Annotated in this window: 48 protein-coding genes and 1 pseudogene; 32 read left to right on the top strand and 17 right to left on the bottom strand. The window is 44.3% G+C overall.

The window, feature by feature from the left end; translation table 11 throughout:
• The first annotated feature begins 279 nt into the window (after window positions 1–279).
• Together AC5590_RS19245 and AC5590_RS19240 are read left to right on the top strand one after the other, a co-directional pair.
• On the top strand, window positions 280–882 hold the full coding sequence (locus AC5590_RS19245) for a cytochrome c oxidase subunit 3 (protein WP_169265092.1): 603 nt from the start codon (window positions 280–282) through the stop codon (window positions 880–882).
• 111 nt (window positions 883–993) lie between these two features.
• Entirely contained in the window at window positions 994–2,568 is a 1,575-nt protein-coding gene (locus tag AC5590_RS19240) for a GMC oxidoreductase (protein ID WP_169265091.1), read from the top strand.
• Between the two features lie 195 nt (window positions 2,569–2,763).
• Here the strand turns inward: AC5590_RS19240 and AC5590_RS19235 are convergent, their stop codons facing one another.
• From AC5590_RS19235 to AC5590_RS19215, 5 genes and pseudogenes are all read right to left on the bottom strand, one after another.
• Window positions 2,764–2,958 (bottom strand): hypothetical protein, encoded by a 195-nt coding sequence (locus AC5590_RS19235; RefSeq protein ID WP_169265090.1) that lies wholly within the window; start codon window positions 2,956–2,958, stop codon window positions 2,764–2,766.
• A gap of 221 nt (window positions 2,959–3,179) precedes the next feature.
• Window positions 3,180–5,657 (bottom strand): AAA family ATPase, encoded by a 2,478-nt coding sequence (locus AC5590_RS19230; RefSeq protein WP_169265089.1) that lies wholly within the window; start codon window positions 5,655–5,657, stop codon window positions 3,180–3,182.
• A gap of 202 nt (window positions 5,658–5,859) precedes the next feature.
• On the bottom strand, window positions 5,860–7,188 hold the full coding sequence (locus tag AC5590_RS19225) for an nSTAND1 domain-containing NTPase (RefSeq protein ID WP_169265088.1): 1,329 nt from the start codon (window positions 7,186–7,188) through the stop codon (window positions 5,860–5,862).
• Between the two features lie 390 nt (window positions 7,189–7,578).
• A complete protein-coding gene (locus AC5590_RS19220; RefSeq protein WP_169265087.1) occupies window positions 7,579–8,604 on the bottom strand; it encodes an ABC transporter permease in 1,026 nt (341 codons plus the stop codon).
• 139 nt (window positions 8,605–8,743) lie between these two features.
• Window positions 8,744–10,393 (bottom strand): annotated as a pseudogene (locus AC5590_RS19215) (ABC transporter substrate-binding protein).
• A 449-nt stretch (window positions 10,394–10,842) separates the two neighbouring features.
• On the opposite strand from AC5590_RS19215, the gene AC5590_RS19210 reads away from it, so the two are divergent.
• The 4 genes from AC5590_RS19210 to AC5590_RS19195 all read left to right on the top strand — a co-directional run bounded on the left by AC5590_RS19210 (window position 10,843) and on the right by AC5590_RS19195 (window position 14,731).
• Window positions 10,843–11,175, top strand: coding sequence for a hypothetical protein (locus tag AC5590_RS19210; protein ID WP_169265086.1), 333 nt, complete (start codon window positions 10,843–10,845; stop codon window positions 11,173–11,175).
• Between the two features lie 372 nt (window positions 11,176–11,547).
• Entirely contained in the window at window positions 11,548–13,077 is a 1,530-nt protein-coding gene (gene psbB / locus AC5590_RS19205; RefSeq protein ID WP_169265085.1) for a photosystem II chlorophyll-binding protein CP47, read from the top strand.
• 171 nt (window positions 13,078–13,248) lie between these two features.
• On the top strand, window positions 13,249–13,356 hold the full coding sequence (locus tag AC5590_RS19200; protein WP_169265084.1) for a photosystem II reaction center protein T: 108 nt from the start codon (window positions 13,249–13,251) through the stop codon (window positions 13,354–13,356).
• Between the two features lie 301 nt (window positions 13,357–13,657).
• Window positions 13,658–14,731, top strand: a complete 1,074-nt coding sequence (locus tag AC5590_RS19195) for a 30S ribosomal protein S1 (protein WP_169265095.1) — start codon at window positions 13,658–13,660, stop codon at window positions 14,729–14,731.
• Window positions 14,732–14,835: 104 nt separating this feature from the next.
• Here the strand turns inward: AC5590_RS19195 and AC5590_RS19190 are convergent, their stop codons facing one another.
• Window positions 14,836–15,042 carry a nitroreductase family protein gene (locus AC5590_RS19190; protein WP_246162614.1) on the bottom strand — a complete coding sequence of 69 codons (207 nt, stop codon included), beginning with the start codon at window positions 15,040–15,042 and terminating at the stop codon, window positions 14,836–14,838.
• Between the two features lie 54 nt (window positions 15,043–15,096).
• Entirely contained in the window at window positions 15,097–15,495 is a 399-nt protein-coding gene (locus tag AC5590_RS19185) for an RNA-guided endonuclease InsQ/TnpB family protein (RefSeq protein WP_211178432.1), read from the bottom strand.
• 437 nt (window positions 15,496–15,932) lie between these two features.
• On the opposite strand from AC5590_RS19185, the gene AC5590_RS19180 reads away from it, so the two are divergent.
• The 4 genes from AC5590_RS19180 (at window position 15,933) to AC5590_RS19165 (ending at window position 20,245) form a co-directional block, all read left to right on the top strand.
• Window positions 15,933–17,150, top strand: coding sequence for a hypothetical protein (locus tag AC5590_RS19180; RefSeq protein WP_169265083.1), 1,218 nt, complete (start codon window positions 15,933–15,935; stop codon window positions 17,148–17,150).
• 245 nt (window positions 17,151–17,395) lie between these two features.
• Complete coding sequence (locus tag AC5590_RS19175) at window positions 17,396–18,520, top strand: site-2 protease family protein (protein WP_169265082.1); 1,125 nt, start codon at window positions 17,396–17,398, stop codon at window positions 18,518–18,520.
• Window positions 18,521–18,675: 155 nt separating this feature from the next.
• Complete coding sequence (locus tag AC5590_RS19170; RefSeq protein WP_169265081.1) at window positions 18,676–19,611, top strand: M23 family metallopeptidase; 936 nt, start codon at window positions 18,676–18,678, stop codon at window positions 19,609–19,611.
• A gap of 100 nt (window positions 19,612–19,711) precedes the next feature.
• Window positions 19,712–20,245 (top strand): late competence development ComFB family protein, encoded by a 534-nt coding sequence (locus tag AC5590_RS19165; protein ID WP_169265080.1) that lies wholly within the window; start codon window positions 19,712–19,714, stop codon window positions 20,243–20,245.
• 349 nt (window positions 20,246–20,594) lie between these two features.
• Here the strand turns inward: AC5590_RS19165 and AC5590_RS19160 are convergent, their stop codons facing one another.
• Entirely contained in the window at window positions 20,595–21,266 is a 672-nt protein-coding gene (locus AC5590_RS19160; RefSeq protein WP_169265079.1) for a L,D-transpeptidase, read from the bottom strand.
• 373 nt (window positions 21,267–21,639) lie between these two features.
• Here AC5590_RS19160 and AC5590_RS19155 point away from each other — a divergent pair, with 373 nt between their 5' ends.
• The 3 genes from AC5590_RS19155 to AC5590_RS19145 all read left to right on the top strand — a co-directional run bounded on the left by AC5590_RS19155 (window position 21,640) and on the right by AC5590_RS19145 (window position 23,632).
• Window positions 21,640–21,819: a QAALIT motif small membrane protein gene (locus tag AC5590_RS19155; RefSeq protein ID WP_169265078.1), complete on the top strand. Its 180-nt coding sequence runs from the start codon at window positions 21,640–21,642 to the stop codon at window positions 21,817–21,819.
• A gap of 364 nt (window positions 21,820–22,183) precedes the next feature.
• Window positions 22,184–22,840 carry a sigma-70 family RNA polymerase sigma factor gene (locus AC5590_RS19150; protein WP_169265077.1) on the top strand — a complete coding sequence of 219 codons (657 nt, stop codon included), beginning with the start codon at window positions 22,184–22,186 and terminating at the stop codon, window positions 22,838–22,840.
• Between the two features lie 156 nt (window positions 22,841–22,996).
• Window positions 22,997–23,632, top strand: coding sequence for an anti-sigma factor family protein (locus tag AC5590_RS19145; RefSeq protein WP_169265076.1), 636 nt, complete (start codon window positions 22,997–22,999; stop codon window positions 23,630–23,632).
• Between the two features lie 57 nt (window positions 23,633–23,689).
• Here the strand turns inward: AC5590_RS19145 and AC5590_RS19140 are convergent, their stop codons facing one another.
• Window positions 23,690–24,094, bottom strand: coding sequence for a gamma-glutamylcyclotransferase (locus AC5590_RS19140; RefSeq protein WP_169265094.1), 405 nt, complete (start codon window positions 24,092–24,094; stop codon window positions 23,690–23,692).
• Window positions 24,095–24,421: 327 nt separating this feature from the next.
• Between AC5590_RS19140 and AC5590_RS19135 the strand changes: the two genes are divergently transcribed.
• On the top strand, window positions 24,422–25,078 hold the full coding sequence (locus tag AC5590_RS19135) for a nuclease-related domain-containing protein (RefSeq protein WP_169265075.1): 657 nt from the start codon (window positions 24,422–24,424) through the stop codon (window positions 25,076–25,078).
• A gap of 1 nt (window position 25,079) precedes the next feature.
• Here the strand turns inward: AC5590_RS19135 and AC5590_RS19130 are convergent, their stop codons facing one another.
• Window positions 25,080–25,667, bottom strand: a complete 588-nt coding sequence (locus AC5590_RS19130) for a shikimate kinase (RefSeq protein WP_169265074.1) — start codon at window positions 25,665–25,667, stop codon at window positions 25,080–25,082.
• Window positions 25,668–25,808: 141 nt separating this feature from the next.
• Between AC5590_RS19130 and leuS the strand changes: the two genes are divergently transcribed.
• Window positions 25,809–28,382 (top strand): leucine--tRNA ligase, encoded by a 2,574-nt coding sequence (leuS, locus tag AC5590_RS19125; protein WP_169265073.1) that lies wholly within the window; start codon window positions 25,809–25,811, stop codon window positions 28,380–28,382.
• Between the two features lie 152 nt (window positions 28,383–28,534).
• Here leuS and AC5590_RS19120 read toward each other — a convergent pair whose 3' ends face one another.
• Entirely contained in the window at window positions 28,535–28,999 is a 465-nt protein-coding gene (locus AC5590_RS19120; RefSeq protein ID WP_169265072.1) for a hypothetical protein, read from the bottom strand.
• 82 nt (window positions 29,000–29,081) lie between these two features.
• Window positions 29,082–30,476 (bottom strand): AAA-like domain-containing protein, encoded by a 1,395-nt coding sequence (locus AC5590_RS19115; RefSeq protein WP_169265071.1) that lies wholly within the window; start codon window positions 30,474–30,476, stop codon window positions 29,082–29,084.
• Window positions 30,477–30,636: 160 nt separating this feature from the next.
• Between AC5590_RS19115 and AC5590_RS19110 the strand changes: the two genes are divergently transcribed.
• From AC5590_RS19110 to AC5590_RS19095, 4 genes are all read left to right on the top strand, one after another.
• A complete protein-coding gene (locus tag AC5590_RS19110) occupies window positions 30,637–33,270 on the top strand; it encodes an AAA-like domain-containing protein (RefSeq protein WP_169265070.1) in 2,634 nt (877 codons plus the stop codon).
• Between the two features lie 453 nt (window positions 33,271–33,723).
• Complete coding sequence (locus AC5590_RS19105) at window positions 33,724–34,416, top strand: MIP family channel protein (RefSeq protein WP_169265069.1); 693 nt, start codon at window positions 33,724–33,726, stop codon at window positions 34,414–34,416.
• Between the two features lie 117 nt (window positions 34,417–34,533).
• Window positions 34,534–35,268, top strand: a complete 735-nt coding sequence (locus AC5590_RS19100; RefSeq protein ID WP_169265068.1) for a glutathione peroxidase — start codon at window positions 34,534–34,536, stop codon at window positions 35,266–35,268.
• Between the two features lie 235 nt (window positions 35,269–35,503).
• On the top strand, window positions 35,504–37,264 hold the full coding sequence (locus AC5590_RS19095) for a Rieske (2Fe-2S) protein (protein ID WP_169265067.1): 1,761 nt from the start codon (window positions 35,504–35,506) through the stop codon (window positions 37,262–37,264).
• Window positions 37,265–37,523: 259 nt separating this feature from the next.
• On the opposite strand, the gene AC5590_RS19090 is transcribed toward AC5590_RS19095, so the two are convergent.
• Window positions 37,524–37,955, bottom strand: coding sequence for a PIN domain-containing protein (locus AC5590_RS19090; protein WP_169265066.1), 432 nt, complete (start codon window positions 37,953–37,955; stop codon window positions 37,524–37,526).
• Between the two features lie 2 nt (window positions 37,956–37,957).
• Complete coding sequence (locus AC5590_RS19085; protein ID WP_169265065.1) at window positions 37,958–38,173, bottom strand: hypothetical protein; 216 nt, start codon at window positions 38,171–38,173, stop codon at window positions 37,958–37,960.
• Window positions 38,174–38,568: 395 nt separating this feature from the next.
• On the opposite strand from AC5590_RS19085, the gene AC5590_RS19080 reads away from it, so the two are divergent.
• The 11 genes from AC5590_RS19080 to AC5590_RS19030 all read left to right on the top strand — a co-directional run bounded on the left by AC5590_RS19080 (window position 38,569) and on the right by AC5590_RS19030 (window position 46,669).
• Window positions 38,569–38,706 (top strand): hypothetical protein, encoded by a 138-nt coding sequence (locus AC5590_RS19080; RefSeq protein ID WP_169265064.1) that lies wholly within the window; start codon window positions 38,569–38,571, stop codon window positions 38,704–38,706.
• A 39-nt stretch (window positions 38,707–38,745) separates the two neighbouring features.
• Entirely contained in the window at window positions 38,746–39,225 is a 480-nt protein-coding gene (locus AC5590_RS19075) for a MarR family winged helix-turn-helix transcriptional regulator (protein ID WP_169265063.1), read from the top strand.
• 171 nt (window positions 39,226–39,396) lie between these two features.
• Entirely contained in the window at window positions 39,397–40,539 is a 1,143-nt protein-coding gene (locus AC5590_RS19070; protein WP_169265062.1) for an FAD-dependent oxidoreductase, read from the top strand.
• 49 nt (window positions 40,540–40,588) lie between these two features.
• Window positions 40,589–41,059, top strand: coding sequence for a nuclear transport factor 2 family protein (locus tag AC5590_RS19065; RefSeq protein WP_169265061.1), 471 nt, complete (start codon window positions 40,589–40,591; stop codon window positions 41,057–41,059).
• Between the two features lie 16 nt (window positions 41,060–41,075).
• On the top strand, window positions 41,076–41,639 hold the full coding sequence (locus AC5590_RS19060) for a DUF3237 domain-containing protein (RefSeq protein WP_169265060.1): 564 nt from the start codon (window positions 41,076–41,078) through the stop codon (window positions 41,637–41,639).
• Window positions 41,640–42,026: 387 nt separating this feature from the next.
• Window positions 42,027–42,452, top strand: coding sequence for a VOC family protein (locus AC5590_RS19055; protein ID WP_169265059.1), 426 nt, complete (start codon window positions 42,027–42,029; stop codon window positions 42,450–42,452).
• A 134-nt stretch (window positions 42,453–42,586) separates the two neighbouring features.
• A complete protein-coding gene (locus AC5590_RS19050; protein ID WP_169265058.1) occupies window positions 42,587–43,447 on the top strand; it encodes an SDR family oxidoreductase in 861 nt (286 codons plus the stop codon).
• A 252-nt stretch (window positions 43,448–43,699) separates the two neighbouring features.
• Window positions 43,700–44,632, top strand: coding sequence for an NADP-dependent oxidoreductase (locus AC5590_RS19045; protein WP_169265057.1), 933 nt, complete (start codon window positions 43,700–43,702; stop codon window positions 44,630–44,632).
• A gap of 26 nt (window positions 44,633–44,658) precedes the next feature.
• The gene (locus tag AC5590_RS19040) at window positions 44,659–44,814 is read left to right on the top strand and encodes an FAD-dependent monooxygenase (RefSeq protein WP_169265056.1); all 156 of its coding nucleotides are present in this window, start codon (window positions 44,659–44,661) and stop codon (window positions 44,812–44,814) included.
• Between the two features lie 107 nt (window positions 44,815–44,921).
• Window positions 44,922–45,833: a helix-turn-helix domain-containing protein gene (locus AC5590_RS19035; RefSeq protein ID WP_169265055.1), complete on the top strand. Its 912-nt coding sequence runs from the start codon at window positions 44,922–44,924 to the stop codon at window positions 45,831–45,833.
• A 98-nt stretch (window positions 45,834–45,931) separates the two neighbouring features.
• On the top strand, window positions 45,932–46,669 hold the full coding sequence (locus AC5590_RS19030; RefSeq protein WP_169265054.1) for an SDR family oxidoreductase: 738 nt from the start codon (window positions 45,932–45,934) through the stop codon (window positions 46,667–46,669).
• 533 nt (window positions 46,670–47,202) lie between these two features.
• Here the strand turns inward: AC5590_RS19030 and AC5590_RS19025 are convergent.
• Window positions 47,203–47,529 carry an antibiotic biosynthesis monooxygenase family protein gene (locus tag AC5590_RS19025; protein ID WP_169265053.1) on the bottom strand — a complete coding sequence of 109 codons (327 nt, stop codon included), beginning with the start codon at window positions 47,527–47,529 and terminating at the stop codon, window positions 47,203–47,205.
• A gap of 417 nt (window positions 47,530–47,946) precedes the next feature.
• On the opposite strand from AC5590_RS19025, the gene AC5590_RS19020 reads away from it, so the two are divergent.
• On the top strand, window positions 47,947–48,342 hold the full coding sequence (locus AC5590_RS19020) for an alpha-ketoglutarate-dependent dioxygenase AlkB family protein (protein ID WP_169265093.1): 396 nt from the start codon (window positions 47,947–47,949) through the stop codon (window positions 48,340–48,342).
• Between the two features lie 97 nt (window positions 48,343–48,439).
• Entirely contained in the window at window positions 48,440–49,318 is an 879-nt protein-coding gene (locus AC5590_RS19015; protein WP_169265052.1) for an NmrA family NAD(P)-binding protein, read from the top strand.
• Window positions 49,319–49,412: 94 nt separating this feature from the next.
• Here the strand turns inward: AC5590_RS19015 and AC5590_RS19010 are convergent, their stop codons facing one another.
• Together AC5590_RS19010 and AC5590_RS19005 are read right to left on the bottom strand one after the other, a co-directional pair.
• Complete coding sequence (locus tag AC5590_RS19010; RefSeq protein WP_169265051.1) at window positions 49,413–49,988, bottom strand: Uma2 family endonuclease; 576 nt, start codon at window positions 49,986–49,988, stop codon at window positions 49,413–49,415.
• A gap of 100 nt (window positions 49,989–50,088) precedes the next feature.
• Complete coding sequence (locus AC5590_RS19005; protein ID WP_169265050.1) at window positions 50,089–54,078, bottom strand: magnesium chelatase subunit H; 3,990 nt, start codon at window positions 54,076–54,078, stop codon at window positions 50,089–50,091.
• Window positions 54,079–54,587 lie beyond the last annotated feature (509 nt).

The raw sequence follows: 54,587 nt of genomic DNA, 5'->3' as shown, positions 1-54,587 counted from the left end.
CACGCCAGATTCCTACGGAGGGAAACCCTCCTGCAGAACTGGCTCCCCAAGACCGCGCTGGCTCACCATTCTCAATAATTGCAAGGTGGGCACTGCCCACAATGTAAAAATAGGAGTCGAGCGCAAACAGTAAACAGTGCCCACCCTACAAAATTTCCTAAATCATAAGCCCTACTACCGCTACGCAAACGTGAATAACAAGATTCCCGAATTCTTTAAGAAGTCGGGAATCTGAACCTATCGATTTTCACAAGTTAAACGTAAAGGAGATTTTAATCAATGGATAGTTCCATCATTTCAGAACAGATACAGGAACCTTTGCATGAGCATACCCACGACGAAGAAGGCAATAAAATGTTCGGTTTTATTGTGTTCTTACTTTCAGAGAGTGTCATTTTCTTAAGTTTTTTTGCAGGCTATATTGTTTATAAAACAACCACTCCTGATTGGTTACCGTCTGGTGTTTCTGGATTAGAAATTAAAGACCCTGCTATTAATACGGTGATTCTTGTTTCTAGTAGCTTTGTGATTTATTTCGCAGAACGCGCCTTAATACGTCACAATTTGAATCAATTTCGCCTGTTTCTTTTAGCAACAATAGCAATGGGAACTTACTTCCTAGTTGGACAGGCGATTGAGTGGAGTCACCTTGCTTTTGGCTTTACTAGTGGTGTTTTTGGTGGAACATTTTACTTATTGACTGGTTTTCACGGTTTTCACGTTCTGACTGGGATTATATTGCAAATTATTATTTTTGCTCGTTCGTTTCTTCCGGGCAATTATGAGTCTGGTCACTATGGTGTGAATGCAACATCTTTATTTTGGCACTTTGTTGATGTGATTTGGATTATTTTGTTTGTCCTCATTTATATCTGGCAGTGAAGATAAGTTGACAAATTGAAGCAAAATGCTGTTCACACGTTTTGGGGCGAGCGCTTTTATTTTGAGTTTTCAATTTTTGTTTTTCTACAACCTTAAAAGAGGAGAAATCTTATGATTGTTGATGATCAACACTATGACTTAATTATCATCGGTACAGGTGCAGGTGGGGGTACATTATTACACAAACTTGCACCGACAGGTAAGAAAATTCTTGTTCTGGAAAGAGGCGATTTCTTACCAAAAGAAAAAGAAAATTGGAGTGCCGTTGAGGTTTTTGGAAAAGCACGCTATAACGCTCGTGAACAGTGGTACGATATCTCAGGAGATCCTTTTCGTCCCCAAACCAATTATTGGGTAGGAGGTAACACCAAGGTTTATGGTGCGGCTTTGCTACGGATGCGAGAAAAGGATTTTGAGAAGGTTCAACATCAAGATGGTATTTCTCCAGAATGGTCTGTCAAATACCAGGACTTTGAACCTTACTACACTGAAGCAGAAAAGCTTTACTCTGTCCACGGTAAACAGGGAGACGATCCAACAGAACCTCCTCACAGCGAAGATTACCCTTCTGCTCCGGTAAGCCACGAACCCCGAATGCAGCAACTTTGCGATGCTATCCTTAAGCAGGGGCTGCATCCATCACATCTGCCTTTGGGCTTAAGGCTAAATGAAACCGATGCCGATGACAGTGATTGTATCCGTTGTAAAACTTGTGATGGGTTTCCTTGTAAGGTTGATGGCAAAGGTGATGCTGAGGTGATAGGAATTGTTCCAGCCCTGGAATTGCCCAATGTCACACTAAAGACAGAAGCTAAAGTTGTCTGTTTACACACTAGTCCGTCTGGTCGAGAAATTAAAGCTGTTGAAGCGGAAATTGGTGGGCGATCGCATCTGTTTTTCAGTGATATTGTGGTGCTGGCGTGTGGAGCGGTGAACTCAGCGGCGTTGTTGTTGCGATCGGCAAATGAACAGCACCCCACCGGACTTGCCAATAGTTCTGATCAGGTGGGACGCAACTTCATGAAACACCTGATGACAGCACTGGTGCAACTCAGTCCTAAACCTAACCATACCGTGTTCCAAAAGACGATTTGCGTCAACGATTTTTACTGGGGATACTTGGATTATGAATATCCAATGGGTCATATCCAGAATACGGGTAGTCTTCTTCAGGAGATGATTCTTACTGAAGCACCACCTTTGTTGGCTCTTTTGTCAAAATTAATGCCAGGACTTGGGCTGCGGCAGTTGGCATCGCGTACAATTGGTTGGTGGCTGCAAACGGAAGATTTACCCGACTCCAACAATAGAGTGCGCGTGGAGGGTTCTAAACTATATTTGGATTACACGACCAATAATTTTGAGGCTCATGACCGCCTGATTTATCATTGGACAGAAATACTCAAATCAGTAGAAAGAACTGAAAACAAATCAGGGTTACCGCTGGACATTTATCCTTATAGCAATACCACGATTCGAGTCGTGGGGCATCAGTGTGGTACTCTCCGTTTTGGAGAAGACCCGACAACATCTGTTCTTGACCTCAATTGTCGCACCCATGATGTAGATAATCTTTATGTTGTAGATGGCAGTTTCTTCCCATCTAGTGCTGCTGTGAGTCCTACATTAACGATTATCGCCAATGCCCTGCGAGTTGGCGAACACTTGATTTCACGGTTGAGTTAAGTAGAACAGGACTTACGCAACGAGATCTAGCAGTTATGGGAGGGTGTAAGGGGGTGAGGGTGTCACGGGTTTTAACACCTACACCCTTACACACGCCAGATACCTGCGGAGGGAAACCCTCCTATGGCACAAAGTGCCACGCTACGCTATCAGTACTGGCTCCCCTATACCCCTATACCCCTTGCCCATTGAAACTTAACGCTTTTCGGTTCCTTGATTAGCGCCGCCCTCTACAACAGACTCGCTGCTACCAGATTCTGGTGCTGCAGACTCTTTACCACCACTTTTAGTAGCAGCCCCTGTCTTGCGGCTTTCTTCGTCAACAGTGGTTTGATAACCACCAGAAGCCGCAGTATTTTGTTCTTCTTTTTCGTTTTCTGGATAAGACATGATCAAACTCCGTATTTAACACTCCTAACATCTTAGGAAGTATAGGAATGCCATTTCTTCTGTCCAAGATGTAGTTCTGCTTAATTATTCCATATGTCTTCTGGATGAATTATCATTCATATCGTGTCGGAGAATAGGGAACAGGGAACAGGGAACAGGGAACAGGGAAGAAGAAATAAAAAGTACCTAGCTGAGCAAAAATCAAATACAAGTCCTATATTTTACAATTGGAAAACCCAGCGACGAAAGAGTTCTACGATAATGCGCCAGCGTCCCTCAATTTCTTCAACGACATCATGACGCTTTAATGTATTGAGCGCTTCTTGCAAAGCGGCAATTTCTATATTTGTACAATCATATAAGGCTGTAATACTTAATCCTTGTGGTGGTGACGCTAACGCCCGAAGTATCTCCCGCTGACCAGCAGCACCCCGCGCCGCTTGACCCCAAACGCCATCAAAGTAGTAGCGTCCCCGCTGGAAAAACTCAAAGTCGTTGACAACTGCCTCCACATCCCCTATTGTGAGATTATTATCTCGGGCGCGTCCTGTGTTAAAAACTTCGTCATTGTAACGGCGGACGAGTTGGAAAGCGACAAGTTGTACTAAATAAGGTTGTCCGTGGGTGAGTGAGTAGATTTTATCAAGGGCTTCCGGCGTGTAGTCGAGGGGAAAGTCTTCAATAGATGGATTTGCAAGAATTTGGTGAGTCGCCCCGGCTTCCATGAAGCCAACTTTGATTGTCATCACACTGGCGTAGAAAGGTTGAAAGTAATCGGCTGTCATCTCCTCCAAGGTGTGCAAACCTGCCAAGACAAAGGCAATTTTAGAGCTTTTCTGCGTCAACCCCCGGAGATACCCCATAAAATCTAGAGGAATTTTTCCTGCCGACATCAGTTCCTCGATTTTCTCGAACTCGTCTAAGGCAATAATTAAACCCTGAGTTCCTAGTTCTGCTTCCACCTGTGTCAAGTATCTTCTAAATGTCGGTTGCGGAAGACTCAGCAAATCCTCATTGCTTGGAGGTGGAATTTGCATCACTTCAGAAATGGCATCAGAAATCGCCATCAACACTTCTACGACTCCTTGGGGAGCATCTGCAACTTCTAAAAGATTGACATACGCTACTTGTACACCTGCTTTTACAAAACTGGCGACATTCCGCAGAATGGAAGTTTTGCCCATCCGCCTGTGTCCGTAGATAACAACAGATTGGAGTTGAGAACTTCTCATCCACAACTCCTGCAACTGTCTGATCACATCTTCCCGTCCAACGAAGCGATCGCCTACAACTGGATCGCCAATGATGTAAGGATTACTCACAGGCTTGGTGATGGAAATTTCCCCAACTTCCTTGGCTATCCCCTCCAAGGCATATCTCCAAGTCTGGGCAATGTCTATAATTAACCAGCGTTCTGCTTGCGGCAGAGTATCGGCATTATTTAGAATTTCTGTGAGTTCCCCTAAAGCGCGGTTGAGAGCTAAAGAGCGTTGATAAGCAGACTGACTGCGCTGTATAATCTTGGCATTCTCAACGACAGAACGTAGAGATGTGAGAGTTTGCCAGGTGATTGGGCGCAGCAGAGGTTCTTGTGGAAAGGGAGGAATTTTTACTGTTGCGATCGTGTTTGGTTTGTTTGCTTTGTTAAAAGCTGCTAGAGTTTGGGCGAGGGTGAACATTTCTTCACCATAGGGAAGAGAACGCACTTGTGCAAAAGCCGCCACGGCTTTCACTGGTTCTTTTTCGTGCAGATACCAGAAACCAGCTGCTGTAGCACGGGCGGGAGTGTCTAAGCGAGTATCTGTGAAAAAAAGAGCTTGGAGTTGTTCTTGCCAACGACGAGGCAAGAAAAAGAACAACGGGAAAGAAAAGAAATCTTTGACAAATGTTGACTTGAGCGTTTCATTAAGAGAAGCTGAGGTAAAACGTACGAGTTGCCAATCAAAAGGATCTTCAGCTAGCTGAACGACACGAAAGACAACTTGCTCTGGAGGGGTTTCCGCCAGTACCAGATTAACAGCTTGAATCACGGGGATGAATTGAAGAGTGTAAGCCAGCAATTGGTTGGCGTTATGCAAACCAGTCTCCCAGTCTTGACACAGCCAATTTTTCAACCGAGAAGACAGGGAGTAAAGCGGAAGTGGAGTAACATGGGGAATTTGCCATTGTCTGTGGGGCGATCGCAGAACAAGAGGTAACCCAAAAAGCCAATTTTCTGGACGGAGTATCGCCACGCCAAACGCCACGCCAAACGCCACGCCTAACGCCACGCCAAACGCCACGCCTAACGCCACGCCGCCCGCCACGCCTAACGCCACGCTATACGCCACGCCTAACGCCACGCTATACGCCACGCCTAACGCCACGCCTAACGCCACGTCATACCAATTAATATCAACGCCTATTTGCTGAAGAAGCCAAGCCAACGTCAGCGGTGTAACAACTGTCAACACCAACCCTTGGATAAGCAAATTTCGCTGAATGGGATTTTGTCGCAGCAACTCCCATTTCTCTTGCCAACTCATTTCCTTTTCAGGAATATACCCACCCCCGAAAGTGTCCATATACCACCGCAAAGCTTGGGGGAAAAAAAACACCCAATACAACAGGCGCAGGTAATCCAACGGGTTCCACAGGGAGAGGGGGCGCTTGAGTTTCGGGGCTAAGTCTAGGCGGGGTACGGGTGGGTGTTGGTTCATTGCAGGTTCTCCGCCATTTTCAGTAAGCTACGAACACTACCCGCCCGGAAATAAATTTCCTGGCTCACAGTCAAAGTCCTCTGAAGAGGACTGCAAAGCATAACGATTGTGAGAGTCCACTTGAGTGGACTTTCTCTATCAGCCTGGGATTTTAATCCTAGGCGGTCGTGGACGATATACGATAATAGTGCAAGAACTGAATTCATTCCCCACCTCCGGTATACCGCGCATAAATTCTATAGCACCGCTGCATGAGTTTCCGAGAATGTCCGCTACTTTCTTTTAGCAATTGCACAATCTCCTCCTCAGTAAACCTTACAGAACTCCCCGCCAGACGACTATCTATAAAAGCACGCATGGTAGTTTCATCCCAAGGCTGAATATGTTCCTCCTGACAAATACCCGCCAGCGGTGATGTCTTACCTTCATCATGACTATCATTAAACAAATCGTTGAGTGGTTCAGTCGCAGCTAAAATCAACTTCAGCGGCGCATTGCTTCCCTCAGCTAAACCCCGCAACTTATCCCTGACTCCACGAGTAAACCCCTGCCAAGTCATCTTTCCTACATTATCTAAAGCCAGTAGCACTTTATTTTTATGTGCTTTCAAATTTCGGGTTAACAGATACCCTGTACATTCCGCGATACCCACCTCGTGACACAACGCGCTGTAAAAGTCATCTTCATTATCTATATAATTCAAATCTAGAAAAACTGACTGACGCGACGGTTGCAGGCGATTTTTCGCTTCTTGGCAAATCGCCCATAGTAAAGATGACTTGCCAATTCCTTCTTCTCCTATCAAAGCAACACTACTTCCGCTGTTAAGCACCTCAAACACCCGCTGCATTTCCCTTTCTCGTCCAAAGAACCGTTGTGTATCTTCTACTCTGCCATTCTGGGGAATGAAGGGATTGGGAATTGCCCTTTCTGTTCTCGATTTTAAGTCAGAAATTAGGTCTTTTTTTACATAAATCACTGGTTTGAGATGCTCTGGAATACCTTGTAGTTGAATTTGTACACAGCCAAACTTATGAGCATCTTTAATGGAACGATTTGCTGCTAATGCTGTGTAGAAACCAACAGCAAAAGAAATCGCCGCTTGATCACCAATTGCGTCATTCATCCCAATCACAAACGGGATATGTTGGGCGATCGCCTTTGCCTGAATTTCAGAGTAGCAAGCATTTAGCACCACACAATTTACGTGCTGTGCAAACAACTCAAACATTGCTGCCAAAGCATCAGCCTTCACAGACTGAACTTTGCCTACTTCATTCTCAAAGCAAAGCTCTCCTTGACTTGTACCATGTCCAGAAAAATGTATTATGTTTGGCTCAATATCAAAAAATGCTTGAGTAATATCCCCTACACGAACTGACTCTCGCTGTTCTAGCTGATATTTTTCTGGCGCTTTGGCTATTCGCAATCTTTCTTTAATATCTCGTAACTCTTGCCCTAAACGTAACCGAGAAGCATCACTCGGATCGGCTGCTAAAAACAGGATTTTTACAGAAATAGCACCGCTCATTTAGGCAATTATGAGAGTTCAGTTACTGAAGAATATAACACTATTCTCAACAAGCATTCTCGCCCGCCCAGAACTGAAGTTCCGGGCTTATAGCACCAAGTCCATTTTAATGGACTAAAAACCTTTTATCAATTTGCGTTATGAGTCGTTCAGGATTGATGAGATTGCTTCCTTCCACTACCCTTCGGGAAGCCGCCTTCGGCGTCTACGTTCCAGTCGCAATGACGGAATATCGTGTTTGACTGCGAGTAAAAACAAATCCTCTTCTTCTTCTTCTCTCTGCGTCCTCTGCGTCTTGGCGGTTCGTTAAAAAATATATTGAAACAAAAAAGTTTCCGGAATCAATCCGAAAACTCATACATCAAACTTCAATCGAAAAATAACCCATACCTAATACTTAATCCTTGGATCTATATAAGCATTGATAATATCAATCACAATACTAGCAACAACCACAATTGCCGCAAAAAACACCAACACTCCTTGTATCAAAGGATAATCCCGCGCATTAATCGCATCATATAACTTATTCGCCAATCCAGGCCAAGAGAAGGTAACCTCAGTTAAAATAGCCCCACCTAAAAGTGAAGCAAACGTCAAACCCATAACAGTAATCACAGGAATCAGCGCATTTTTTAAAGCGTGAGAAAACAAAATCTTTCTTTCAGGAATACCCCTTGCTCTTGCTGCTTCTACGTAATCTGCTTTCATAGTTTGCTTTAAGTTCACTCGCACAATTCGCTCAAAAATTCCACTCAGCAAAAGACCTAAAGTGATACTATGAAGCGCAAGATAATATAAAGCAGTAAAAAACTGATTCAAGTTTCCAGTCAATAAACTATCAACCGTATATAAACCAGTGATACCATGAGGGGCTGGCGTAGTTGTCGGAAAGCGCGTTCCTAAAGGAAACCAACCCAATTGGACTGCAAAAATCAATTGCAGAATCATCCCAGCCCAAAACATGGGTAAAGAATATGTGATAATCCCAAATAATCGCCCTCCAATATCTAGATAACTTCCAGGACGAGAGGCAGAAATAACACCAATTCCAATTCCAACTATGAGTGCGATCGCCATACTACAAACCGCCAATTCCACAGTTGCAGGAAAATATTGCCCAATTATTTCCCAAACAGATTGTCCACGACTCCCTATAGAAGTTCCTAAGTCTAGCTGCAGCAATTTTCCCATGTAATTCAAATACTGTAACCATATTGGAAGGTTCAAACCCAGTTTCGCTCGCAATTCTTCCTTCGCACTTTCTGGCGCACGTCCACCAATAATCGCATCAACTGGATCTCCTGGTGTTGCGCGTAGTAAAAGAAATACGACTGTTGTTACAGTCAATAGCATCAATGGAGCTAAAAGTACACGGACGATTATGTAATATTGTAAAGCTTTGGATCTAGACATAATTATATGTTGCACCTAATCGATGACTTAAGCGCGAATAAATTTCCGGGCTTGAAGAGGACAGGAAAATAATTTAGTCCATTTCAATGGACTTGGTATTATCAGCAAGGAAATTTATTTCCTTGCGGGTGACTCATGACTATTTTTTGATTCTTTTATAAATCAGATTTTGAGTTGGATCAATTTGCACATCACTGACTCCCTTGCGAGCAAATACATAATCTTTGCTTTGCCATAAGGGAACATATGGAACATCAGTTGCTATTTGTGCTTGAATCGTTGCAAAAATTTTCTTACGTATTTCAGGATTTTGTTCCTGACGTTGGTCTGCAATCAATTTATTCATAGTCTCACTATAGTAAAATGAACCCTGAGTTTGGCTTCCCCCCTTTTCGCATCCCTTCGCGTCTGATCCTTTATCGCAACCCAAAAACGGTTGAATATAATTATCTGCATCTATAAAGTCTGGATACCAATCTAGCAAAGCAGTGGGATAAAAACTCCTAGGTATAGCTTTAAAGAAGGTAGCACCGTCTACAACGTTGAGTTCAAATTGCAACATTCCATCCATATATTTATCGGCATAAGCTTTGAGTAGCTGTGCTGCTAAACTGCGAGGAGCAGAACTGGAAGGATACCAAACTGGTAGCTTGACTGGATTTTATTTGGAGAAACCAGCAGAAGTTAACAATTGTTTAGCTTTGTCTACATTGCCATCACCGTATTTATCTTTAAATAATGGTTGGGAAACGTCAAGCGTTGTCGGTATCATGCTGTACAAGGGACTGCCTTGACCTAATAGAACACGCTCAGTCATCAGTGAACGATCAACCATTGAAGCTATGGCTTGTCGAACTTCTGGCTTATCCAACGGTTTTTGATTCCGATTTAAAACCAAGTAACTGACTACACTACCTTGAACTGCAATCGGTTGCCAATCTTCTTTTTTAGCACTTTGTTGTAAGCTGCGAATTTGATCTGGTTCTAAAGCGAGGTAAGCAACATCAACTGCACCTGTGCTAAAGGAATTATATAAATTTGCTGGACTACTTAAAATTTGCAAATTAATGCCTTTGTTGGCTGGTTTTTCTCCCCAATATTTATCAAACACATCAAATTGTAAGGAATCTGTGCCATACCGTGCTAATTTATATGGACCAGTACCAATAAAGATATTTGGCTTAAATTTATCTGTACCAATTTCATAAGCTTTGGGGGAAACTGGACAAAAAGCCGAAAACGCTAACAGTGATGGAAACGCTGCAAAGGGTTTTTTCAGTTGTATGGTTAACTCATACTCACTCGTTGCTTTTACTGAAGCGACTACATCTGATAATAAAAAAGAAGGTTTCCCACCATTTTTGATAAAGCGTTCCAGACTAAACGCCATTGCTTTGGCGTCAAAAGGAGTTCCGTCATGAAATATAACTCCTTGGCGTAGAGGGATTGTGTAAGTCAAACTATCTTGACTGACTTTGGGTAAAGCTGTGGCTAACTGAGGTTTAATTTCTGTGCTTCCTGGTTCATAGGCGTAAAGGCGATCGCTCATGTTGTACACTAACCCAAGCGATCGCAATTCATAAGCATCAGCCGGATCAAGAGTACGAGGATTAAGCGTCGTACCTATAGTAATGCGACCATCGCCTGTTGAGGCATTAACCGTACCAGATGTTGTCGTAGCCTGTTGGCTCCTGGAACAACTAGCCACCAAAACTAAACACAAACAAAGTAAACAAAAGAATTTAGTAATTCGACTCCACTGTCTTGCGGACAAGGAAAACCTGGTCATAACTTGAATATTTTTAAGCTTAGTGGTCAAGCATTATACTATTTTTTTGGCAATCTGCCGATAAAAAATTCAAATTTTAGGAGAAAACCTGCTCATCTTGTGAGTTTTGAGTTCTTGCGAGTCTTGCGAGTCAACTTTTATAAGTTTATTTAAGTCCTACCATGAGAATAAAAAAATTAGACCAATATATAGAATTTCATGTTCCTGAATAACAGAAAAAAAATTATTTGATTAAACATATAAACAGTGCCCAAATTTGTTTTAAATTTAAACTATACCAGGGCAAACATTTGTTAAGCTTTTCTCGTATCTTAAAAGCTTTACATTAGGGTTTGTCTACGTGCATCCCAATGCAGGAAAAAAATTCTTAGCTTCAGGGAAACCGACTGGCACCCTAAATGCCAATCGAGAATAAGTAGATTTTAAGTCTAATAGCGAGACTAAAGAGTGTGAAATACTTCTTCCTATCCGACGGTTGGACAGTTGGCAGAGTGTGGGCATCTGATGGACTTTGGCAGATGGCTGCATGGCGACGCCAACCAGACATTCAGCGCATGAATATCTGTCTAGTAGAACAAGACGAAGTGTTATGGCTTTATCAGGTTGAAGATGTCGTTTTAACTGTGGAAGTGAAGCCGACAACACAACTAGAAGTCAGTAAATCTGGTCAAGCCATAGGTCAAGTTGTCCTCAAACGGTTGATGAGTGCTGAACAGGTTATTGAACGCTTGGGAACAGCCTCGGCTAGATGTCATCTGCAAGATATTAAATCTATGGTTTAGTTTCAGCGATCACGAAGGTTACACCGGATCAAGGGGATAAAAATGAGCGAATGCGTGAATTTTCTTATCCCCTGCTCTTTTTATCCTCAAAACGTACGTAGTTTGAGACACCCTTAAGCTACGTATATGCTGATGTTGACACGCTTGCAAACAGCTCCATCAAACGTTACACTTTTTTAAACATTCTCATTTTTCACTTGGCCATGGCGACTCTTTGGGATGAAAACTCCCCAAATGTGTAAAAATTGCCAAATCAACCACACTGTCTCATTTATAAGACAAAGCTGTGGGATAATTTCGGCTGTGGCAATAACAAAAACTGAAAAATTGCATTGCTTTGTAAACATAAATCATCGAGGAGGAGCGTAGTCGATGGGACTACCCTGGTACCGAGTACATACAGTTGTTCTGAATGATCCAGGGCGACTGATTTCTGTACATTTGATGCATACAGCCTTGGTGGCAGGCTGGGCTGGTTCAATGGCTTTGTACGAACTAGCCATTTATGACCCTAGCGACGCAGTACTCAACCCGATGTGGCGTCAAGGTATGTTCGTGCTGCCCTTTCTGGCACGCTTAGGCGTAACGCAATCTTGGGGCGGTTGGAACGTTACCGGCGATCCATCAACCGATCCTGGTTTTTGGTCATTTGAAGGCGTAGCTGCTGCCCACATCGTTCTTTCCGGTTTGCTGTTCTTAGCTGCCGTTTGGCACTGGGTTTTCTGGGATTTGGAGTTGTTCCAAGACGGACGCACTGGTGAACCCGCTCTTGACCTGCCAAAGATGTTTGGCATTCACCTGTTCTTATCTGGTCTACTGTGCTTTGGTTTTGGTGCTTTCCACGTCACAGGATTATTTGGACCTGGAATATGGGTCTCTGATGCCTACGGCTTAACAGGGCATGTCCAAGGAGTCGCACCAGAGTGGGGACCAGACGGTTTTAACCCGTTTAACCCTGGTGGTATCGCGGCTCACCACATTGCAGCAGGTATTGTAGGTATTATTGCAGGTTTATTCCACCTATCAGTAAGACCCCCCGAAAGGCTCTATAAAGCTCTGCGGATGGGTAATATCGAAACTGTGCTGTCCAGCAGTATCGCTGCTGTCTTCTTTGCAGCGTTCGTTGTTGCTGGCACCATGTGGTACGGAAACGCCGCCACACCAATCGAACTGTTTGGACCTACCCGCTATCAGTGGGATCAATATTACTTCCAGCACGAGATTGATCGCCGCGTGCAAGGTAGTCTTGCTGAAGGTGCAAGCCTTTCTGATGCTTGGGCACAAATACCGGAAAAACTCGCGTTCTACGATTACGTCGGCAATAGCCCTGCAAAAGGCGGTCTATTCCGTACAGGTCCAATGAATAGGGGTGATGGTATTGCCCAATCTTGGCAAGGTCACGCCGTATTCAAAGATTCTGAAGGTCGTGAGTTGACCGTGCGTCGCCTACCCAACTTCTTTGAAACCTTCCCAGTGATTTTGACCGACAGTGATGGTATTATCCGTGCTGATATTCCTTTCCGTCGAGCAGAATCCAAATATAGCTTTGAACAAACAGGTGTTACCGCGAGCTTTTACGGTGGTGACTTAGACGGTCAAACCTTCACAGAACCAGCTGATGTGAAGAAATATGCTCGTAAGGCTCAAGGCGGCGAAATCTTTGAATTTGACAAAGAAACCCTAAACTCTGATGGTGTGTTCCGCACCAGTCCTAGAGGTTGGTTTACATTTGGACACGCTGTCTTTGCACTGTTGTTCTTCTTTGGTCATATCTGGCATGGCTCTCGAACTATCTACCGAGATGTCTTTGCTGGTGTTGAGGCGGATCTCGAAGAACAAGTTGAATGGGGTCTGTTCCAGAAAGTGGGTGACAAAACAACCCGCCGTGCGGAACCTCTCTAAACTTTGTAATGAAAAGTTAAGAATGGTCTAATCAGAGGAACTATGGACTGGCGACTGGGAACGGGAAAAATTCTTCCTCATCCCCAATTTCTAAGTTTCAATTCCCTAGACCATTCTTTCTTGTAACTTGGTACACTAATAATAGTGGGAAAATAGGCAGGAACTATAGCTATGGAAAGCGTTGCGTACATCCTAGTTTTAACCTTGGCGATCGGAACTCTCTTCTTTGCGATCGCCTTCCGCGAACCTCCTCGCATTCAAAAGAAAGAAGAAAAATAAATCACCATTATCTATCCACCGATAAGGTGTAAAGTGCTATAAATGTGAGGGCGCATCTAGAATTGCGCCCTTTCTGCACAAAAAAGAGTGTATGGAAGTATTATTGATAAGTAATTATTAACGAAAACAAAAGAGTAGAGTATTTATGGTATGATGTACGATCTGGAAGGTAATGTATTCAGATCCACTTTTCTGCGCTAGGATGAAAAATGATGTAGGTGTGGAATGCCTATTCGGCTCTTGCATTACATCGCTAGGAGGCAAAACCTTTACGGAGAAAAATAACCGGGAAACAATCAGCATGGTCAATCAGAAATTAATGGCTCCTGAAATTGGATTTACTCACGATGATTTCGCTGCTCTGTTGGACAAGTACGATTATCATTTTAGCCCAGGTGATATAGTACCAGGAACAGTATTCAGCATAGAGCCGCGCGGCGCTCTGATTGACATAGGTGCAAAAACAGCTGCATATATACCTATACAAGAATTGTCTATCAACCGGGTGGATAGCCCGGAAGAAGTATTACAATCCAACGAAACAAGAGAATTTTTCATCCTGACCGATGAAAACGAAGATGGTCAACTGACGCTATCCATTCGCCGTATTGAATACATGCGGGCTTGGGAACGGGTACGACAGTTGCAAGCAGAAGATGCGACTGTTCGTTCTGGTGTTTTTGCCACTAATCGTGGTGGAGCTTTGGTGCGGATAGAAGGCTTACGTGGATTTATTCCCGGATCTCATATTAGCACACGCAAACCAAAAGAAGAATTGGTTGGCGAAGAACTACCATTGAAGTTCTTAGAGGTAGACGAAGAGCGTAACCGCCTTGTATTATCTCACCGTCGTGCGCTGGTTGAGCGCAAGATGAACCGCCTAGAAGTTGGTGAGGTCGTGATTGGTACTGTACGCGGTATCAAGCCTTACGGTGCCTTTATTGATATTGGCGGTGTGAGCGGTCTACTCCACATTAGCGAAATTTCCCACGAGCATATAGATACGCCTCATAGTGTCTTTAATGTCAATGATGAAGTCAAAGTCATGATCATTGACTTGGATGCAGAACGTGGTCGTATCTCCTTGTCTACCAAACAACTGGAACCTGAACCAGGTGACATGATTAAAAATCGCGATTTGGTTTATGACAAGGCAGAAGAAATGGCTGTTAGGTATCGCGAACAGTTGCTAGCTAAACAGCAAGGTGCTACTACTGTGAGTGCTCCATCAGATGAAGCCGCTGAAACTAGCGCTGAAGAAATACCACCAGCAGTTGAACCAGTTGAACCAGTTGAAGTTGAAGCACCTCAAGCAGTTGAACCAGTTGAAGTTGAAGCAGTTGAAGAGGAAATACCAGCAGCTATTGAAGAGTAATGCATTTGCCGTTGTGGTTGGATACAGCGGCTATTTAGTAAAGCTTATAAATAAAGCTTAAAAAAAATACTGGATGAAGAGGGAAAATCACTCTTTTTTAATAACTAATATTTGACCACAGGGGAAGTTTGTCCCCAGCTTCCAGTGAAGACAAACGTCTCAATGGACTTGCGCTGGCGTGGAGATAACTCGCGCTGTTGGTATTGTTCTGGTAGTGATTTGGATTCGCCGGGGTATCCAATAGCGATTGCCGCTACTGGCTCATACCCTTTAGGAATATTGTACAACTCCGTTCCACAACTTATGGACAAATATCTCGTCCACTTGTTGCTTCCTGTTTCAGCGACTCATAACTAATAGTGGCATCAACCACTATCCCTTTTTGTACCATCAGAACATACCGCAAATGACGTTATTCCAACATCAATTCCCACATAGCCACCTTGTACTGGAGATGGTTCTGGTCTTTGAGCTTCTACGGTCAGACTGACAAACCAACGGTCAGCTTCACGGTTGACCGTTGCAGATAAAATTCGACCATAAAATTTACCTGTATATTCTTTGGTTCGTATCTTTCCTAGTCGTGGCAATTGTACAGATTTTGTGTTGACCCGGATAGAACCAGTAAGACGAAAACCATCTGTTTGTCCCTTCTTTTTAAATTTTGGGAAGCCAACATTTCTACCAGCTTTTCTGCCAAAAGCAAAGTTCTTGAATGCTCTGTCTAAGTCGCGCAACGCTTCTTGAGGAGAGCATTTACTCACCTCATACATCCACGGGAACTCAGTTAATTTAAGCCTGTTGAGAATTTTGTGCGGAAAATTGATAAAAAATTTTTCTCTTTATAGAGATTGAGCTATTCAAATATTTTCATATATTTCTGACCCTTTTTTTCTTTTTTAAAAAAGCTCAGTATGCCCTCAACAGCATTTTTTCTATTCCCTATTCCGTATTAAGGGTTTCCTCCCCGACGAGTTAGTTCATAAATCAAATCGGATTCCTATTGTTAACAAGTTTGCGTTAATCACATGACTTGAATAAAAGTTTGAGCACATCTCATTTGCGTCAACTTGGCTTCACTCAAGGTGTGAAATCTCTGCCTACAAAACTTCAACAAGTTTTCAGGGTTTTTCCTCTATTAGTCTAGAGGAGAAAAAATGACCATATATGAGATTCAACCAATATTTAACAAAATAGGCAAATGATTATTTTCGATCCTATAACCCTGAGTGCTATTAACCATATTCTTAATACCACTTCTGTGATCAGTGTTAGCAATCAAAATCAATTAAGCTTGAGTCTCACTCAAAAGACCAAGTTGGAGTTAGCAAATAGCTCAAAAAAGTTTTCACATCTGACAAAAACGATTACCCCTATTCTCACAGCCCAAACCACCACCTCAGATAGGAGCAAATGTGGTCGTGCTCAACTACGCGATAAGTACACACAGCCGTTTGCCTGCGACAGTATTTGGAATATGCCAATTGGAGCAAACGCGCAATATGTTGATGCTCAGATCAGCTCAACGCGCGTTGGAGTTGATACAGATTGGTTCATCATCACCCAACAAAGTGATCCAGCTGTGCCAACTTATATGCCTGACTCATGGGGTCCGGGTCGCTGCACTGGCTTTGGGCCGCAGCAGCAAGCGCAGTGGCATCCCGAAGCGGGTGAGCCGTTGAAGGTTCCTTACAATCTGATCATTGAGGATGCAAAGGAATACTTTACGCCAAATAACTCCTCAGCGTTCCTAAAGCCTGATGGCAGAACATTGGTGTCTTTTAACGTGACTACCCGTTGTTACCAGGGTGCTCCACTTTACGGCGTTTGGTTTGGAGAGCAAGACATTTACGGCGATGGCATTTACGGTGGACATGGTGGCTCAGGGATGTCGAGCATTGGTGGTAGCATTCGCAAAGGTGAGTTGTTGAACAACAAGCCTATCCGTCACGCACTCAAGATCGATATCTGGGGTAAGTGGCTGCATTATAATCCTTCATCGTCAACTCCTGGTTACCGCTGGCCAGCTCGTCTGGCTGATAGTAATGCAGCAAACCAATATCAGGGGTCTAATCCCGCGCTGGTTTTAGGTTCGTTGCTAGCAATTCCACCTGATATCACAGCCAAGAGTTTGGGACTGACCTCTAAAGCAGGTAAAAAAATCTTCCAAGCCATGCAAGACTACGGCGCTTACGTTGTTGATGATGCGGGTTGGGACTACAATTACCTTTGCGTTGAGCGAAGTGCTGAGCAAGAGTACGAAGCAGTGACCGGATATCACATGGATGGAGATACAGCGTTCCAAGCGGACTTCGCCAAAATTATTGCTGCGGTGAAGGTAGTGGACAATAACGAACCGAACAGCATTGGTGGAGGTGGTACACCACGCCAACCTTTGGCACCACCAATTAAAAATTAGAAGCGAGCAGTCCTAGAGCAACCGAGGAGGGCTAACACATACCCTCTTCGCAGTTATCAGTTACCAGTTACCAGTTATCAGTGTTCACTGTTTTAACAACTATTAAGTAGGATTACCGCATCTTAACAGACGGAGATCACGACAGTTATAAAGATTAAAAATGCTTAACATTTCGTTACGATTGAAACATCACATCAACAGAGGTCAAACAAAACCTCTGTAAGTTGAAATCAAAGGTGAAAGGTATGAATGGGACTATTCGCGTTGGCAATCTCTTCGGGATTCCCTTCTATATCCATCCGTCTTGGTTTTTAATCCTGTTCCTAGTGACTTTAAGCTACAGCGGTGGACTAGCAGCACAATTTCCTCAATTAAGTGGTGGATTAGCTTTGCCACTGGGATTGCTGACAGCAGTATTGTTATTTTCTTCGGTTGTCGCCCATGAATTAGGACATAGCTTTGTCGCTATTCGTCAAGGAATAGATGTAAAATCAATTACACTATTCATATTTGGTGGGTTGGCAAGCTTAGAAAGAGAATCGAAAACTCCAGCGGAAGCTTTTTGGGTTGCAGTTGCAGGTCCTTTAGTTAGCCTAGTGCTATTCGGGATACTGACAGCTATCGGTTTTGTAGCTACTCCAACAGGGCCATTGGCAGCAATCATTGGACTACTGGCTTCTATTAACTTGGCATTAGCTCTATTTAACCTTATTCCGGGCTTGCCTCTAGATGGTGGAAATATACTGAAAGCTCTTGTTTGGAAAGTAACAGGTAATCCATATAAAGGCGTCGTTTTTGCCAGTCGAGTTGGGCAAATCTTTGGTTGGATAGCTGTAGCCTCTGGTTTACTTCCAGTACTATTGTTTGGTAGCTTTGCTAACATCTGGAATTTGTTAATTGGTTTCTTCTTAGTGCGAAATGCTGGGAATGCAGCTCAGTTTGCTAAAGTACAAGAACAATTGACTGGTTTAACAGCAGCCGATGCAGTCACACTGGATAGTCCAACTGTGTCTGCGAGCCTAACCCTGAGAGAGTTTGCTGACGAGCGTATTTTGAATGGTCAAAACTGGCATCGCTTCTTGGTGACTGATGAAAGTGGACAATTGGTAGGAGCAATATCTGTTCAAGATTTGCGAACTGTCTCCACAGCACTTTGGTCAGAAACTCAAGTACGAGAAGTTATGCGACCAGTCCAACACGTCGTCACTGTCCAATCTGACAAACCCTTGTTGGAAGTGATGCAGCTTTTAGAACAACAGAAGTTATCTGCACTTGCCGTAATTTGTGACAATGGCGTACTGGTCGGACTTCTAGAAAAAGCTTCAATTATCAGCCTCCTTCAAAGGAGAGTGCAAGCGAATCCTGCATAATCATGAGTTGTTTAAACAACATCGCCTTTCCTCTCCACTTTTAAAAGAAGTGGGGAGGAAAGTGTATTTACGTTTTGGTCAAGATTGGGAAACACCTGAAACAATACGGTAGTCTGTTGTTCAACAGAAGGATTGAAAATTTTTGTACCATCTTTATGACTGTCGAATATCACACCAGTAAGCTTAATAAGAAAGTCCTAAGTTTAGGCGTTCCAGCAAGAATTGCTAAGTTCAGTGCAATCAGTGTTGTCCTAGGAATATTCGCGGCTTTGCCCATTGCTTTAGCGGGGGAAGCTAAAGCGTTACAAGTACAAGTCAGTCCAGAAACTCCTAGACTTGGCGATACTATATCAGTTGTCGTGAATTTAGATAATCCAGCTAATGGTAGCAATGTCACAGTCACTAATGGTGATCAGACTTATCCAGCATATGAAATAGCACCACAACAGTATCGGGCTTTTATCCCCACCACGCCTTTGGAAAAAGCTGGAACCAGAAATGTTCAGGTTTCTTTTGAAGGTCAAGTGCAGAATTTATCCATACAAGTACGCGATCGCAAATTCCCCATACAGCGCATTAACCTACCCCCAGGAAAAGCTGGTGTGGAAGCCACAGAGTATGAACTCAAGCGTGCAGCAGAGTTTAAGGCAATACGAACACCAGAAAAGTTTTGGGATGCGGCTTTTTTGGCACCGAATAAAGGCCCGATCACAACAATTTATGGTGTTCGTCGCTATTATAATGGTAAATTCGCAAATGATTATTACCATCGCGGCGTTGATTATGCTGGGGCAGCTGGTTCGCCTGTTGTCACCCCAGCAGGAGGACGCGTTGCCTTAGTAGGTAAGGTATCTCAAGGGTTCCGAGTTCATGGTAATGTTGTTGGGATTGACCACGGGCAAGGAGTGGCAAGTATTTTTATGCATCTGAGTCGTATTAATGTTAAAGAAGGTGATATTGTCAAACCTGGTCAACTCATTGGCGCTGTGGGTGCAACTGGCGCTTCTACAGGTCCACATTTACATTGGGGACTTTATGTGAATGGAAAATCTATTGACCCTGTACCTTGGAGAGATCAAGCAGTAAAATAGTAACTATTTGCGTATTCTTTGCTCATATGTGGGCAAAATAAATAGGATTGATTGGTACCGTGCCCCCCCTTGCTTGGATGGCTAAAAAATGATGAGCGTTATGAGTATTGAAAAAATTGTGGAACAAGCTCTCCGGGATGGTTATCTAACACCAGCAATGGAAGCAGATGTTGGGCGAATCTGTGATAGCGCGAATGAACTCTCAAAACAAGAGTACATGGCGTTGGATCAGTTGATGGGCGCGCTATTGACTGGGGAAGTGGTGGCGGTACCACGCAAACAATTTATCAACGTTATGGAAGAGTTGGTACTCACAGAAGCAATATCCCGTGTAGCAGAAATTGAGGCAACTAGCGAAAGTTCTCTCGATGTTGGGGATATTGCCGCTTACGCCCTGAACCGCCTACCACCTTTGTATGCCACCACAGAAGAAGGTGCCAACTACCAGCGCCAACGTGCCAAAAAAGAACTCCAGAAATTGATTGCCCAGCGAGTCGCCGAGGCGATCGTTAGAAACTTAGACCGACCGAATGATGACAGGACGCCAGTTGGAACAAAAAATACTGGCAACGAAGTTCTGCGCCAAGTTAGTACCTTACTCCAAGCATACGCACCTCATTTTGAGCAAAAATGAGAGTAGTCACGCCCTAAGTCCTTACGGACACGCTGCGCGAACGGGCAGGGAAAAGGTTAAAGGTTAAAGGGGAAAGGGAACCACCAAACTAAAGCTCTTGGCTTGAAGTAAGGACACCGAAATTCTCACACTTTGCGTCGCACTGCGTTAGCTACGCTAACGAATTGAATCTTTTCCCCCTCCATGAAGAAAGTCGCGCAGCGCCGCGAGCGAAGCGTGGCGGTCTGGGGCTTGTACCCTTGGATCCTTCCCCTTTCCCAATCCCCACTTTCCCCCTCTTCGGTCATTCGTTATTTGTCATTCATCAAAAAGAAATGACAAATAACTCATAACTCATAACTCATCATTATTATTGACGGACTTCCACTGGTGTACCTAAACTCACCTGGTGGTAAAGTAAGCGCACATCAGGATTACGCATCCGCAAGCACCCATGGGATATTGCACTGCCCACAACCTCCTCATCTGGTGTGCCGTGAAAGCCAATTTGATTGCGTCCATCTGACCAAAAACCAATCCACCTGTCTCCTAAAGGACTATCTTCACCTGACGGAAAGACTTTGCCAGTAATTGGGTGACGCCACATAGGATTGAGTTGCTTGTGTATAATCTCGAAGGTACCAGTGGGGGTTTCCCAGCCTTTTTTCCCCACACCTATTGGGTAGCTTGCAACAACAACATCCCCATGATAAACGTAAACGCGGCGATCGCTCAAAGCAACTACCAATAAAGTCTTTCCAGATACCAACCCAAGAGATGATTTTTCTTGAGCCGAACTTTTAGCCGATAGCAAATTTGAGATATTGGACGCAATTGCATTCTGTCTTCCCTGTATCAGTTGCCACGGTTTTTCTGCTGCAAAGGCTTTCTCAGATAAAATAACGTTTCCACCTGTTTTTAACTTTGTATCAGCAGTCGTAGAACTCGTCATGTGCCAGCGGACAGCCAGAGATAGCAGTGCTGTACCAAAACAGAGCAACATCACTACACGTGTTAATAAGTCGTTTCTTACTCTCGCCATCGTCTATTCTCTTTAAGAGACCCAGCTCTTCCATTTAGCTATCAGCTTACCCTACCTTACTCTAACCTTTGATCTACTCTACCCACCATAGCCCTACCCTGTACCAACTCTTCAAAACTGGCATTCATTAAAAATCAAGAGCGAACAATAGTTATACTTATATTTTTTTTATCTTCTCATGATTTGGTTACCAAAAATTCATCAAGATTTATCAGTTTCCTCATGAATTCGTCAATACTCCCAGGCAAACTAGGTCTTAAGGACATTCCGTTACTGCTTTGACATGAACCAAATTCAGATCAGAAACTTTCCTTGGAGTGGAACTCTTCACTAAATGTAGCAATCATTAATTGGCGTGGGTGAGAGAAAAATTATGTTGGAAAAACTATTGTTAGCAGTTACGATTACTTTTTCTTTAAATCTGTTTTCGCAAGTTCACATACCCAAGCAAGCGAATGCAAATCTCAAGAATTACCAACAAGAAGCTGAAAGAGCAGCAAATATCGTGGTAACATTGCCACGGCAAGAAATTTTTTTGAAACAAAGCAAATGACCAACAAAGAATTCAAAACTCACAGAACACAAAATGCATTATTAGTCTCGTGGATTGTTGAATCTTACTGAGTTGATTTTGTTTTAACTTGTTTTTTGTTCAAACTTTGTCAAGCGTAAGTGGTCAGTTCTCAAGATCGCACAAACATAAGTAAGATTGCCCTATAGTTGTACCTCATAACAAAGAGGTGCACAAAGGTGGGTGTATTTGTAATAGACGTATGAAGTCTTTTTTTGTTCCATTATCTTTGTGTCTAGTTTAGTATACCAAGAGTGTTCCAGTCAAAAATCCGTCACTCTATCAAGTAACTTCCAACTGATTAACAGGTCTAATAGATAGGGATGATTTAAAGCCAGTGCGATCTATGAGTCAATCGATTACTGTATCCTGGTCAACAGTTGATACAAGGCTTCCAGAAACCTCAGTACAAGTTGAGAAACTCTCAAATCATGACCTAATTTTGCGTTGTCAAGCAGGATTACGCCCTGAGCGTGCTGGGTTTGCTGAGTTGTTACGTAGATATCAATCCCAGGTAGATAGAGTCTTATACCATCTAGCTCCTGATTGGCCTGACAGAGCTGATTTGGCTCAAGAGGTTTGGATTCGTGTATATCGGAATATTAACCGATTACAAGAACCATCCAAATTCCGAGGCTGGTTAAGCCGTATTGCCACCAACTTGTTTTACGATGAGTTGCGTAAGCGCAAGCGGGTTGTCAGTCCTTTGTCACTGGATGCTCCCCGTTCGGTAGACGATGGCGAGATGGATTGGGAAATTGCAGGAGATACTCCTGGACCCGAGGAAGAACTGACGACTAGAGAGTTTTATGAGCAACTACGTGAGGCGATCGCTGATTTGCCAGAAGTATTCCGTACAACAATAGTTCTGCGAGAAATCGAAGGATTGGCATATGAAGAAATTGCCGAAATTACTGGTGTTTCTCTAGGAACAGTTAAGTCGAGAATAGCTAGAGCAAGAGCGAGATTGCAATCTCAGTTGCAAAATTATTTAGATTCGTAATAACAGTTTCCATCCTTTGGTTAATGGCAGATTATGATAATTCGTTAGTATTATGAAAGAGATAGCAGAGTGCTTCTGCCAACAGGAAAAGAATTGATTAATTTCTCATCTTAGTCCGCTGTGTTTACCCGTGTAGGAATTGGTAATAATGTTAAAATGACTACTGATTCTCAGTTTGATGACCGTTCTGCCTTGCAACATCACAAAGATTTGCGAGGTGGGAATACTGAGCATACCAATGAATTAACGGGTGCTATGGATATGGTGAAGCGCGATCGCTTCGAGTTATTGAGTGCTTACCTCGATGGTGAGGTGACGGCTGCTGAACGCAAGCAAGTCGAGCGATGGCTTGCAGAAGATGCGACAGTTAAGCGTTTGCATGCGCGACTATTAAAGTTGCGACAAGGTGTACGGGCTATTCCAGTACCTGAACCACAACAGTCAGTAGAAGAAACAGTCGAGCAAGTGATGGCACGTTTGCGCCGTCGCCCTAGGCTAGTATTGATGGCTGGAGGGGCTGCTATTGCAGCTTGCATGATTAGTGCCTTTTCTGGTCTACTGACAGGTGGTGAGTCTAGGCTACTTCAATTGGCTCAAAACCAACCAACGCAGACACAATCAGTAATGTCTACTCCTGTTGTCGCCTCACCGCTTAGGGTTGCTATAAATAATCCAGTGATCCCAATTCCAAAAACAGCAGAAGCCTCTGTTGAAAATTTAGATGATAAAAAAGTAGAGCCTCAATCGCAAGATATTGAGCATGAGTTCAATATTAAAGACTATGTAAATTAAAAAGTTATGAATGATGAATTTTAAGTAAAAAATTAAGTTAAAAAAATTTAGAATTCATCATTTGTGTTTATGAGAACTACTCCACCAACCATTGGGTTGGTGGATACCTTGTAATTGAATGGCTAGCTTTTCTGTCATTATGTAAACCCAGGCATAACCAAGCAAGTGTCCTTGTAGATCCTGGGTTTCTATTTGCTTTCTGTTGTAAAGGTTTTCTGATGCGTCTCGATCAGGATGGTAACCTTCCAACTCGTCCAAAGCCGTTAACACATCTGAGTTAGTGAATGAGAGTAAATATCCGTATACGGCGTCATCTCCTGGTATCATTGCTGGATAACCCATTGGTAAGGCAAACAATTTTCCCTGTGCAACGGCTCTAGTAGTATTGACTACCTTACCAGCACAGTATCTTTGATAATTTTCTTCACCTGGTTTAAGAGTCCCGTAGACAAAAACTTTTATCACCAAGAATCTTTAATAACTCCTGAAGTTGCTAGTTACGAAAATGCGTGTTTCAAGGGTATTGGCAAAGACCGAGATTAAAACCTTGAGCAGAAATTTCTTCTTCGTCGCCACATGAATCGATTTGGGAAACTTCCCTGGTAATCAGGCCCAAAACCGTTTCAATGTAAGTCTTTTACTCATATTCTGCTTGCAATACAATACTACATTCTATTTACACTGTCAAAGATGTAGTCTATTCTGCACAAGCTGTAAAATTTTGCCAATTCTCCCAATATTATAAATGTAACGATTTAAATTGGGGGAGTGGATGTGCCAAAAGCTGGCATGAGAATCAGACAACTAGCCCACGAACGTAGAAGTAAAGCTTTAGCATGCTTTGGAGGGGCATTTAGTTTAGTTGTCTCTCCCTTTTTGATTTTGTTACTGATATCAATCCCGTCGCGATTGGGAATATTGGTTGTGCTTGGCTGCTGGGTTGGTGCAGCTTTGCTTTACCAACAGGGGCAAAAGTTGTGGATCAAAGCCAATCAAGCAGACCAAGGTGCCCACGGAGAAGAAGAGGTAGCGCGACTGTTAAAACCTCTGGAACGCCAAGGCTGGATAATTGAATACAATGTTCCGCTGAAGCGCTGGGGTGATGCGGATGTATTTTTGTGTTCCCCTAAAAGCAATTATTTTGTAATAGATGTCAAAAGTAACAAAGGCAGAATATTTTTTGATGGTGCTATGCTGAAGCGAGGCTACGGCAAGCAGGTTCATGATTTTTACGGGAAAAACTTGTTACAAGCAGTTAAAGGTCAAGCAAGTGCTTTAAAAGATATGAAGCGCGTGAGTTTTGTGCAACCAATCATTTGTTTTACACAGGCAAATCTAGAGAAAATCAAGCAGAACAAGCAAATTAATGGTGTATATGTAGTTAATGCAGTAAATTTATTAAGTTTATTGACGTCAGCACCAAAGAAATTGACAAAATATAGCTAGTTTAACAACTGGTTGAATGGTTCCAACCATACAAGGACTTACCCTTTATCAAGTTGAGAATCTCGCTGCAAGTTTCTTCTGGTGTCTTGCCTTTGGTGTATAGCGTGAACTTCGCAAGCTCATAGTTTGAGGCGTGTCTGATGAAGTGTTCGTTGATGTTTGGTTTATCATCTGGCACATACTTATTGCGCTCATTAAGGATCTGCACCGACTCATATTCGTTGGGTGATCGAAGTAAAAGAACAACATTAGGATACGGTGCTAGAGCTTGCTGAACTCGTTGGAATAAAACAGCGTCCTCATACACGGAATGACCAGCCCCAAAATCAATGATGCATTGGTTATGTTCGGATAGCAGCCTTTCAACAGCATAGGCTTCAAATGGCTTCCAATACTGGTAGACTCCCCAGAACCCCTCAGTTTCTCGTTTATGCTTTGCTAGTTCCTCGTCATAGCCGATCGCTTTGTAGTAGTCCCACCGTCGCTCATCCATCGAGTATTGTGGAAGACTGAGCCTGTGAGCTAGAAGCGCCCCAATCGTAGTTTTGCCAGTACCAATCGGACCAATGAGAATGATGTCTGATTTCATGTTCTTCTATTGTCAGCCACAGAACCGCTGCCAACACCATCGCTTTAATATGCGCGGATCGCAGTGCCGTCACGGTAACTCTAGAGTATGCCACAATAGCGAAACAGAAGCGACTATTAAATTCAGTTAGGAGTTCTCGTTGTGGAGTCCCGATATAACCCAGCAGCAATTGAGGAAAAATGGCAAAAAACATGGACTGAACAAGGCTTAGATAAAACTATTACAGATAGCAATAAGCCAAAATACTACGCGTTGTCCATGTTCCCTTATCCTTCGGGCAGCCTGCACATGGGTCACGTCCGTAATTATACGATTACTGATGTAATTGCTCGCATCAAACGGATGCAAGGTTATCGGGTACTACATCCTATGGGTTGGGATGCTTTTGGCTTACCAGCAGAAAACGCCGCGATTGATAGAGGAATACCGCCGGCGAAGTGGACGTATGAAAATATGGCTCAGATGCAGCAACAATTAAAGCGTCTTGGCTTGTCCATTGATTGGGATTGCGAACTTGCCACGTGTTCGCCTGATTATTATAAGTGGACGCAATGGATTTTCTTGCAATTTTTAAAAGCGGGGTTGGCTTACCAAGAAGAAGCTGCTGTAAACTGGGACCCAATTGACCAAACTGTCGTGGCAAATGAGCAAGTTGACGGCGAAGGACGTTCCTGGCGTAGTGGTGCCAAAGTTGAACGCAAACTCTTGCGGCAGTGGTTTTTAAAAATTACTGATTACGCTGAAGAATTGTTGAATGACCTCAACAAATTACCAGGTTGGCCAGAACGCGTCAAGTTGATGCAGGCAAACTGGATTGGTAAATCCACAGGGGCTTACTTGGAATTTCCCATTGTTGGGATGGAAGAAAAAATCGGCGTGTATACCACACGTCCAGATACAGTTTTTGGCGTTAGCTACGTTGTGTTAGCGCCAGAACATCCTTTGACAAAGCGCGTCGCGACACAAGAACGAGAAGCAGAAGTAGAAGCTTTTATTCAAGAGGTTTCCAATCAAAGCGAGTTGGAACGCACCGCTGAAGATAAACCCAAGCGCGGAATTCCCACTGGGGGTAAAGCAATAAACCCGTTTACTGGAGAAGAAATTCCTATCTGGATTGCTGATTACGTGTTGTACGAGTACGGTACGGGCGCAGTGATGGGCGTTCCCGCACACGACGCACGAGATTTTAAGTTTGCCAAGGAACAGAATCTGCCTATTAAAGTGGTGATTGTACCACAGGCAGAAGCAGATAAGGATTCTACTCCACAAGCGGCATATACAGAACCAGGAATTGTGGTTAATTCCGGTCAATTTGATGGCATAACTTCCACAGATGCTAAGAGTGCGATCGTGGAATACGCTGAAAAACAAAGTTTTGGCAAAGCACGCGTACAGTATCGCTTGCGGGATTGGTTGATTTCACGGCAAAGATACTGGGGCGCACCCATTCCAGTGATTCACTGTCCGAACTGTGGCACAGTACCAGTTCCTGAAGAAGATTTGCCAGTGCAGTTGCCAGAAAATGTTGAATTTTCTGGACGCGGACCTTCACCCTTGGCTAAATTGGAAAATTGGGTGAATGTGCCTTGCCCAACTTGTGGTACTCCGGCAAAGCGGGAAACTGACACGATGGATACCTTTATTGATTCCTCGTGGTACTTCTTGCGCTTTACCGATGCTAAAAATGAGCAACAGGTTTTTGATTCCGCGAAGACAAATGACTGGATGCCAGTGGATCAATATGTAGGTGGTATTGAACACGCGATTTTGCACTTGTTGTATTCGCGGTTCTTTACAAAAGTATTGCGAGACAGAGGTTTGTTGAATTTTGATGAACCTTTCCAACGCCTGTTGACTCAAGGCATGGTGCAGGGTTTAACTTATTTAAATCCTAACAAGTCTGGAAAAGATAAATGGATTCCTTCCTATCTTGTTAGTAATCCAAATGACCCTCGCGATCCGCAAACAGGTGAATTATTGCAACGCCTTTACGCCACCATGTCTAAGTCTAAGGGCAACGGTGTCGCACCAGAAGAAGTTATCAGCAAATATGGTGTGGACACTGCCCGGATGTTCATCTTGTTCAAAGCGCCCCCAGAAAAAGACTTGGAATGGGATGAAGCTGATGTGGAAGGACAATTCCGCTTCTTGAACAGGGTTTGGCGATTGGTTACTGATTTTACCCCCCAGCCTAGAAAAGTTAGCAATCGGCAAACTCAATTGAGTAAAGCAGAAAAAGACTTGCGGCGGGCAATTCACATTGCTATCAAAGAAGCTACGGAAGATATGGAAGGTGAATATCAATTCAATACGGCGGTATCAGAATTGATGAAGTTGAGTAACGCTTTGGCTGACGCTAGCTGCAAAGAGTCACCGATTTATGCAGAAGGTATTGAGACTTTGGTGGTGTTGCTGGCACCTTTTGCACCTCACATTTCTGAAGAATTGTGGCAGCAATTGGGTCATAACGAATCAGTCCACAAACAAGCTTGGATCAAGTATGATGAATCTGCCTTAGTTGCTGATGAAATCACTTTGGTGATTCAAGTCAACGGCAAAAAGCGTGCAGATCTTCAAGTTCCGGCACAAGCAGATAAAGCAGAGTTGGAAAAGTATGCTCGTGAGTCAGAAATTGTTCAGCGTTTTATTGAGGGTAAGGAAATTAAAAAGGTGATTGTGGTGCCAGGAAAGTTAGTAAATTTTGTCCTTGGTTAAAGGGTTTTTCTCATTGACGAAATGAAGAAAAGGAAGAAGGTAATATCTTTGTTGCCTTCTTTTTTATTTGTGCTTTTTTAGGCGATCGCATAGTTCATATCGTGATTCAGCAACGTCTGAAATCTGATAAAGTTGATGTCAATAATTTGGTTCTATCGACCAAATGCACCAACACCGTAGTAACAAGGATTATCACTGCAACTAGCCATATTAACCCGAATTCGATAGGCTCCACTATAGTTCGGATTTATACCAATGGCAGGAGTATCATCATTGTCCGAATCAGAAGCAATTAGATTTCCAGCACTATCATAAAGTCCAATATCTAAATCTCGACAATCTCTGTCGCACACTCCAATTATGGCGTATGGTGTACCTGCACGCAGATTAATTGTAATATTATGAGAACGACCGTGGGCGAGTGAATCGACAACAGGTTCATGAGTTAAAGTCAAATTGTGGAAACCAGCAGATCTTGCTGCTCGTATTAGTTGGCTACGAATATCATTAACATATTGGCTATTATCAGCACGGACTGCGGTAGGTGCAAGGAAACAGGTAGCCGAAATAGCAGCGAGTGTTGCAAGTGCTTTGGTTTTGAGTGTTTTATTTAACATTGGTGTTTGTTGAATTCGATATTCTCATCAAACACTGTGGCGACTTGAGTTAAGACTGGAGATGTTATTGAGTTAATTTGAGTTATATTGTTTTCTGATTGTCTTTTATTAAAGTACAGAAATATTGACGGTATAGCTCACATCTTGGTATAACTTGATCATTTTGTAATGTAACCAATCCTAGACTATATAATTTAAACCTGATTTCTGTTGTTAAAATTACAGGATGGTCGTTTGCAACAATGTCTTGCATTGCTTTCCCTAATTCTGGCTGTTGCTGCAAAATATATTCTTGCCGTTGCAGATGCTGACGATAAATACCTGCTGCTGTTGGCGCTGTTTGCAAGAAGTTAGCTAAATTTATCTCTCCGTTAGCTATTTTAAATAGAGCTAAACGTACCAAAAAAGGGTGTCCTCCCACTAATTGTGTCAAGTTATTTATTTCTGTATCGTGCCAATTTAGTTGATGACGTTGGGCTAAATCTTTTACTTGCTCGTGGGTAAATTCTGGTAACTCCAACGCTAAACCAACGTTAAATGGTGATTGGTTAATATCAACTGGTACATAAGCATCGGTAGAATATGCGATCGCTAATCTTAATTGCTTCCAAATATCTCGACGTTTAGCTTCTTCATGGACAGCACGCAACAATCCAAAAAAATCTTTGTAGATTTTGGGATATTCAAATAATCTATCAACTTTTTCTAACCCTAAAACCAGCGGTTGGTTGATTTCTGGGAATAAATAGCGCTCAAAGTAATTTTTACAAGACTTCATGTAACCAAAGCGCTGTCCAGATTTCCAATGCTCATCAAGTTGTTGCAGCAATTTTTCTAGCAATTCTCGGTCATTTCCTGCTAATGCTTCGGTGACAGTATCGCAAAACCACCGCAGAAATTTATTTAAGTCTGAGAAAAACTCCTCGTCCGCTATCTGAAAATCGATGCTTACTACTTTATTACCTTGGTTTTCTGCTTGTTGGAGAATCCGCGCGAGAAGTGAAGATTTACCCATGTGCTGCGGTGCTTTGATGCGAATTAGAGAACCAGGTTTTTTGATTTCCGCATAACAACGTTGCTCAATGGGCAGACGTTCTATATAAAAGGGAGAATCTAATGGCACTTCTCCTTCTGGATATTCTAGGTCGAGAGTTAAAGATGGGGAGTTGGGAGTCGCAACGGGGGAAGGTAAAAAAGAAGAGTCAGAAGAGGAACTATTTATTTTTTGTGTTTTTGGTGTATTTACACTTGCCAGTGCTTCAAAATCGGCAATTTCGTTAACTTCAAAACCTAATACCTCGCAAAGTTCGTAGAAGTTGAGGTATTCAACTGTCCTACCGTTGAGGAAAAAGTTAATTACTGATTGACTACGACCTACTCTCTCAGCTAAATCGATTTGACGGACAAAACCTTTTTGTAACTTTCTTTGCTTGACTAGGGGAATACACTCTGTCTTTACTCGGATTCCACGCGGCATAGCTGAGTAACAAATAAACTACCAAGTTTAGCTTACAGGATAAGTATTTGTTTGGTAAAGTAAAGAACAACTCAATAGCAACACAATAAGAACTAAATATTCCGGAAGTTAAACTCAAGATAGGTATCGATGTAATTTTTATCCCTATAGAAACAAAGTTATGACGGGAGACTACGAGTATAAAGTTGGTGGTAGTTTAGAGTCAGATGCTCCCAGCTATGTAACAAGGCAAGCAGATTATGACCTTTATCATGCACTAAAGGCAGGGGAGCTATGTTATGTTTTTAACTCCCGGCAGATGGGTAAAACGAGTTTGTTGGTGCGGACGATGAAACAGCTACAAGCTGATGGTTTTGCTTGTGCTGTGATTGATATTTCTGGATTGGGTAGTCAAGATATTACCATTGAGCAGTGGTATGGGAGTATTGTTGATAGTTTATTAACTGAACTGAATTTTGTTGAACCAGAAGATTTGGCTGTATGGTGGGACAAATCTATCGAAATTACTCCGCTGCGACGTTTGGAAAAGCTTTTTGATGAGTTGGTGCTGCCAAATATTCATCAAAATATTGTCATTTTTCTGGATGAAATTGATAGTATCCTTCGTTTAGACTTTCCTGCTGATGATTTTTTTGCTTCAATTAGAAGCTGTTATCAAAGACGCTCTTTTAAAGATGAGTATAAGCGGTTGAATTTTGCGTTGTTCGGAGTAGCTACACCTTCAGATTTAATTAAGGATGAGGAAAGAACACCGTTTAATATTGGGAGAGCGATTCAACTTTATGGGTTTAAATTGGATGAAGTGGCACCTTTGACAAAAGGGTTTGAGGGGAAGGTAGAGAATCCGCAAGCTTTGATGCAAGAGGTTTTGGCTTGGACAGGGGGACAACCTTTATTGACGCAGAAGGTTTGTAATTTGTTAAAGGTGACTTTGAAAAAACCTCTCTCCAAACCTCTCTCCTACGAGGAGAGAGGCTTTGAATTTATGGTTTCTCATTCTCTACAACAAAGAAACGAAAAAATTGACAATTCCCCTCTCCGAAGCGGAGAGGGGTTAGGGGAGAGGTTCCTAATTACACAGTTAGTAGAAGGGGTAGTGAGAAGTGGAATTATTGAAAATTGGGAAGCTCAGGATAAAGAAGAACATTTAAAAACAATTCGGGATAGGATATTAGTTAACGAGCAAATTACTGTGGCATTGTTGGGTTTATATCAGCAAATTTTGCAGCAGAGTGAGATTGCTATTAATGGTAGCCCTGAACAAATGAGGTTACGGTTAACAGGGGTAGTAGTTGAACAGCAGACAAAATTAAGGGTTTATAACAAGATTTATGGGAATGTCTTTGATATTAATTGGGTTGAGAATGAACTAGGTAAATTACGTCCCTATACTAATAATTTAAAGGCTTGGCAAGAGAGTGGATACCAGGATGAGTCCTGTTTGTTGCGGAGAGAAGATTTAGAAATTGCTCGTGTGTGGGCTGGTGGAAAAAGTTTGAGTGATGTTGATTATAGATTTTTATCTACGAGTGTAGAAGCAGAGTTAAATCAAAAGGTTGCGGAGGCAGAAGTCAGACAAAATAAAGCTTTGGAGAAAGAGAAAAAAGCTAATCAGCGTTTGACGGAAGCAGAAGGCAAGACAAAGAGACAGGTTCGTATTAGCATTGTTGCTTCGGTTTTTTTGGCGCTGTCTATAATTGGTGCGTTAGCTGCATTGATAACGGCAGGTGAAGCTATTAAAAAACAAGATTTAGCTACTTCAAAACTAAATAATGCAAATAAAGAACTGCAATCTGTTACTGACCAAAAACAACAAGCTGAGACTGCATTCACAAAAGCACAAGCCAACCAAAAAAGTGCAAATGCTAATTTAAAAAAAGCGACTGAGGATGTAAAGAAGAAAGAGCAAGATTTGCTGCAAAAAGACCAACAATTAAATATAGCCAAAGAAAAAGAGAAATCTGCAAACGAAGCAGTTGGTAAAGCTCAGGGAGACAGACAACAAGCACAGCAGCAAGCATTATTAGCTCAAAAACAGCGTCAACAAGCAGAACAAGCACGTCAAACTGCTGTAGATGGACTAACTTTAGCAAAGCAACAACAAGACTCAGCGCGCAAACAGACGGGACAAGCCAAGAAAGACCGAGAAATCGCTTTAAAACAAAAAGAAGATGCACAACAGCAGCGACGAAAAGCACAACAACTGGCACAAACCGCCGAAAATCAGCGAAAAAGCGCAGAAGCACAACGCAAAAATGCCCTGACGGCTACGCGATTAGAACAAGTAGGAGTTAGAACATTGCGTCAGTTCTATGTAGGAAGGCAAATTGAGAATTTAGTTGAAATAATGCGGGCTGGAAAGGAGTTGAAAAGTTTAGTTAAAGGTAAACCATCTTTGGCTGATTACCCAGCTTATAGCCCATTGTTTAGTTTACAGGAAATCTTGTTAAATATCCGCGAACGCAATCAGTTAGAGGGGCATCAAAGTGAAGTCAACAGCGTTGCGTATAGTCCCGATGGCAAAACCTTAGCTTCTGCTAGTTGGGACAAGACCATAAAATTGTGGGATGTGGGGACCAGAAAAGAAGTTGCCTCCCTCACTGGACATCAAGGTTGGGTCAGCAGCGTTGTGTTTAGTCCTAACGGCAAAACCTTAGCTTCTGGAAGTTTAGACAAGACCATTAAATTATGGAGTATAGATTTAGATGATTTACTGGCGCAGGGCTGTAACTATTTAAATGATTATCTCGCTACCCGTGATAAGTTGCGCCAGGAGATTTGTCCAAATAAATGAGGGGACTATCGAGAAACAAATTACACAATATATATACAAAGAGTTACAAAAAATGTGTTTTTCATATTTAACGGAAGCAGTTACGACACCTGCTGATACCCGACATTCTTCATAACTCTCGGTTTATCCCTCTTTTGTCACTCCAGGAAGAGGAAAAATGAATGCCGAATTCTTTCGTACTGTAGCAACTAGAAAATAGACATTTCACGAACGCAATTTAGGCATTACAGATTTCATTCAGCGAAAGTGACAAAAGAGGGTTATTCTTCATGCCAACTTACTTAAAGCTTATGAGTATTTTTATTTACCATCTTCAATAAAAGTAGTATTTTTTGTTACATTTTGAAGTGCGGAATGTGGGATACAACTAACTCATAGCCTGCTTAACTTTTTGCGATCGCTGTTTAGTTTAAAGTCTAGTTGATTTGGAAATTGTGGAGATCACCAAGGGCTATGAATCCAAAGGCTTTAATTGCAGAATTTATAGGGACTTTCGCCTTAATTTTCATTGGCATTAGTTCTATCGCTACAAATCACATTACAAAAATTGGAACTCTCTCACCTGTCGATTTAGTAGCAATTGCCCTTGCCCACGGTTTTACAATTGCTGTTATGGTCAGTGCGACAGCTGCTATCAGTGGTGGTCACCTTAACCCCGCCGTGACTTTTGGAGTTTTATTAACTCGCAAAATTGATGGCAAAAATGCTGTAGGGTACATAATATCCCAATGTTTGGGCGGAATTTTCGCCGCTAGTATGGTCAAGTTAGCTATTCCCCTGCAAGCACTCCAAGCTGTGGGAATGGGTACGCCATCTCTCGGTAAAAATATTACTCCTTTGATGGGTTTAGTCATGGAATTTATCATGACTTTTTTCCTCGTATTCGTTGTCTTTGGTACAGCCATTGATAAACGCGCACCCAAAATGGGAGGCTTGTTTATTGGTTTGACAGTAGCTTTAGATATCCTGGCTGGTGGTGCAATTACTGGTGCGGCAATGAATCCAGCGCGTTATCTTGGTCCTGCTTTAATAGCAGGTAGACTCCAGGATTTCTGGTTATATTGGATTGGTCCTTTGGCTGGTGGCGCAGTTGCGGCTTTGCTGTATCATTATCAACTGGAAGAAAAAAGCAGCCACAGTACCTGAGGGCTAACCTAGATCAAATAATTTCTGTACCAAATATCATATTCATAAAATTTGCCCTTGAAAGTCGAATTCATTATGAGTATGATTTAGAAGTAGATTCACTAAGGAGCTAAGCTTATGTTGGCTAATCGAGAAGGGCAAAAAGTTCCCAGTATTACCTTTCGCACCCGCAAGGACAGTGATTGGGTGGATATGACAACGGATCAGCTATTCGCAGGTAAAACTGTGGCAGTCTTTTCCCTACCGGGAGCATTTACTCCTACTTGCTCATCAACTCATGTTCCTGGGTACAACCAGATGGCAAAGGTTTTTAAAGAAAATGGTGTGGATGATATCGTCTGCGTCTCCGTGAATGATGCTTTTGTGATGAATGAATGGGCGAAAGACCAACAAGCAGAAAATATAACTTTTATACCTGATGGCAATGGTGAATTCACAGAAGGCATGGGAATGCTTGTGGATAAATCAGACCTAGGGTTTGGCAAACGCTCTTGGCGCTATTCCATGTTGGTCAAAGATGGCGTCGTTGAAAAGATGTTTATTGAACCTGAAGAACCAGGCGATCCCTTTAAGGTGTCTGATGCAGCGACAATGCTCCAATACATCAACCCTAAAGCCGCGAAACCTCAACTGGTTTCTCTGTTTACAAGAGTTGGTTGTCCCTACTGCGCTCGTGCCAAATCTATGTTGACAGACCGTGGCATTGATTACGAAGAAATTGTTTTGGGTAAAGATGTCACACCTCGCACATTACAAGCTGTCACAGGTGCATCCACTGTTCCCCAAGTGTTTGTTGATGGCAAACTCATTGGTGGTTCTGAAGCATTGGAAGCTTACTTAAGTGCTAAGTAGTGTTGTAGCTCTTGATTGGTAGGCATATAGCCTGTGAATTAAGTCGGGTGGGGATTGCTTATACCCACCCGACAAAAGATGAGAAAATTTTCATCGCTTGTCGTGTACGCAATTCATAATAGTTACTTAACAAAAATTTGAATCAATTTCTACTCAAACTCTAAAAATTTCGTCAGAGTAGAAAGTAGAGGATATCACCGGTGTTTCTCATCCCTACTTTCCACTGAAGGTGCATATGACTCAAACTTTAAAACCCACAACAAGTAAAAACCGATACGTTCGTGCTGCCAAACTTGCAGATGTTCAAGCAGCAGGGAGTTTGATCGTTAATCTGGAAAAGCACACCATTGCCCTGTTTTACTCTGACAACAAAGTCTATGCCATAGATAACCGTTGTCCTCACATGGGTTTTCCCCTCCACGGGAGTACTTGTAAAGATGGCATTGTCACTTGCCCTTGGCACTATGCCCGCTTTGATCTTGCGAGTGGGGGAACATTCGATTCTTGGGCGGATGATGTTCGTGCCTTTGCTGTAGAAATTCGCTCTGGCGAAGTGTGGGTGAATTTGAGTCCTCAAGTTGACTCTTATGTCCACCACCGCCAACGGCTTGAGGATGGGTTAGAACAAGGCATTTCTCTGGTGATTGCCAAATCTGTGATTGCCTTACTAGACATGGGGGTAGATGCTAGCGAATCCTTCCAAGCAGGATTAGAGTTTGGCACCCGTTACAACAAGGAAGGTTGGGGTGCAGGCTTAACCATCCACACCTGCATGATGAACTTGCTGCCTTATCTGGATGCAGAAGACCGACCTCTTGCCCTTTATCAAGGACTTTCAGCTGTAGCCCGTGACAGTGCAGGTGCGCCACCTCACTTTGTAGTTCATCCATTGCCCAATTCCACAGCTGACATCGAGACTCTCAAAAGTTGGTTCCGTCAGTTTATCGAACGTCGGGATAGTGAAGCGGCAGAACGTTGTCTAATATCTGCAATTCGGATGGGTGCTGATAACAAACAAATAGCAGATATGTTATTTGCTGCTGCTACAGACCACCGCTATATTGATGTCGGTCATACACTCGACTTTATTAACAAGGCGTTAGAAGCACTTGATGCTATCGATTGGCAGGGTGCTGAGAAAGTTTTAGCAAGTTTGATTTCTGGTTTGGCAAATGCCTCCCGCATGGAAGAGTCAAATTCCTGGCGCTACCCTGTGGATTTAGTCGAAATTTTAGAGTCTGCGTTTGAGGAGTTACCCGCAGCCTTGGAGGAAGGACGCCCTCAATGGGGAACTTGGTCCGGTCGAGAAGAATTGGTTCCTATTCTATTAGGTGAAGATGCCCAAGCTATAACGGACGCGCTATTGACTGCCCTCAAGCAAGGTTGCACTCAAGAGCAATTAGCAGGTGTCGTTACTTACACAGCCGCCCTGCGGGTTGCCCGATTCAATACCAATAACGATTTTGGAGACTGGGACACAGCACACCATCCCTTCACCTTTGCCAATGCAGTTCATCAAGGATTGCAACGGGTGCCGTCGTTAGAGTTACTTCGGGGTGTGTTTGATGCTGCTATAAGTGTGTACCTCAACCGCTTTTTGAATGTGCCACCTGCCCGACTTCCAGAAGCAAAACAACCAGTTGAAAATCCAGAGAAATTGCTTGAACAATTGCCAGAGTTGTTGAATCGTCAACAGCAGGTGAATGAAGCAGGTCAGTTAGTTGCTCAGTATCTTTACGGTGGTGGCAAGCCACAAAAACTACTGATAATGCTGGGTAAATTAATGCTGCGAGAAAATCGGGAATTTCATGTTACTCAAGAAGTGGAAGCGGCTTTGCGTCAGTATTCTGTTTTGGGTGAAACTCCTGCTGGTATTCACGTGTTGGTTGCTGTGACAAGGTATTTAGCAGCACACGCGCCGACAATGCGATCGCAAGTCCAAACATATCAAATAGCTTATCGGTTGCATAAGGGCGATCGTCTGTTTGAGGAGTGACTAAAACAAGTACAAAAGCGGGGTAGAGGATGCAGAAATAGATACCCCGCTTCTTTAGGACTTTCACTTCAAAAGCACTTACGGCACAGGGTTTTGCCTAATGGCATTTGGTACTTTACTACAGGCGATAAGCCGATAGCGTTTGCGCAGCGTCCCTCTTAGGGACTAGCGTGACTAACGTCATAGGCTTGACGCTTTGCGTATCGCCCCAAAATAAAAAGCTTACTGGGATTGTGATCTAACGCTAATATCTCTACTTTCATTTAAATGGATTCACAATCTCTAATTGACCAGCGACTACTAATCCATCGTGCATATCTTCAGAATAAAGAATACTTGCTCTTGCGGATAGCGTACAAGCAACAATTAAACCATCCCAAAAAGAAAAATTATATCGACTGCGGATATCCGATGCAGATTCAAAAATATTCAAATTGAACTCTACTACAGTGCAGCGACGATAAAGCGACTGAATCACAGTTTTGATTTGCTCTTCGTTAAAGGCTGCTTTTTTCAGTAAATTAGCAGAAACCTCATTCACAACCTGTGTACTGATAATTATTCCTTCATCTGACGTAATTGAAATAGCAATATTACGCTTTCTGTCTCTTTCTGCTACTTCTATCTTTTTGTCATCAAATAAACGATAGAGCCAAATATTGGTATCAATAAAAGATGTAACAGCAGTCATAACTAGCGAGTGTAAATTTCCTCACGGCTAAGTACACCATTTACTTGCACGGGATTCTCAGTCAATTCATCAATTATGTCTTTTTTTGGAAATAATTTTTTCTTGACCAAAACAATTACTCTAATATCATCTTCTTCACCGAGTTCTTGTTTGTACTCATCGGGAATTTGAATTAAACCGTTTTGAATCTTTGCTTGAAACTCTAATGCATTTAACATCTTTAAACTCTCTTATCTACCGATACAATTCAATCTTAGCCGTTACACCCCTAATATTCATGCGTTCGTAAGGGCGATCGCTTTAACTCAATATACATTATTTCAGATTGGTTGCTGTGACAAGGTATTTAGCAGCACACGCACCGACAATGCGATGCCCCAGCAGGGGGCCGAAGCATTGCTGATCGCAAGTTCAAACATATCAAATCGCATATCGGTTGCATAAGCGCGATACGCGGAGCGTCAAGCCTGAGCGCAAAGCGCACGCTGCGCTCAGGCTTATCGCCTGTTTGAGGAGTGAGAAAGTTTTCACTCAGAGGGCTGAACCACTGGTATAGTTCTATTCTCAATCGTAATCCTTCTGTGTAATAGGGATATTATCAACACTTGGCGATATGCGTAGCGTATCGCCTTGGGCTTATCGCACTCCTGGTGATGAGGTTAATGTAGGCGAACGCACCTTTGATATTCATACTCTTGTAAAGGCGATCGCTTCTCAATTTTCTTCTATACTTGCCTATTATTTCATGTAGAAGCACTGCTTAGCGATAATTACGATAGATGCCCGAATTGTGGGAAACAAGAACGTGCCTTTTTACCATAAGAAAAAAACGCCCGCGTCGAACGCTTTAACCGATCTGATTCGCGCCGTACTTCGTATGAACGCAACGGTGCAAAAATCAGGAACACGCCTAATGCGGGGTACAGGAATAACCAATGCTCGGTGGCAAATGCTGAGTGAGTTATTCGCACTTGAAAAGCGCGTCACGGTAAGCGAATTGGCGCGGCATATGGGCTTAACACGGCAAGCCGTACAACGACTCGCTGACGACATGGCAAGCGACGGTCTGGTTGAGTTCGCCGAAAATCCTGGCGACGCCCGAGCGATGCACTTGCTTCTCACGGAAGCCGGCAGGGCAACGTATCACGATGCGTTGGAGCGCGAATGGCAGTGGACAAATGCGATTGCCGAAGACTTTGACGCGGAACAAATCACTCGTGCCGTGGCACTTCTGGAAGCCATTACGCAGAAGATGCAAAACGATTATTGACAACATATTGTCAATACGCTAGCATTCATAATGATGCACTTTATCGCATTCGACGCAAAAATTAAAGGCGAAAGGGAATGGAAAAGATGTTGTCAGAATCAGGACTCACACTGATTACCTAGCACCCGTCTAGGTGCGCAACCAAATCCAAAGAAACTATGAGGGACTATCATGAAATCTTGCGAAGAGCTACGGGACGGAGGTAAGGTCGCCATCGTCGGAGCTGGTCCAGCTGGTACGATGTTGGCGCGGCTATTACAGACACAGGGCTTCTCCGTGAAGGTCTTCGAGCGCGACGCCTCGCCGACCGCGAGGTCGCAAGGCGGCAGCCTCGATCTGCGCAAGAACGCCGGCCAACGGGCGATGAAACAGGCTGGGCTGATGGAGGAATTCCGTCGCCTCTCGCGTAGTGACGCCAAGGCTTTCAAGATGCTGGATTCGCGAGGCAAGCCGCACCCTGCGGGCGAAGCCGGGACCCACGAGGAGGCCGGGCCGGAGATCGACCGTGGTGATCTCCGTCAGATGCTGCTTGGTTCGCTCGCTCCCGACACAATTGCCTGGGGCCACGCCGTCAACGATGTCTTGCCCGAGGCGGACGGCCGGTGGCGCATAGAGTTTAAAGATCAAGCGCCCGTCACCGCAGATCTCGTCGTCGGTGCCGATGGCGTCGGCTCCCGCGTCAGGCGGGGCCTGACGCCGGTCCGCCCGCGCTACACTGGCATGACGATGCTCGCGGGCGTGATCCGCAAGGAGCTTTGGCGCGGCTCCGAACTGTCGGACCTTCTGGGCGAGGGTTCGGTGATGTTCGCCGACCATCACCAGACCATTTTCGTGCAACGCTGCTCCCGCGACTTGATCCTTCTCTATTACTCGATGGTGGTTGCCGAAGACTGGCCTGCAGTGCAAGGCTTCGCGCTCGACGACAGCAAGGCCGTCCTCAACGCTATTACTGCCGCTTATCACGATTGGTCGCCCGAGCTGTTGACGATGCTGACACAAGTCGACGGCAATTTCCATCGCTGGCCTCTGTCCGTGATGCCGCCAGACCACCGGTGGGAGACGCGGCCGGGTCTTGCCATGGTCGGCGACTCGTCGCACGCCATGCCGCCGTTCACCGGCAAAGGGGTGAACCTTGCACTGCTCGACTCGCTCGAACTGGCCGACGGCTTAGTTGCCAATCCGGCCGCTGAGGTCACGGAGGTCGTGAAAAAGTGCGAGGCGCGTATGCAGGAGCGGACACGCAATGAGATTTCGGAATGCCTGGAAGTAGGACGACACATTTACGGACTCGAAATCGACTTTAGCAAGCCGTAGTGAAGTGATGCCGAAATCCAAATTCAATCATCTCAGTTAAGGATCAACCATGACTATTGATCAGAATCCTATCGCGTCCGCTGGCGACCACTTAGAGGTCATGGATGCCCTTTACCGTTTCGGTGCTGGAGTTGACCATAACGACCCGGCTCTGATCGCCTCGGCCTTCAGTGAGGACATTGTGGTGGACTTTGGTCCCTGCGGTCGCAAGATGGGTCTCAACTTCCCGCTGTTGACCGGGCACGAGACGGTGGTCGGCTTCTTGAGCGCGAACGCCGGATCACAGACGACCAGTCACGTGATTACGAACGGGCGCGTCCATGTCGGAGGGGACGTCGCCCGGTTACGAATATTGGTCGACGCCACCCACCTCCCTCGGAGCGACCATTCCCGACGATGCCAGATGATGAACTGGTACGAGGTGGAACTCATCAGAGACGAAAGACTTTGGCGCATGCGTCGCCTCGTCATCGACAACGCTTGGTTCACCGGCGACCCGCAAGTGCTTTTAGGAAAGTAGCGTTCTGGAGCGTACAATGTCTGATCAATCCCTGCAACTCGTCCACGAGTTCACATGTCAAGTGGCGTGCGGTCCACCCCACGAAGTCGGGGACGGCCCCTACGGCGGCCGCCAGTACTTCGAGATGACCGGCGGCCGGGTCGAAGGGCCACGGCTTAAGGGAAAGCTCCTCGGAGCCGGCAGCGACTGGATGCTTACCGGCCCGGATGGGTTCATAAGGATGGACGTCCGGGTCCAAATCGAGACGGACGACGGGGCGATCCTTTGCGCCCACTACTTCGGTCCGGCCGAGGCCAACGAAAAGTTGAAATGGGCCGTGAGCGTGTGCGCGCCGACCGAGTTCGCCGACCAGTCAATCCGTTCCCATTGGGTGCTGGAGACGGGCGACCCGCGGTACGCCTGGGTCAACCAGACGGTGTTCGTCGGTCAAGGCCGGTTACTCCCCCCAGTCCCCGCAGGGCTGTTTCATTCGATAAGGAGGCAGGATTTGTCAATACGTAGCGCGATGATTTTTGGGACAAAAGTGATAGAAAACCTACATTTTGATCCAAAAAATTCAATTATTCTCCATAAAAATTAGAGCAATCGCGCTTCACAAAGCCTTGACATTATGAGCCTTTGAGGGAATGAAACAGCCCTGCCCAGTCCCCGGACTGCTGGGCTTCGAGCACCGGGTCTACCGACTATCTTGAACCAGTCTGTTTCAAACCGCCGTCGCCCCCGAGGTGGACGCCAAGCACACCAAGAGCGCCAAGAAGCAATCGGTTTGGAGGGTGGCTAGGCTAACCGAGTTCCGCGCGGAGGCTGCCGGACAAGGGCGCGGACAAGAGCGCATGGTGCGCGCCCCGCAGAAGGCCGCCGAGCTTGCACAAGGGTGTAGACGTGCGCCAGGGAGACTTCAACGACGACGCCACGGAATTGTACGGTAAAATATAGTTTACTTCGGAGTCAAGGACAAGAGAACGCTATGACTGTAAAAACTGTAACTCATTTGAACTTCCGAGGCGATGCGCGCGATGCGCTCGAATTCTACCATGCTGTCTTTGGCGGCGATCAGATGATCGTATCGTACAAGGAAGCCAGGAATGTCCAAGACCCGTCCGAGGCGGACCAAGTAATGTGGGGGCAGGTGGCCGCCGATAGCGGCTTCCGCGTGATGGCGTACGACGTGCCGTCGCGGATGCCGTGGAACCGTGGGGAGAATTCGTTCTTCGTCTCGCTACGCGGCAACGCAGCCGAAGAGATCACCACGTACTGGGAAAAGCTTTCCGAAGGCGCAACTGTCCTGCAGCCGCTCGCGCCTGCATCGTGGTCTGCTCTCTACGGAATGCTGAAAGACCGGTTCGGCATCACCTGGGTCTTGGACGTCGTGAACGAATCCGCCGCGTCCTGAATATCGGATTACGTGCGTTAGGAGTGATCAAGCTGTGCGCGCGCAGCACAACAAGGCGCTGCATCCGACCGCCTGCGGCTTCGCTCGTTCCTCGCTACGGCACAAAGCAAAATTCAAACAAAAAAGAAAAAACCATGATCTTGGTAACAGGAGCCACCGGACAGTTGGGTACAGCAGTAGTCCAAAATCTACTGAAAAAAACATCCGCCAACCAAATTGCCGCACTTGTGCGTGATGAAAGTAAAGCCTCTGCCCTGAAAGACAACGGGGTAGACATCCGCGTCGGCAACTACGATGATACGGCTTCACTCGACAAAGCGATGCAGGGAATTGAAACGGTTTTGCTGATCGCCGGAACGGATGAAGATAACCGCATAAAGCAACACCAAAATGTCGTGGATGCCGCAAAAAAAGCAGGGGTTGAATGTGTCGCCTACACCAGTCGATCGTTGAAAGACCGAAACACGTTGGCAAACAAGTTGATGGAAGGTCATTTTCAGACGGAAGACTATATCAAGGAGTGTGGGTTGAACTATGCTCTATTTCGCAATGTCTTGTATATGGACACCATTCCGCAGTTCGTAGGGGAAAGAGTTTTTGATACGGGTATCAACTTACCAACTGATCAGGGAAGAGTCCCTTTTGCTCTTAGAAGCGAAATGGGAGAAGCCATTGCGAATGCACTGTTAGAGAGCGGTTGCAGTAACCGAATCTACAAACTCACTTCCTGTGAGTCCTATTCCTTTGACAATGTTGCGGCTACCCTTTCCGACTTATCAGGCAAAGAGGTAGATTATACACCTACTGAGAAATCAGCATTTGAGACGCAAATGAAAGAACGCGGCGTCCCCGAAACTATGATTGAGAGGGTAACAGGTTTTCTAACCGACATTAAAAACGGGCAGGAAGAAGAAGTAAGCCCCGACATGGAAAACCTGCTTGGGCGAAAGCCTGCATCGCTTAAAGAGGGGTTAAAAGTTCTTTTCAATTTCTGATGAAATATTGGCTATTCCTGACCCAAAACAAACTACAGTAATTACGATATTAGCGGTGCGATGTCTACGACGGGCTACGCCTACGCATTACTACTATCTGAAGACAATAAATGGGTAAATGCCCAGCGTATCGAGATATCCGGCGGTCAGTCGATCTAAATGCAGATCGTTGGGCGGCGGCGCGTGTCTTGGCTGCGTGCGGCAGGTTCTGATGAATGCTGAAATAATTTTGTCTTACCGATTGAATAAAAAATGAAAGCAATAGTAATTAATGCATACGGCAATGAGGACGTTTTGAATTACGTCGATGTTGAACGTCCAGAGCCGAAGGCAAACGAAGTTCTGGTGAAAGTTCGCGCTGCGGCGGTCAATCCGGCGGAGTGGAAAGTCCGCGATGGGATGGGCGAAGCGTTCGGCTTAAAACTTCCGCTGATTCTGGGCGGCGACATCGCCGGAATTGTCGAAGAAGTAGGCGAGGCGGTTGAAAGTTTTAAGAAAGGCGATGCGGTTTATGGGTTGACTGCGTCCGGCGGCTTCTCCGGTGGTTACGCCGAATACGCGGTTGCAAAAGCGGACGCGATCGCACCCAAACCGGAAAGCCTCAATTTTGAAGAGGCGGCGGCGATTCCAATTGGCGCGTTGACTGCGTGGCAAGCGATGTTCGATTTGGCGAATCTGAGCAGCGGGCAAAGAATCTTGATAACCGGCGCGTCGGGCGGAGTCGGCTCGATGGCTGTTCAGCTTGCCAAAGCCAAAGGCGCGATCGTTATCGGCACGGCTTCGGGCAGAAACGAACAGTTCGTCCGCGATTTGGGCGCAGATGAATTCGTCGATTACACGCGGCAACCGTTTGAAGAAGTCGTCAAAGACGTGGATGTAGTTTTCGATACGGTCGGCGGCGATACATTGGAGCGAGCCTTTCAAACTCTGAAAAAGGGCGGCTTTCTGGTAACATCGGCGCAGACTCCGTCTGAAGAAAAAGCAAAAGAATTCGGCACAGAAGCCGCGTTTGTCTTTTGTAAGCCGAACGCGGGGCAATTAACCGAAATCAATCGGCTGATTGAAGAAGGCAAATTAAAAATACACATCGAAACGGTTCTGCCGCTCACGGAAGTAAAAAAGGCGCATCAACTTTCCCAAAGCGGGCGCACACGCGGCAAAATCGTTTTGCAAGTCGGGACATAGCTTTAAAGCGTGAATTAATCTAATCTATGAACGAAAAAATGGAAACGGATGTCATCATCGTCGGACCCGCTCCGACCGGCTTTGCGCTGGCGTGTCAGCTTATTCGCTACGGCGTTGATTTCGTTATTTTCGATAAAAAAAAAGCATCTCCGATTTATCGAAAAATACAGCGAATGGATTGACTGCCAAAACTTTGCGATCGCGCCGCACATCAAAGAAATTTTCGGTGCGGACGAATCTTTTTGGAGGGTATTACTAAAATAGAAAAATAGACGTAAAGAATTGAACGATGCAATCTATACAAGAAAGAGAGAGTTATTATAAGCAAGGGGCTCCCTGGCTACCTGACGATCTTAAAAATGAATTTGGGTTATTCAATGTTTTTAATTTTAATCCTGGTAAGAACGGGAACCCTCCACAATTGCCATATAGCAAAAAAGATTACTACAAAATAACAATTATTAAAGGCAGTGGCAGTGGTATTTTTCTCTATGGGGATAGAGAGATTGAAATAGAAAACTATTCAATTATCTTTTCTAATCCGCAAATACCTTATGGATGGTCACAAAGAGAAAACTTTTCAGATGGTTTCGTTTGCCTCTTTGATCAGGCATTTTTTCATCAATACGGAAATATAACTAATTATTCAGTTTTTCAGCCCGGCAATAATATCTACCAATTAGATGAGGAGCAATTTGTCCAACTAGAAGACATTTTTAGACGAATGTTTGAAGAAATCGAGTGTGACTTTATTCATAAATATGACTTGCTCAGAACACTTGTTTATGAATTAGTGCTTTATACGATGAAAATGAAGCCTGCTTCCAAATTGAGTAAGCAACCCATTAATGCTTCGGTTAGAATTTCTACACTTTTCACAGAACTTTTAGAACGTCAGTTTCCAATTGATGATATACATAGACCGCTCACTCTTCGATCTGCATCTGACTACGCCAAAAATTTGAACATTCATGTCAATCATTTAAATAGGGCATTAAAAGAAACTTCTAATAAAACTACATCTCAGTTAATCATTGATCGAATATTACAGGAAGCCAAAGTTCTTTTAAGACAAAGTTCCTGGACGGTTTCAGAAATTGCGTATGCCTTGGGATATGCGGAAGTGACCCATTTTAATAATCTCTTCAAAAAATATGTGAACATCACACCGACAAATTATAGAAAAGCCGATATTGTTTGATTTGCATAAGCAATTATTTGTTTAGCGTAAGCCCATCTGCTTGTTTTTCGACTAATCTTGTATCAGTAAATCAATTGATCATTAAAAATAAAAAAATCATGAAAAAAGTATTAATCACCGGAGCCAATAAAAGTATTGGCTTAGAAACTGCCCGCCAACTGCTGCAAAAGGGATATTACATTTATTTAGGCAGCCGTAATTTAAAGAATGGACTGGAAGCGGTAGAAAAGCTTAAAGCCGAAGGATTAACCGATGTGGAAGCCATCCAAATAGATGTCAGCGATGATGAATCGGTCAAAGCCGCCCGTGCCGAATTGGGCAAAAAAACCGAAAGTTTGGATGTGCTGATCAATAACGCCGGGATTAGCGGAGGCTTTCCGCAAACAGCGACCGGCGCGAGTATAGACGCATTTAAAAAGGTGTTTGATACCAATGTGTTTGGCGTTGTGAGAGTCACTCAGGCTTTTATGGATTTGTTGCAAAAGTCGCCCGAACCACGCATCGTCAATGTAAGTTCGAGTCAGGGTTCGCTTACCTTAGGCGACGATCCGACCGATCTGTATTACAACCACAAAGCAGCCGTGTATCAATCCTCAAAATCAGCGCTCAATATGTACACCATCAACCTGGCTTACGAACTGCGCAATTCGCCGTTCAAAGTAAATGCGGTTGACCCTGGCTTTGTCGCAACCGATTTTAACAATCACCGCGGAACCGGTACTGTCGAGGAGGCTGGCGCGCGGATAGCTAAATACGCCATTATTGACAGCGACGGTCCAACAGGAAAGTTTTTTAGTGAAGAATACAATCCAGAAACGGGAGAAATTCCCTGGTAGTTTCAGGTAGTTAACAACGCTCATTGCAAGGAACGAAGCAATAGCAAAGCCTATTGATGAAGAAAAATTTGGTAGTGTTTCACAATTTATGCTGACGAAAAACTTTCGGAATAGATGACAGATGATAGGTGATAGATAAGAGATTTAAGTACGGAAAATCTATCAGCTATTATCTTTTATCTATTACCTAAAGAAATACGATTTTATAGTGCCAATTCCTAGCTCAAAAAAGATGGAAAGAATTGAAAAAATTTTTGCTGTATCTAATATAGAACTGACTTATGAGGAATTAATAAAGGGAGATGCATGAGTAGTTTGCTAACCAATATAAAGCCGCCTGTTCAGTTTTACCCAAAATTTCTCGACTCGGCAGAAAACTCCGATTGGTTTACCATCGGAAAGATATTCTAACTCCGCGTACCCCATCGGGGCTTCTCCTGATCTGATGCTTTCCTACTTCTGCATCATTGTTCAACGCTGTCCAACGCTACGAACACAAACTGTCACACTACTTTGCTATTCACACAGGAGGTCTAGTGTGACTGTGCCTCAGATGTGAAGACGACCTCATAAAAGTGTGAATCAAACAATCCTAATTCCGCCGCTTGCTTCCTGGCAGCAATAAACTCTGGGTCTACACTAGCAGTTTCAAATTCTTCCCAGCTACGCCACTGGACATAATTAATTACCCGCTCGCCGTCCAAGCTTTTATGTATATTGACCGATAGACAGCCCGGATGCTTCATAGGCGTATGTCGATTCTCCACTAGGAAATCTATTACATGCTGCTGTTGTTCGGGTTCGACGCGGAAGACGTTGACTGCAGTGACAATTCCAGTATGTTCGCTGATTGTAATCATTGTTGTTCCTCATTACGGTTAATGCTGAAGTAACGGTGTGAGGTTTGGCTTAGATATTGTCAGTCAACCAAAGCTCAGACTGATTGAGGTAGACGCGCCATTCTCGAATCTTGTTGTTGGTATCAAAGCGCAAGATATCAAATTATTTTCGCTTCAGTCCTAACGAACAGGAGAGTAATTTAGCTCGCCAAATCTGACGCTAAAAAATTTCTGTTAGTCTAATTTTAACGGAAGGTTGATAAAAATCAATTAGCTGTCAACCAAAAACTAGGAGTAAGTAAAGTGGAGGAGTGGGAGAAAAAGAGATTTCGCCCTACGGTGGTCTCATGTATCCCCCAACCCACCCCAATGTGAAACTGACTGCGACGCTACGCGAACGGAAAGCTTCTCTACAAGACGCTCCGCGAACGCTAACGCATTCAAGCATTAAGCGGATATAACTTCAATTTTGTAGTCGGTAATCGCTACCGAACAGGCAAAGACTCGATTGGCTGGCACTGCGATAATTTCCCTCAGATCGGTAAAAGACCTGCAATCGCCTCTTTAAGCTTAGGTAGCGATCGCAAATTTAAGCTGCGGCACAAGGACAGCGGTGAAACGGTTGACTACCATCTAGAGAGCGGATCCTTGTTAATCATGCTTCCTGGCTGTCAAGAAGACTGGGTTCACGCGGTTCCAAAAACCGCTCGTCCAGTTGGCGAACGAATCAACTGGACGTTTAGGCCACATGTGGAGGCGATTCTCCAAGGGAGAGGCTCCGCCAACGCTAATGGTGAGCAAAAACCTGAACACGATCTTCCCCACTCTCTTTAGAGCAAAAGCCATGTGTGGCAGATCATAGGCAATGTTATGCCGCTTGAGGCTTACTTTCTCACTTCCACCCAATCAAACCACGCGAAACGAAATGTTTATGAAAGTTGTAGTAACAGGTTCGTTAGGAAACATCAGCAAGCCACTGGCAGAGGAGTTAGTACAAAAAGGTCATACGGTTACGGTTATCAGCAGCAAGCCAGAAAAGCAAAAAGACATTGAAGCCTTAGGTGCCACCGCCGCCATCGGCTCACTGGAAGACGCTGATTTCCTGGTTTCTACCTTTACCGAAGCCAATGCTGTCTATGCTATGATACCGCCCAATTTTACCGTGCCCGATTCAACAGAGCATTACCGGAGAATCGGCAACAGCTATGCACAAGCCATTCAACGGTCGGGCGTAAAGCGTGTGGTTCATCTCAGCAGTTGGGGGGCACATTTAGATAGTGGTACCGGATTCATCGTCGGTTCTCATGATGTAGAAGGCATTCTGAATGAGCTGTCAGACGTAGCCATTACGCATCTGCGCGCCGGTTTCCTCTACTACAATCTTTACAACTATGTAGACATGATCAAAGAGGTGGGCTTTATCGGCGCAAACCACGGGGGCGACGACAAGATTGTAATGGTTGCCCCAAGCGATATTGCGGCTGCCGCTGTAGAAGAGATAGAAACACCTGTTACCGACAAGAAAGTGCGCTATGTGGCGAGCGACGAGCATACTGCCAACGAAACCGCTCACATCTTAGGCATCGCTATTGGCAAGCCGGATTTAAAGTGGGCAACTTTTACTGATGAGCAAATGCAAGATGCTTTGGAAAAGAAAGGAATGCCGACACATACTGCCGCTAAATTTGTTGAATTGGGTGCCAGCATTCACAGCGGCGCATTACGGGAGGATTACGAACTGCATAAGCCAATTGCTATGGGCAAAGTAAAGTTGGAAGATTTTGCAAAGGAATTTGCTGCTGGTTTTTAAAAAGGTTGATTGTTTTTGGCGACAGCTATAATTGAAATAATTCTAGTTGTTGAGCACAAACACCTGTTTCCATTTGCCTTACAAACGCCCCAATTTACCAAATAACCTCAAGATTTAACACAAATCCAGGTAGCACATCCTCGCCTGACAAACTAACAGGAGATTCTAACACTTCAACCTCTTGCCCAATTCGATAAATCTCTACTTGCCGAGACTTACGATTAATTAACCAACCCAAACGAGTACCATTCTCTTGGTATTCTTTCATCTTTTGTTGAGTCACTTTCAAAGTATCAGTTGGCGAAAGTAATTCAACTACAAAATCAGGACAAAGTGGTAGAAATCTTGTTTGTTGTTCTTGAGTCAGTGCATTCCAGCATTCCAGTTTCACCCAAGCAGCATCAGGAGAACGATCCGCACCGTTAGGAAGTTTAAACCCTGTTGAAGAATCGAAAATTATACCTAGTTTATTTTGTTCATTCCATAACCAAAGCTGACCAGTTAGTCCAGCATTACGGTTTCCTGTTTCTCCCCCTGTGGGTGGCATGATAATTAATTCTCCGGTTGCAGTACGTTCAAACCTCAAATCGCGGTTTGCCTGACATAGCTGGAAAAATTGCTCATCTGTCAATTCAATCACGGGATTGAGATTAACTGTTAAGGCATTCATAGGGGGATTTAAGATTGGGGATTACATATCTATTTTTACCGATTCTATTGTAGAGACGTTGCATGCAACGTCTCTACATTTCGTTTTACACGGTTATAACTTACTCAATTCCCTCAATCCGATCCTCAACCTCCTGATACAACTCGCGTAGCAATTCCAAATTACTCTCGCTTGTCTCCCAGTAACCGCGCCCATTGACTTCCAATAAGGTGGAAACAACTTTGCGGAAAGAATGAGGGTTGAGGTTCAACAAACGGTTCCGCATTGCTTCATCTTTGATGAAGGTTTCATTGGTGTCCTCATAAACCCAGTTATCCACAGCACCAGCGGTTGCACTCCAACCCATTGTATTTACTAAGCGCTTGGAGAGTTCCCGCACACCTTCGTAACCGTGAGACAGCATTCCTTCGTACCACTTGGGATTTAACAATTTGGTACGAGCATCCAAACGCACGGTTTCTGATAAGCTACGGACTTGAGCATTAGCTGTGGTAGTGTCAGCTATGTAAGATGCTGGTGTCTTACCATCACCCCGCAAGCTAGCGACAACTTTGGTGGGATCAGAATCGAAGTAATGGGAAACATCCGTCAAGCTAATTTCGGATGAGTCGAGATTTTGGAAAGTCACCTCAGCAGTTTTCAAGGTTCTTTCAAAAATCTTTCGGGATTCTTCCATCGTACCGGGGTTATCGGCACTGAAGGCAAAGGATTTGCGGTTGAGGTACATTTCTTGCAACTCGGCTTCGCTTTCCCAACTGCTGTTTTCTACCGCCAAGTTGATATTGGACGAGTAGGAACCAGAAGCATTGGAGAAAATGCGAGTTGCTGCTTGGCGCAAGTTAATCCCCATTTCCTCTGCTTGTTCAAGGGCATGTTTGCGGACGTAGTTCATTGATAGTGGTTCATCTGCTTCCGCCGCCATTTTCACCGCTTGATCTAGCAGGTTCATTTGGTTGATGAACAAGTCGCGGAAGACACCAGAACAATTGACAACTACATCAACGCGGGGACGTCCCAACTCTTCAAGAGGTATTAATTCTAACTTATTAACTCGTCCCAACGCATCAGGAACTGGTCGTACTCCCACCATCCACATGATTTGTGCCAGTGATTCACCGTAGGTCTTGATGTTATCTGTTCCCCATAGGACACAGGCAATGGTTTCGGGATACTGACCGCCGTTTTCTGCCATCTGACGCGCCAGCAATCGGTCTACAACGATTTTAGCCGACTGTACAGCAGCTGAGGTCGGGATAGATTGGGGGTCGAGTGCGTGGATATTTTTACCAGTGGGCAAGACATCCGGGTTACGAATGGGATCACCACCAGGACCAGGAAGGATGTACTCGCCTTCTAAGCCTTTGAGTAATGCGCCCAGTTCATTATCAGCACAAACTTGCTGCAAGCAGAATTCCAGATACTCAAACAGTGGTTTGAGTGCTGTCGCATCCACCTTGGTATAACCTGCTTTGTGCAGTGCTTCTACCCAAGGTTCTTTTTTGCCCATGTTGAAGAAGTTGAGCTTGGAAACAAAGGAAACTCGTCCTTCTGCGTCGGTTTGCTCTTTCACAAGGGCGGAAACTGCAGCGCGCGTTGTCATCGTGATGTCTTGCAGCAGCTGGACATCATCTAAAATGCCTTTGTCGCTGTTTTGGTATACTTCGTCGATGTTACGCCCAATACTGCTTGCGATAATGCGGGGTAGACTTTGAATTTCTTCTTCTGAACGATCTAAGCTGGCAATGTTGACGAGAGTTGCGATCGCCTCCTCAGCCGAAGGTGGTTTACCAACAACATGTAGTCCACATGGCAACAGTCGCGATTCAATCTCCATCAACTTACGGTAGACCGAACCAACAATATTATCGCGCTCTTCGGCGGTCATATCTTTGGCATCAGTTTCTGGTAAGGCGATGTCCTTATCCAGGTTCACCATCCGGCATTTATCCATGATGGTGTTGACGATGGGAATACCACGCCCAGTATCTTTCAAAGTTTGGTAAGAACCAATCAACTCGCTGAGTTCTTTCAAACCTTTGTACAATCCAGCATTTTCGGCTGGAGGAGTCAGGTAGGAAATTGTTTCCGCGTAGCTGCGACGCTTGGCAATTGTCGCTTCACTGGGGTTATTTGCAGCGTAGTAGTAAAGATTGGGAATTGTGCCAATCAAGTTATCTGGATAACATTCTCCAGACATCCCCATCTGTTTTCCTGGCATAAATTCCAAGGAACCGTGAGTCCCGAAATGCAGCACAGCGTCAGCTTGCCAAATTTGCTCCAAGTACGTATAATACGCCGCAAAACCGTGGTGTGGACTTGCAGAACGCGAGAACAACAGCCGCATGGGGTCACCTTCGTAACCAAAGGTGGGCTGAACACCGATGAAAACGTTACCGAATTGCTTACCATAAATCAGTAGGTTTTGTCCATCGCTGTTGAGTTGTCCCGGAGGTGGTCCCCAGTTTTCCTCAAGGCGTTGTGAGTAGGGTGTGAATGCTTCATACTCAGGAACCGACATCCGATAAGCAATGTTGAGTTCCGGGCTGTTGTACTGCGCCTGCGCGTCGTGGATGACTTCTTCCATCAACTCCTTGGCGGACTCAGGCACATCTTGCACATCATAACCGTTGTTCTTGAGGGCTTTCATCACCTGGTAAATTGAGCCGAATACATCCAAGTATGCGGCGCTTCCCACGTTACCTTTATCTGGTGGGAAGCTGAAAACGGTGATGGCAACTTTCTTGTTTAATTTCGGCTTACGGCGCAGGCTAGCCCATTTGAGGGCGCGTTGTGCGACTATTTCGATGCGATCTTGCAGGGCGATCGCCTTCCCTGTTGTCCCATCCCGTCCTGATAAAATTATCGGCTCAATTGCGCCATCTAATTCAGGAATCGCAATTTGTAACGCCACCTGAATTGGATGTAACCCCAAATCGCTATCCTGCCATTCTTCCGTTGTTTGGAAGACCAGAGGCAAGACTACCATGTAAGGACGGTTCAGCCGCTTCAGGGCATCAATTGCCTTAGGATGGTCTTGGCGTGCTGGTCCACCTACTAGGGCAAAACCCGTCAAGGAGATAACTGCATCAACAAGTGGCGTTTGAGTTGTCGGTTCGTAGAAGTGTGCATCCACAGGTTTGGAGAAGTCCAAACCCCCGGCAAACACTGGAAGAACCCGTGCGCCCATAGCTTCGAGTTCCTGCACCATTGCGACATAATGGGCATCATCACCAGTCACAAGGTGCGTCCGTTGTAACACCAAACCAACACAAGGTGCTAGCGGATCTTTTAAATCATTAGGGATATCCTTACGACTGTTGTGCCAGTTGAGGTATTCCTTGACATCTTCAAACATTGTCGGCGCGAGAGGATGCCAAATCCCCATATCGGGATAGACAACTGGTGCTTTGTATTGTACTGACGTAAAAGTTCTCGTCTCTAGATTATTTTTCAAGACGTACTTATCAGCTAGCATCAGCAAGAAGTTTTCCAGGTTGTCTGCAGAACCCCCCAGCCAATACTGAAAGCTAAGCATGAAATTTCGGGCGTCCTGTGCTTTGTCCATTGGCAGGTACTTCAGGACTTGCGGTAATGTCCGCAGCAGCTTTAGCATTCCATCTTGGAAGCCAGCGCCAGATTTTTCCTTGCGCTTTCGCATGAACTGTGCTATCACGCTCTTAGATTGCCCCAATTGTGCTAAGGAGAAACTGCCCATTTTATTTAGGCGCATAACTTCGGGCATTGAGGGGAACACAACCGCAACGTCCAGGCGATCGCGATATGGTGCTACTGCTGCGACTAACTTCTGTGCTAAATCTTCTATAAAAATTAGTGAGGCAATAAAGATATTGGCACTTGCCATATCCTTTTGGAACTCCTGGTAGTTCTCTTGGTCTCGGAGTTCTTCAATCAAGTAACCACTAATTTCAATCGCCAGATTGGGATGATTTTGGTTAATTTCCCGAACCGCTTGTGACAATGCACTCTGGTACTGGGACTCTAACACGACATAGACCACCTTAATTAAATGACGCCCCCGCAGATTATCAGGCGCAATATGTCTAATGGTGGACTTGACGTGAGTGAACATGCTTCCTTGGCTCCTTTGATGCGTGTTCGTGAAGTGTAAAGTTATGTCAGGCAAAATTTGCCTAATGATGACTTTGTTTGTTCGGCAATATGAGATTTTTATCAGAAAATGCTTGCTTAATGGGGATTTTGTCGCCTATCTGACACAAAACGATATAAAAAGCGAAACATTTTGTAAAAATTATTGACGTATAAGTAAAGTATTCACTCAGCTATAAGTAATATAAATTTATATAACTTCATAGCTTTAAAATGGGCTTGGCAGCAACAGATAACGAACCCGATGGCAATATTTATCTATAATGGGGAGCATGTAAGCTACTTGACAGGATGGATGGCTAGTGCTAAAAATCAGCACGTTTGGTAAGTTCAAAAATTAATACTTTGGCTTAGTAGGTGCTGGGAACTAATACCTCCCAAACATTGACTAATGACTGATGACCCTTACGGGTTCGCCCTATGGCTAACGCCACGCCTTACGGCTATCGGGTGTGCGCAGAGCGCACGCCT

It is taken from the genome of Brasilonema octagenarum UFV-OR1, assembly GCF_963888615.1.
Classification (GTDB): Bacteria; Cyanobacteriota; Cyanobacteriia; order Cyanobacteriales; family Nostocaceae; genus Brasilonema; species Brasilonema sennae.
Note: the sequence above shows the minus strand (reverse complement) of the source record. Positions and strands in the feature narration are given on the sequence as shown.

Bases quoted from the DNA above. Each gene is read 5' to 3' on its own strand.
- AC5590_RS19230 (WP_169265089.1), bottom strand. From the start codon at position 5,657: ATGAACCAACACCCACCCGTACCCCGCCTAGACTTAGCCCCGAAACTC.
- AC5590_RS19150 (WP_169265077.1), top strand. From the start codon at position 22,184: ATGAGTCAATCGATTACTGTATCCTGGTCAACAGTTGATACAAGGCTT.
- AC5590_RS19120 (WP_169265072.1), bottom strand. From the start codon at position 28,999: ATGTTAAATAAAACACTCAAAACCAAAGCACTTGCAACACTCGCTGCT.
- AC5590_RS19170 (WP_169265081.1), top strand. From the start codon at position 18,676: ATGACTGTCGAATATCACACCAGTAAGCTTAATAAGAAAGTCCTAAGT.
- AC5590_RS19195 (WP_169265095.1), top strand. From the start codon at position 13,658: ATGGTCAATCAGAAATTAATGGCTCCTGAAATTGGATTTACTCACGAT.
- AC5590_RS19010 (WP_169265051.1), bottom strand. From the start codon at position 49,988: ATGAATGCCTTAACAGTTAATCTCAATCCCGTGATTGAATTGACAGAT.
- AC5590_RS19110 (WP_169265070.1), top strand. From the start codon at position 30,637: ATGACGGGAGACTACGAGTATAAAGTTGGTGGTAGTTTAGAGTCAGAT.
- AC5590_RS19160 (WP_169265079.1), bottom strand. From the start codon at position 21,266: ATGGCGAGAGTAAGAAACGACTTATTAACACGTGTAGTGATGTTGCTC.
- AC5590_RS19040 (WP_169265056.1), top strand. From the start codon at position 44,659: ATGAACGAAAAAATGGAAACGGATGTCATCATCGTCGGACCCGCTCCG.
- AC5590_RS19060 (WP_169265060.1), top strand. From the start codon at position 41,076: ATGTCTGATCAATCCCTGCAACTCGTCCACGAGTTCACATGTCAAGTG.
- AC5590_RS19135 (WP_169265075.1), top strand. From the start codon at position 24,422: ATGAGAATCAGACAACTAGCCCACGAACGTAGAAGTAAAGCTTTAGCA.
- AC5590_RS19155 (WP_169265078.1), top strand. From the start codon at position 21,640: ATGTTGGAAAAACTATTGTTAGCAGTTACGATTACTTTTTCTTTAAAT.
- AC5590_RS19115 (WP_169265071.1), bottom strand. From the start codon at position 30,476: ATGCCGCGTGGAATCCGAGTAAAGACAGAGTGTATTCCCCTAGTCAAG.
- AC5590_RS19050 (WP_169265058.1), top strand. From the start codon at position 42,587: ATGATCTTGGTAACAGGAGCCACCGGACAGTTGGGTACAGCAGTAGTC.
- AC5590_RS19015 (WP_169265052.1), top strand. From the start codon at position 48,440: ATGAAAGTTGTAGTAACAGGTTCGTTAGGAAACATCAGCAAGCCACTG.
- AC5590_RS19045 (WP_169265057.1), top strand. From the start codon at position 43,700: ATGAAAGCAATAGTAATTAATGCATACGGCAATGAGGACGTTTTGAAT.
- AC5590_RS19240 (WP_169265091.1), top strand. From the start codon at position 994: ATGATTGTTGATGATCAACACTATGACTTAATTATCATCGGTACAGGT.
- AC5590_RS19180 (WP_169265083.1), top strand. From the start codon at position 15,933: ATGATTATTTTCGATCCTATAACCCTGAGTGCTATTAACCATATTCTT.
- AC5590_RS19220 (WP_169265087.1), bottom strand. From the start codon at position 8,604: ATGTCTAGATCCAAAGCTTTACAATATTACATAATCGTCCGTGTACTT.
- AC5590_RS19030 (WP_169265054.1), top strand. From the start codon at position 45,932: ATGAAAAAAGTATTAATCACCGGAGCCAATAAAAGTATTGGCTTAGAA.
- AC5590_RS19165 (WP_169265080.1), top strand. From the start codon at position 19,712: ATGAGTATTGAAAAAATTGTGGAACAAGCTCTCCGGGATGGTTATCTA.
- AC5590_RS19005 (WP_169265050.1), bottom strand. From the start codon at position 54,078: ATGTTCACTCACGTCAAGTCCACCATTAGACATATTGCGCCTGATAAT.
- AC5590_RS19225 (WP_169265088.1), bottom strand. From the start codon at position 7,188: ATGAGCGGTGCTATTTCTGTAAAAATCCTGTTTTTAGCAGCCGATCCG.
- AC5590_RS19200 (WP_169265084.1), top strand. From the start codon at position 13,249: ATGGAAAGCGTTGCGTACATCCTAGTTTTAACCTTGGCGATCGGAACT.
- AC5590_RS19245 (WP_169265092.1), top strand. From the start codon at position 280: ATGGATAGTTCCATCATTTCAGAACAGATACAGGAACCTTTGCATGAG.
- AC5590_RS19095 (WP_169265067.1), top strand. From the start codon at position 35,504: ATGACTCAAACTTTAAAACCCACAACAAGTAAAAACCGATACGTTCGT.
- AC5590_RS19055 (WP_169265059.1), top strand. From the start codon at position 42,027: ATGACTGTAAAAACTGTAACTCATTTGAACTTCCGAGGCGATGCGCGC.
- AC5590_RS19130 (WP_169265074.1), bottom strand. From the start codon at position 25,667: ATGAAATCAGACATCATTCTCATTGGTCCGATTGGTACTGGCAAAACT.
- AC5590_RS19090 (WP_169265066.1), bottom strand. From the start codon at position 37,955: ATGACTGCTGTTACATCTTTTATTGATACCAATATTTGGCTCTATCGT.
- AC5590_RS19105 (WP_169265069.1), top strand. From the start codon at position 33,724: ATGAATCCAAAGGCTTTAATTGCAGAATTTATAGGGACTTTCGCCTTA.
- AC5590_RS19025 (WP_169265053.1), bottom strand. From the start codon at position 47,529: ATGATTACAATCAGCGAACATACTGGAATTGTCACTGCAGTCAACGTC.
- AC5590_RS19100 (WP_169265068.1), top strand. From the start codon at position 34,534: ATGTTGGCTAATCGAGAAGGGCAAAAAGTTCCCAGTATTACCTTTCGC.
- AC5590_RS19235 (WP_169265090.1), bottom strand. From the start codon at position 2,958: ATGTCTTATCCAGAAAACGAAAAAGAAGAACAAAATACTGCGGCTTCT.
- psbB (WP_169265085.1), top strand. From the start codon at position 11,548: ATGGGACTACCCTGGTACCGAGTACATACAGTTGTTCTGAATGATCCA.
- AC5590_RS19035 (WP_169265055.1), top strand. From the start codon at position 44,922: ATGCAATCTATACAAGAAAGAGAGAGTTATTATAAGCAAGGGGCTCCC.
- AC5590_RS19145 (WP_169265076.1), top strand. From the start codon at position 22,997: ATGACTACTGATTCTCAGTTTGATGACCGTTCTGCCTTGCAACATCAC.
- AC5590_RS19175 (WP_169265082.1), top strand. From the start codon at position 17,396: ATGAATGGGACTATTCGCGTTGGCAATCTCTTCGGGATTCCCTTCTAT.
- AC5590_RS19070 (WP_169265062.1), top strand. From the start codon at position 39,397: ATGAAATCTTGCGAAGAGCTACGGGACGGAGGTAAGGTCGCCATCGTC.
- AC5590_RS19085 (WP_169265065.1), bottom strand. From the start codon at position 38,173: ATGTTAAATGCATTAGAGTTTCAAGCAAAGATTCAAAACGGTTTAATT.
- AC5590_RS19080 (WP_169265064.1), top strand. From the start codon at position 38,569: ATGCGTAGCGTATCGCCTTGGGCTTATCGCACTCCTGGTGATGAGGTT.
- AC5590_RS19065 (WP_169265061.1), top strand. From the start codon at position 40,589: ATGACTATTGATCAGAATCCTATCGCGTCCGCTGGCGACCACTTAGAG.